General features: G+C 53.9%; 56 protein-coding genes (1 of these 56 running past the window's edge). 17 read left to right on the top strand and 39 right to left on the bottom strand.

Annotation, left to right across the window (positions count from 1 at the left end):
* Window positions 1-51 carry the 5' end (the start) of a tRNA uracil 4-sulfurtransferase ThiI gene (gene thiI, locus ACS603_RS12415; RefSeq protein ID WP_182059820.1) on the bottom strand. 1,398 nt of this gene lie to the left of the window's left edge, so only the first 51 of its 1,449 coding nucleotides appear in the window; the start codon lies at window positions 49-51; the stop codon falls past the left edge of the window.
* Between the two features lie 194 nt (window positions 52-245).
* On the opposite strand from thiI, the gene xseB reads away from it, so the two are divergent.
* From xseB to ACS603_RS12395, 4 genes are all read left to right on the top strand, one after another.
* Window positions 246-488: an exodeoxyribonuclease VII small subunit gene (xseB, locus tag ACS603_RS12410; RefSeq protein ID WP_474944367.1), complete on the top strand. Its 243-nt coding sequence runs from the start codon at window positions 246-248 to the stop codon at window positions 486-488.
* The gene (ispA, locus tag ACS603_RS12405; RefSeq protein ID WP_182059819.1) at window positions 489-1,388 is read left to right on the top strand and encodes a (2E,6E)-farnesyl diphosphate synthase; all 900 of its coding nucleotides are present in this window, start codon (window positions 489-491) and stop codon (window positions 1,386-1,388) included.
* A 24-nt stretch (window positions 1,389-1,412) separates the two neighbouring features.
* Window positions 1,413-3,275: a 1-deoxy-D-xylulose-5-phosphate synthase gene (gene dxs, locus ACS603_RS12400; RefSeq protein ID WP_182059818.1), complete on the top strand. Its 1,863-nt coding sequence runs from the start codon at window positions 1,413-1,415 to the stop codon at window positions 3,273-3,275.
* A gap of 66 nt (window positions 3,276-3,341) precedes the next feature.
* Window positions 3,342-4,316 carry an aldo/keto reductase gene (locus tag ACS603_RS12395; RefSeq protein ID WP_182059817.1) on the top strand — a complete coding sequence of 325 codons (975 nt, stop codon included), beginning with the start codon at window positions 3,342-3,344 and terminating at the stop codon, window positions 4,314-4,316.
* A gap of 42 nt (window positions 4,317-4,358) precedes the next feature.
* Here ACS603_RS12395 and thiL read toward each other — a convergent pair whose 3' ends face one another.
* From thiL to nrdR, 5 genes are all read right to left on the bottom strand, one after another.
* The gene (thiL, locus tag ACS603_RS12390; RefSeq protein WP_182059816.1) at window positions 4,359-5,330 is read right to left on the bottom strand and encodes a thiamine-phosphate kinase; all 972 of its coding nucleotides are present in this window, start codon (window positions 5,328-5,330) and stop codon (window positions 4,359-4,361) included.
* Between the two features lie 77 nt (window positions 5,331-5,407).
* Window positions 5,408-5,827 (bottom strand): transcription antitermination factor NusB, encoded by a 420-nt coding sequence (gene nusB, locus ACS603_RS12385; protein ID WP_014069107.1) that lies wholly within the window; start codon window positions 5,825-5,827, stop codon window positions 5,408-5,410.
* A 21-nt stretch (window positions 5,828-5,848) separates the two neighbouring features.
* Window positions 5,849-6,319 (bottom strand): 6,7-dimethyl-8-ribityllumazine synthase, encoded by a 471-nt coding sequence (ribH, locus tag ACS603_RS12380; RefSeq protein ID WP_006176874.1) that lies wholly within the window; start codon window positions 6,317-6,319, stop codon window positions 5,849-5,851.
* Window positions 6,320-6,406: 87 nt separating this feature from the next.
* Complete coding sequence (gene ribD / locus ACS603_RS12375; protein ID WP_182059815.1) at window positions 6,407-7,510, bottom strand: bifunctional diaminohydroxyphosphoribosylaminopyrimidine deaminase/5-amino-6-(5-phosphoribosylamino)uracil reductase RibD; 1,104 nt, start codon at window positions 7,508-7,510, stop codon at window positions 6,407-6,409.
* A gap of 4 nt (window positions 7,511-7,514) precedes the next feature.
* Complete coding sequence (gene nrdR, locus ACS603_RS12370; protein WP_014069105.1) at window positions 7,515-7,964, bottom strand: transcriptional regulator NrdR; 450 nt, start codon at window positions 7,962-7,964, stop codon at window positions 7,515-7,517.
* A 152-nt stretch (window positions 7,965-8,116) separates the two neighbouring features.
* Between nrdR and ACS603_RS12365 the strand changes: the two genes are divergently transcribed.
* Both ACS603_RS12365 and ACS603_RS12360 read left to right on the top strand, forming a co-directional pair.
* Window positions 8,117-8,656: a SadB/YajI family lipoprotein gene (locus ACS603_RS12365; RefSeq protein WP_014069104.1), complete on the top strand. Its 540-nt coding sequence runs from the start codon at window positions 8,117-8,119 to the stop codon at window positions 8,654-8,656.
* A gap of 268 nt (window positions 8,657-8,924) precedes the next feature.
* A complete protein-coding gene (locus tag ACS603_RS12360; RefSeq protein WP_182059814.1) occupies window positions 8,925-9,809 on the top strand; it encodes a nucleoside-specific channel-forming protein Tsx in 885 nt (294 codons plus the stop codon).
* Between the two features lie 119 nt (window positions 9,810-9,928).
* Here the strand turns inward: ACS603_RS12360 and ACS603_RS12355 are convergent, their stop codons facing one another.
* The 7 genes from ACS603_RS12355 to queA form a co-directional block, all read right to left on the bottom strand.
* Window positions 9,929-10,609, bottom strand: a complete 681-nt coding sequence (locus tag ACS603_RS12355) for a helix-turn-helix transcriptional regulator (RefSeq protein ID WP_182059813.1) — start codon at window positions 10,607-10,609, stop codon at window positions 9,929-9,931.
* Window positions 10,610-10,623: 14 nt separating this feature from the next.
* Complete coding sequence (locus ACS603_RS12350; protein ID WP_182059812.1) at window positions 10,624-10,989, bottom strand: VOC family protein; 366 nt, start codon at window positions 10,987-10,989, stop codon at window positions 10,624-10,626.
* A gap of 142 nt (window positions 10,990-11,131) precedes the next feature.
* The gene (gene secF / locus ACS603_RS12345) at window positions 11,132-12,103 is read right to left on the bottom strand and encodes a protein translocase subunit SecF (protein ID WP_182059811.1); all 972 of its coding nucleotides are present in this window, start codon (window positions 12,101-12,103) and stop codon (window positions 11,132-11,134) included.
* A gap of 10 nt (window positions 12,104-12,113) precedes the next feature.
* Entirely contained in the window at window positions 12,114-13,961 is a 1,848-nt protein-coding gene (gene secD, locus ACS603_RS12340; protein WP_446492279.1) for a protein translocase subunit SecD, read from the bottom strand.
* A gap of 27 nt (window positions 13,962-13,988) precedes the next feature.
* Complete coding sequence (gene yajC, locus ACS603_RS12335) at window positions 13,989-14,321, bottom strand: preprotein translocase subunit YajC (RefSeq protein ID WP_042320789.1); 333 nt, start codon at window positions 14,319-14,321, stop codon at window positions 13,989-13,991.
* A 22-nt stretch (window positions 14,322-14,343) separates the two neighbouring features.
* Entirely contained in the window at window positions 14,344-15,471 is a 1,128-nt protein-coding gene (gene tgt / locus ACS603_RS12330; protein ID WP_182059809.1) for a tRNA guanosine(34) transglycosylase Tgt, read from the bottom strand.
* A 55-nt stretch (window positions 15,472-15,526) separates the two neighbouring features.
* Window positions 15,527-16,597, bottom strand: coding sequence for a tRNA preQ1(34) S-adenosylmethionine ribosyltransferase-isomerase QueA (gene queA, locus ACS603_RS12325; RefSeq protein ID WP_182059808.1), 1,071 nt, complete (start codon window positions 16,595-16,597; stop codon window positions 15,527-15,529).
* Window positions 16,598-16,689: 92 nt separating this feature from the next.
* Here queA and acpH point away from each other — a divergent pair, with 92 nt between their 5' ends.
* Complete coding sequence (acpH, locus tag ACS603_RS12320) at window positions 16,690-17,271, top strand: ACP phosphodiesterase (RefSeq protein ID WP_315688007.1); 582 nt, start codon at window positions 16,690-16,692, stop codon at window positions 17,269-17,271.
* Window positions 17,272-17,398: 127 nt separating this feature from the next.
* Complete coding sequence (locus ACS603_RS12315; protein WP_182059806.1) at window positions 17,399-18,001, top strand: peroxiredoxin C; 603 nt, start codon at window positions 17,399-17,401, stop codon at window positions 17,999-18,001.
* Window positions 18,002-18,048: 47 nt separating this feature from the next.
* Here the strand turns inward: ACS603_RS12315 and ACS603_RS12310 are convergent, their stop codons facing one another.
* The 8 genes from ACS603_RS12310 to phoB all read right to left on the bottom strand — a co-directional run bounded on the left by ACS603_RS12310 (window position 18,049) and on the right by phoB (window position 28,974).
* The gene (locus ACS603_RS12310) at window positions 18,049-19,917 is read right to left on the bottom strand and encodes an amidohydrolase (protein ID WP_474944366.1); all 1,869 of its coding nucleotides are present in this window, start codon (window positions 19,915-19,917) and stop codon (window positions 18,049-18,051) included.
* Between the two features lie 21 nt (window positions 19,918-19,938).
* Window positions 19,939-20,484 (bottom strand): antibiotic biosynthesis monooxygenase, encoded by a 546-nt coding sequence (locus ACS603_RS12305; RefSeq protein ID WP_182059804.1) that lies wholly within the window; start codon window positions 20,482-20,484, stop codon window positions 19,939-19,941.
* Between the two features lie 48 nt (window positions 20,485-20,532).
* The gene (locus ACS603_RS12300) at window positions 20,533-21,174 is read right to left on the bottom strand and encodes a hydrolase (RefSeq protein ID WP_014069092.1); all 642 of its coding nucleotides are present in this window, start codon (window positions 21,172-21,174) and stop codon (window positions 20,533-20,535) included.
* A gap of 201 nt (window positions 21,175-21,375) precedes the next feature.
* A complete protein-coding gene (malZ, locus tag ACS603_RS12295) occupies window positions 21,376-23,193 on the bottom strand; it encodes a maltodextrin glucosidase (protein WP_474944365.1) in 1,818 nt (605 codons plus the stop codon).
* A 590-nt stretch (window positions 23,194-23,783) separates the two neighbouring features.
* Window positions 23,784-25,157, bottom strand: a complete 1,374-nt coding sequence (gene proY / locus ACS603_RS12290; protein WP_315688004.1) for a proline-specific permease ProY — start codon at window positions 25,155-25,157, stop codon at window positions 23,784-23,786.
* Between the two features lie 81 nt (window positions 25,158-25,238).
* On the bottom strand, window positions 25,239-26,558 hold the full coding sequence (gene brnQ, locus ACS603_RS12285; protein WP_182059799.1) for a branched-chain amino acid transporter carrier protein BrnQ: 1,320 nt from the start codon (window positions 26,556-26,558) through the stop codon (window positions 25,239-25,241).
* A 409-nt stretch (window positions 26,559-26,967) separates the two neighbouring features.
* The gene (gene phoR / locus ACS603_RS12280) at window positions 26,968-28,263 is read right to left on the bottom strand and encodes a phosphate regulon sensor histidine kinase PhoR (protein ID WP_315688003.1); all 1,296 of its coding nucleotides are present in this window, start codon (window positions 28,261-28,263) and stop codon (window positions 26,968-26,970) included.
* 21 nt (window positions 28,264-28,284) lie between these two features.
* Window positions 28,285-28,974 carry a phosphate response regulator transcription factor PhoB gene (gene phoB, locus ACS603_RS12275; protein WP_003859122.1) on the bottom strand — a complete coding sequence of 230 codons (690 nt, stop codon included), beginning with the start codon at window positions 28,972-28,974 and terminating at the stop codon, window positions 28,285-28,287.
* 187 nt (window positions 28,975-29,161) lie between these two features.
* Between phoB and sbcD the strand changes: the two genes are divergently transcribed.
* Together sbcD and sbcC are read left to right on the top strand one after the other, a co-directional pair.
* Entirely contained in the window at window positions 29,162-30,367 is a 1,206-nt protein-coding gene (gene sbcD / locus ACS603_RS12270; protein WP_474944364.1) for an exonuclease subunit SbcD, read from the top strand.
* Window positions 30,364-33,495 (top strand): exonuclease subunit SbcC, encoded by a 3,132-nt coding sequence (gene sbcC, locus ACS603_RS12265; protein ID WP_474944363.1) that lies wholly within the window; start codon window positions 30,364-30,366, stop codon window positions 33,493-33,495. The genes sbcD and sbcC overlap by 4 nt, the downstream gene beginning before the upstream one ends.
* 112 nt (window positions 33,496-33,607) lie before the next feature.
* On the opposite strand, the gene ACS603_RS12260 is transcribed toward sbcC, so the two are convergent.
* Together ACS603_RS12260 and mak are read right to left on the bottom strand one after the other, a co-directional pair.
* Window positions 33,608-33,769 (bottom strand): hypothetical protein, encoded by a 162-nt coding sequence (locus tag ACS603_RS12260; protein ID WP_182059795.1) that lies wholly within the window; start codon window positions 33,767-33,769, stop codon window positions 33,608-33,610.
* A 111-nt stretch (window positions 33,770-33,880) separates the two neighbouring features.
* The gene (gene mak / locus ACS603_RS12255; protein WP_474944362.1) at window positions 33,881-34,786 is read right to left on the bottom strand and encodes a fructokinase; all 906 of its coding nucleotides are present in this window, start codon (window positions 34,784-34,786) and stop codon (window positions 33,881-33,883) included.
* A gap of 123 nt (window positions 34,787-34,909) precedes the next feature.
* On the opposite strand from mak, the gene rdgC reads away from it, so the two are divergent.
* Window positions 34,910-35,824 carry a recombination-associated protein RdgC gene (rdgC, locus tag ACS603_RS12250; protein WP_182059793.1) on the top strand — a complete coding sequence of 305 codons (915 nt, stop codon included), beginning with the start codon at window positions 34,910-34,912 and terminating at the stop codon, window positions 35,822-35,824.
* 49 nt (window positions 35,825-35,873) lie between these two features.
* On the opposite strand, the gene ppnP is transcribed toward rdgC, so the two are convergent.
* From ppnP to ACS603_RS12225, 5 genes are all read right to left on the bottom strand, one after another.
* Window positions 35,874-36,161, bottom strand: coding sequence for a pyrimidine/purine nucleoside phosphorylase (gene ppnP, locus ACS603_RS12245; RefSeq protein WP_006176849.1), 288 nt, complete (start codon window positions 36,159-36,161; stop codon window positions 35,874-35,876).
* Window positions 36,162-36,232: 71 nt separating this feature from the next.
* Window positions 36,233-36,910 carry an AroM family protein gene (locus ACS603_RS12240; protein ID WP_182059792.1) on the bottom strand — a complete coding sequence of 226 codons (678 nt, stop codon included), beginning with the start codon at window positions 36,908-36,910 and terminating at the stop codon, window positions 36,233-36,235.
* Window positions 36,911-37,147: 237 nt separating this feature from the next.
* Entirely contained in the window at window positions 37,148-37,339 is a 192-nt protein-coding gene (locus tag ACS603_RS12235) for a YaiA family protein (protein WP_182059791.1), read from the bottom strand.
* A gap of 46 nt (window positions 37,340-37,385) precedes the next feature.
* Window positions 37,386-37,910: a shikimate kinase AroL gene (gene aroL, locus ACS603_RS12230; RefSeq protein ID WP_182059790.1), complete on the bottom strand. Its 525-nt coding sequence runs from the start codon at window positions 37,908-37,910 to the stop codon at window positions 37,386-37,388.
* Window positions 37,911-38,054: 144 nt separating this feature from the next.
* The gene (locus ACS603_RS12225; protein ID WP_182059789.1) at window positions 38,055-38,513 is read right to left on the bottom strand and encodes a YaiI/YqxD family protein; all 459 of its coding nucleotides are present in this window, start codon (window positions 38,511-38,513) and stop codon (window positions 38,055-38,057) included.
* Window positions 38,514-38,623: 110 nt separating this feature from the next.
* On the opposite strand from ACS603_RS12225, the gene proC reads away from it, so the two are divergent.
* Window positions 38,624-39,433, top strand: a complete 810-nt coding sequence (gene proC, locus ACS603_RS12220; RefSeq protein WP_182063529.1) for a pyrroline-5-carboxylate reductase — start codon at window positions 38,624-38,626, stop codon at window positions 39,431-39,433.
* Window positions 39,434-39,449: 16 nt separating this feature from the next.
* On the opposite strand, the gene adrA is transcribed toward proC, so the two are convergent.
* The 5 genes from adrA to ACS603_RS12195 all read right to left on the bottom strand — a co-directional run bounded on the left by adrA (window position 39,450) and on the right by ACS603_RS12195 (window position 44,306).
* On the bottom strand, window positions 39,450-40,553 hold the full coding sequence (gene adrA, locus ACS603_RS12215; protein ID WP_182059788.1) for a diguanylate cyclase AdrA: 1,104 nt from the start codon (window positions 40,551-40,553) through the stop codon (window positions 39,450-39,452).
* Window positions 40,554-40,656: 103 nt separating this feature from the next.
* Window positions 40,657-40,977 carry a phosphate starvation-inducible protein PsiF gene (gene psiF / locus ACS603_RS12210; RefSeq protein WP_182059787.1) on the bottom strand — a complete coding sequence of 107 codons (321 nt, stop codon included), beginning with the start codon at window positions 40,975-40,977 and terminating at the stop codon, window positions 40,657-40,659.
* A gap of 91 nt (window positions 40,978-41,068) precedes the next feature.
* Window positions 41,069-42,484 (bottom strand): alkaline phosphatase, encoded by a 1,416-nt coding sequence (gene phoA, locus ACS603_RS12205; protein WP_315687995.1) that lies wholly within the window; start codon window positions 42,482-42,484, stop codon window positions 41,069-41,071.
* 99 nt (window positions 42,485-42,583) lie between these two features.
* The gene (iraP, locus tag ACS603_RS12200; protein WP_182059785.1) at window positions 42,584-42,844 is read right to left on the bottom strand and encodes an anti-adapter protein IraP; all 261 of its coding nucleotides are present in this window, start codon (window positions 42,842-42,844) and stop codon (window positions 42,584-42,586) included.
* Between the two features lie 247 nt (window positions 42,845-43,091).
* Entirely contained in the window at window positions 43,092-44,306 is a 1,215-nt protein-coding gene (locus ACS603_RS12195; RefSeq protein WP_182059784.1) for a multidrug efflux MFS transporter, read from the bottom strand.
* A 266-nt stretch (window positions 44,307-44,572) separates the two neighbouring features.
* Here ACS603_RS12195 and ddlA point away from each other — a divergent pair, with 266 nt between their 5' ends.
* Window positions 44,573-45,673, top strand: a complete 1,101-nt coding sequence (ddlA, locus tag ACS603_RS12190; RefSeq protein WP_474944361.1) for a D-alanine--D-alanine ligase — start codon at window positions 44,573-44,575, stop codon at window positions 45,671-45,673.
* On the opposite strand, the gene ACS603_RS12185 is transcribed toward ddlA, so the two are convergent.
* Entirely contained in the window at window positions 45,670-45,906 is a 237-nt protein-coding gene (locus tag ACS603_RS12185; RefSeq protein ID WP_315687994.1) for a DUF2754 domain-containing protein, read from the bottom strand. The two genes, ddlA and ACS603_RS12185, sit on opposite strands and share 4 nt — an antisense overlap.
* Before the next feature lie 249 nt (window positions 45,907-46,155).
* Between ACS603_RS12185 and ACS603_RS12180 the strand changes: the two genes are divergently transcribed.
* Window positions 46,156-46,461: a YaiY family protein gene (locus tag ACS603_RS12180; protein WP_182059781.1), complete on the top strand. Its 306-nt coding sequence runs from the start codon at window positions 46,156-46,158 to the stop codon at window positions 46,459-46,461.
* On the opposite strand, the gene ACS603_RS12175 is transcribed toward ACS603_RS12180, so the two are convergent.
* The 3 genes from ACS603_RS12175 to ACS603_RS12165 form a co-directional block, all read right to left on the bottom strand.
* Window positions 46,458-47,555 carry a DUF1615 domain-containing protein gene (locus ACS603_RS12175; protein WP_182059780.1) on the bottom strand — a complete coding sequence of 366 codons (1,098 nt, stop codon included), beginning with the start codon at window positions 47,553-47,555 and terminating at the stop codon, window positions 46,458-46,460. The genes ACS603_RS12180 and ACS603_RS12175 overlap by 4 nt on opposite strands.
* 14 nt (window positions 47,556-47,569) lie before the next feature.
* Complete coding sequence (gene sbmA / locus ACS603_RS12170) at window positions 47,570-48,790, bottom strand: peptide antibiotic transporter SbmA (protein WP_182059779.1); 1,221 nt, start codon at window positions 48,788-48,790, stop codon at window positions 47,570-47,572.
* A 116-nt stretch (window positions 48,791-48,906) separates the two neighbouring features.
* A complete protein-coding gene (locus ACS603_RS12165; RefSeq protein WP_474944360.1) occupies window positions 48,907-49,440 on the bottom strand; it encodes an isochorismatase family protein in 534 nt (177 codons plus the stop codon).
* 204 nt (window positions 49,441-49,644) lie between these two features.
* On the opposite strand from ACS603_RS12165, the gene ampH reads away from it, so the two are divergent.
* A complete protein-coding gene (ampH, locus tag ACS603_RS12160; protein ID WP_446492262.1) occupies window positions 49,645-50,802 on the top strand; it encodes a D-alanyl-D-alanine-carboxypeptidase/endopeptidase AmpH in 1,158 nt (385 codons plus the stop codon).
* A gap of 5 nt (window positions 50,803-50,807) precedes the next feature.
* Here ampH and ACS603_RS12155 read toward each other — a convergent pair whose 3' ends face one another.
* Both ACS603_RS12155 and ACS603_RS12150 read right to left on the bottom strand, forming a co-directional pair.
* Window positions 50,808-51,434 carry a helix-turn-helix domain-containing protein gene (locus tag ACS603_RS12155; RefSeq protein ID WP_182059776.1) on the bottom strand — a complete coding sequence of 209 codons (627 nt, stop codon included), beginning with the start codon at window positions 51,432-51,434 and terminating at the stop codon, window positions 50,808-50,810.
* A 93-nt stretch (window positions 51,435-51,527) separates the two neighbouring features.
* A complete protein-coding gene (locus tag ACS603_RS12150) occupies window positions 51,528-54,302 on the bottom strand; it encodes an autotransporter outer membrane beta-barrel domain-containing protein (RefSeq protein ID WP_474944359.1) in 2,775 nt (924 codons plus the stop codon).
* A 552-nt stretch (window positions 54,303-54,854) separates the two neighbouring features.
* On the opposite strand from ACS603_RS12150, the gene hemB reads away from it, so the two are divergent.
* Window positions 54,855-55,829: a porphobilinogen synthase gene (hemB, locus tag ACS603_RS12145; protein ID WP_182059774.1), complete on the top strand. Its 975-nt coding sequence runs from the start codon at window positions 54,855-54,857 to the stop codon at window positions 55,827-55,829.
* Between the two features lie 118 nt (window positions 55,830-55,947).
* Window positions 55,948-57,671: bifunctional ornithine lipid synthase OlsF (gene olsF / locus ACS603_RS12140; RefSeq protein ID WP_446492260.1), on the top strand; the 1,724-nt coding region annotated here is incomplete at its 3' end.

The raw sequence follows: 57,671 nt of genomic DNA, 5'->3' as shown, positions 1-57,671 counted from the left end.
AGATTGGCTTTTGATAGTGATTTCAGGGAACAATTTAATGATAAACTTCATGGCGGCAATGTTTCTTAGGCAAGCTTATTAAGGCTTGTAATGGAAAAGTACAACAGCCCCTATACCGAAGGCTGTATCCAGGCGCGCAAGTATACCACTATCACGCGGCTCCTGTGCACATTGCGCGTTATTTGCTTATCCGCCCGAGTCCGTTACCATGACAGGGCAGAAAATATGAGAGTCAGACATTCACTATGCCGAAGAAAAATGACGCACCGGCCAGTTTCGAAACTGCGCTGAGTGAACTGGAGCAAATTGTAACCCGTCTTGAGAGTGGCGATCTGTCGCTGGAAGACGCACTCAACGAATTTGAACGTGGGGTGCAGCTTGCACGCCAGGGGCAGATTAAATTACAGCAGGCTGAACAACGCGTGCAGATCCTGCTCTCCGAAGCCGAAGACGCCGCGACAACACCTTTCACACCGGACGCCGAGTAAATGGATTTTTCCACACAGCTTCAGGCGTGCGTTGTGCGTGCCAACGATGCGTTGCGCCGTTTTATTGAGCCGCAGCCTTTTCAGAACACTCCACTGGTTGAGGCCATGCACTATGGCGCACTCTTGGGTGGAAAGCGCCTGCGCCCGTTCCTGGTCTACGCCACCGGAAAGATGTTTGGCATCAGTGAAAACACCCTGGATGCACCGGCTGCTGCCGTTGAATGCATCCATGCTTACTCGCTGATCCATGACGATTTGCCGGCCATGGACGACGACGATTTGCGTCGTGGTCAACCAACCTGCCACATCAAGTTTGGCGAAGCGAATGCCATTCTGGCGGGTGATGCCCTGCAAACGCTGGCGTTTTCGATTTTAAGCGATGCACCAATGGCCGAAGTGGCCGACCGCGATCGCCTGGCAATGGTTTCCGAGCTGGCAATGGCCAGTGGCGTTGCAGGGATGTGCGGCGGGCAAGCGCTGGATCTTGAGGCCGAAGGACGTCAGGTTAATCTGGAACAGCTTGAGCGTATTCACCGTCACAAAACGGGTGCCTTAATTCGCGCAGCCGTTCGTCTGGGTGCGCTGAGTGCGGGTGAACAGGGACGCAAAGCCCTGCCGATTCTGGACAGATACGCAGAAAGTATCGGTCTGGCGTTCCAGGTTCAGGATGACATTCTGGATGTGGTGGGCGATACTGCAACATTGGGTAAACGTCAGGGTGCCGATCAGCAGCTTGGCAAAAGCACCTATCCCGCCCTTCTGGGCCTTGAGCAAGCCCAACGTAAAGCCCGGGACCTGATTGATGATGCCCGCCAGTCACTGAATCAACTGGCCGCGCAATCACTGGATACCTCGGCACTGGAAGCGCTAGCGGACTATATAATCCAGCGTGATAAATAAACTGTATATCTCGATGAGCCTTTGATGAGTTTTGATATTGCCAAATACCCGACACTGGCGTTAGTTGACTCCACCCAGGAGTTGCGCCTGTTGCCGAAAGAGAGCCTGCCGAAATTGTGTGACGAACTGCGTCGCTACCTGCTCGACAGCGTTAGCCGCTCCAGCGGCCATTTCGCCTCCGGGCTTGGCACGGTTGAACTGACCGTGGCGCTGCATTACGTCTATAACACGCCGTTTGATCAGTTAATCTGGGACGTGGGTCACCAGGCATATCCGCACAAAATTCTGACTGGCCGTCGCGATAAGATTGGCACTATTCGCCAGAAAGGCGGCTTGCATCCGTTCCCGTGGCGCGGTGAGAGTGAATTCGACGTATTAAGCGTCGGCCACTCTTCTACCTCCATTTCTGCGGGTATCGGTATCGCTGTCGCTGCCGAAAAAGAGAACAAGCAGCGCCGCACTGTCTGCGTGATTGGTGACGGGGCGATCACCGCCGGTATGGCGTTTGAAGCCATGAACCATGCGGGTGATATCAAGCCGGACATGCTGGTTATTCTCAACGACAACGAGATGTCTATCTCTGAGAACGTTGGCGCGCTGAATAACCACCTGGCACAATTGCTCTCTGGCAAGCTCTACTCCACGCTTCGCGAAGGCGGTAAAAAAGTCTTCTCTGGCGTTCCGCCAATCAAAGAGCTGCTCAAGCGTACCGAAGAACATATCAAAGGCATGGTTGTGCCTGGCACGCTGTTTGAAGAACTGGGCTTTAACTATATCGGCCCGGTCGACGGCCACGACGTTCTGGGGCTGGTGTCCACGCTCAAGAACATGCGCGACCTGAAAGGCCCGCAGTTCCTGCACATCATGACCAAAAAAGGGCGTGGTTACGAACCTGCGGAAAAAGACCCGATTACCTTCCACGCGGTACCGAAATTTGACCCAACCAGCGGCTGCCTGCCAAAAAGCAGCGGCGGGATGCCGAGCTATTCAAAAATCTTCGGTGACTGGCTGTGCGAAACGGCGGCCAAAGATAACAAGCTAATGGCCATCACCCCGGCCATGCGCGAAGGCTCTGGCATGGTGGAATTTTCGAAAAAATACCCTGACCAGTATTTCGACGTCGCTATTGCAGAACAACACGCGGTGACGTTCGCGGCGGGGCTGGCGATCGGCGGCTACAAACCGGTTGTCGCGATTTACTCCACCTTCCTGCAACGCGCCTATGACCAGGTGATCCATGACGTCGCCATCCAGAAACTGCCGGTGCTGTTCGCTATCGACCGGGCAGGGATCGTAGGTGCCGACGGTCAAACGCACCAGGGGGCATTTGACCTCTCCTTCCTGCGCTGCATCCCGGACATGGTCATCATGACCCCAAGCGACGAAAACGAATGTCGCCAGATGTTGTTTACCGGCTACCACTATCAGGATGGCCCAAGTGCCGTTCGCTACCCGCGCGGTAACGCAGTGGGCGTGGAACTGCAACCGCTGGAAAAACTGACGATTGGCAAAGGTCTGGTGAAACGTCGCGGCGAAAAAGTGGCGATTCTGAACTTCGGTACACTGATGCCAGAAGCCGCTAAGGTTGCCGAAACGCTGAATGCCACCCTGGTAGATATGCGTTTTGTGAAGCCGCTTGATGAATCCCTGATCCTGAGCATGGCTGAAGCCCATGACGTGCTGGTGACGCTCGAAGAGAACGCCATTATGGGCGGTGCAGGTAGCGGCGTGAACGAGGTGCTGATGGCACACCGTAAAGCCGTGCCGGTTCTGAACCTCGGTTTGCCAGACCACTTTATCCCGCAAGGGACGCAAGACGAAGCCCGTGCAACCATCGGCCTTGATGCCGAAGGTATTGAAGCTAAAATCCGCACCTGGCTGGCCTAAGCCCTCCCCTTTCCGCTCCTGCTATGCTTAAAGGTAACGCTTTACGCAATCAGCAGGAGTGGAACCATGCGATACAATACATTAGGAAAAACAGACCTTAAGGTTTCCCGACTTTGTCTCGGCTGCATGACATTTGGCGAGCCTGACCGGGGAAATCACGCCTGGACACTGCCGGAAGAGAGCAGTCGTCTTATCATCAAACACGCCATCGACGGCGGCATTAACTTCTTTGACACCGCCAACAGTTACTCAGACGGCAGCAGCGAAGAGATAGTCGGGCGCGCCCTGCGTGACTTTGCCCGCCGCGATGACGTGGTGGTGGCGACCAAGGTCTTCCATAAGACCGGCGATTTACCAGAAGGGCTTTCACGCGGGCAGATCCTGCGTTCCATTGACGACAGCCTCAGACGCCTGAATATGGATTATGTCGATCTGCTGCAAATCCACCGCTGGGATTACAACACGCCTGTCGAAGAGACGCTGGAAGCGCTTAATGATGTGGTCAAAGCCGGTAAAGCACGTTACATCGGCGCCTCTTCCATGCACGCAGCCCAGTTTGCAACCGCGTTAAACCTTCAGGCACAGCACGGCTGGGCGCGCTTTGTCACCATGCAGGATCACTACAATCTGATTTATCGCGAAGAAGAGCGCGAAATGCTGCCGCTCTGTTATCAGGAGGGGGTGGCAGTTATTCCGTGGAGCCCGCTGGCTCGCGGACGTTTAACCCGCCCGTGGGGCGAAACCACAGCCCGTTCGGTGTCGGATGCATTTGGTAAAACCTTGTATGACGCCACTGAGGCCAGTGATGCCCTGATTGCCGAACGCCTGGCGGGAATAGCCGACGATACCGGAGCGACGCGAGCGCAGGTCGCGCTGGCGTGGTTACTGAGCAAACGTGGAGTTGCAGCACCGATAATTGGCACATCGCGTGAAGAGCAACTGGACGAGTTGCTCAATGCCGTGGATATAACCCTGACGCCGGAGCAGATTGCCGAGCTGGAAACGCCGTATGAACCGCATCCTGTGGTGGGATTTAAATAAATAAACGCCGGGTGGCGGCTTCGCCTTACCCGGCAAAAAAACTTACGCGAAGTGATCGTATCCTTTCCAGTCGAGCGCGACCGGTGCACCTTCGCGGACAAACTGCATCCCTTCACTTTCAGGAAGGATCTGCCCGATACAGGTATACGGCACACCCAGGTGACCCAGCACCACATCCAGCGTACCGCGATTCAGTTCCGGGACGGTAAAGCACAGCTCATAATCTTCACCACCGGACAGCGCCCAGCGCAGGGCCTGCTCGGGTTCAACATGGCGACGGATTTGCGCGGAAAGCGGGAACAGATCCAGATCAACACGCGCCCCTGTACCGCTGGCCTTCAGGATATGACCCAGATCGGAGATCAGCCCGTCAGAGAGATCGATAGCCGAGCTGGCGCGCTCGCGCAGGGCCTGGCCGTGAAGAATTCGCGGCGTTGGCCGCAGATGGCGTTTCATCAGATAGGCAGCGTCATCGGCATCGTCAACCGTTAAACGTTCCTGAAGAATAGCCAGCCCTGCGGCGCTATCGCCCGGCGTACCGGTTACGTAGATCCAGTCACCCGGTTTTGCTCCCGAGCGCTTAAGTGCTCGCCCAACAGGCACATAGCCGTGGATAGCCAGCGTCATCGACAGCGGTCCGCCGGTGGTATCACCGCCAATCAGCTGCATATCGTAGTAATTGAGTTGTTCAAACAGCGCATCGCTGAACGTTTCGAGCCAGGCTTCATCAACATTCGGCAGGGTTAATGCCAACGTTAGCCACGCAGGATCGGCGCCCATTGCCGCCAGATCGCTCACGTTCACCGCCAGCGCTTTATACGCCAGGTCAGCAGGATCGATATCAGGTAAGAAATGACGTCCGCACACTAAGGTGTCGGTGCTGATCGCCAGCGTCTGTTTTTCGGGAATATTGAGAAGTGCGCAGTCGTCGCCGATTCCAGTTTCAACATCAAGACGAGAGGTTCTGACTCGGTCGAAATAACGGGCAATAAGGGAAAATTCGCCACATGCCATGCGTTATGCCTCAGCAGATAAAAGAAAAAACCGGAGCCGCACTGCCGGCAAGGCAATGCGAAACTCCGGTTTGCGGATCACTTTTTGTGGGGACGGATCGCAGGTGCGGCTTTATCCAGCACGCCGTTTACAAATTTGTGGCTGTCTTCAGCACCGAAGGTTTTCGCCAGTTCGATAGCTTCGTTGATGGCCACTTTGTACGGCACATCATCACGTTTTGACAGCTCAAACAGCGCAATACGCAACACTGCTTTTTCAACCTGACCCAGCTCGTCGAGCAGACGAGACAGGTATGGCTTCATCAGACCATCGAGATACGCGCTATTAGTCGCCACTCCCGACAGCAGTTCACGGAAGTACAGAACATCAACGTCTTTCACGTCTTGCTCTGACAGGAACTGGTATTCAACATCAGCGATGTCGTTCTGGGACAACTGCCAGGAGTAAAGTGCCTGGACGGCACATTCACGGGCGCGGCGACGAGCAGCAGGTTTCACGGAATTCCCCTTACAAAAAAATCAGGCCTTGATGGCTTTCAATACATTGATCATCTCAAGCGCGGTCAGTGCAGCTTCTGCACCTTTATTACCGGCTTTGGTGCCAGCGCGTTCGATAGCTTGTTCAATACTTTCAGTGGTCAGCACGCCGAACGCGACAGGAATTTCAGCATCCTGCGCAACGTGTGCCAGACCATTGCTTGCACCACCCGCAACGTATTCGAAGTGCGCAGTGCCGCCACGAATAACAGTACCCAGTGCAATCACCGCGTCGTACTTACCGGTTTTTGCCAGCGCGCCTGCTGCCAGTGGCAGTTCGTAAGCACCTGGAACCCAAACAACGGTAATGTTGTCATCTTTAACCTGGCCGATACGTTTCAGGGCGTCAATCGCACCTTCCAGCAGGCTGTCGTTGATGAAGTTGTTGAAACGCGCAATGGTGATGGCGACGCGAGCGTCCGGGGTAGCTACAGCAGCTTCAATAATGTTCATACTCTTCCTTTACGGGTTCATTTGGCCCCGCAGGGGGGCGGATTTTATCATAATACTTTGCGCACTGCTTCCCTATTTCAGGAGCAATTACGCTGTCGTTAAATGGAGGCAGACATCCGGGCCAACCGGACGAATCTCGCTGAATTTGAGTTGTGGGGCATCGGCCAGTTTTTCAAGGCCTGGCAACACAAACAACCCGCGTGCAGCGTTTCCTAGCAGTTTAGGGGCAACGTAGACTATCAGTTCATCCACAAGCCCTGCCTGGAACAGCGCACCGGCAAGCGTTGGCCCCGCTTCCACCCAGATGCTGTTCACCTGTTGTTTGCCAAGCAGCATCATCAGCACCACTAAATCGAGATGCCCGTTGTGCTCCGGCACCATAATGCTACGAACACCTTCCGGCCAGCTGCGATCGTCTGCTTTGGTCCGGGCAAACCAGGTTTCGCCTGGCTGCTGGACGATGCGGTGCTCCGGCGTCACGCGATTCTGGCTATCAATCACAATACGCAGCGGCTGACGCAAATTTTCCTGCGGATAAAGCGCCTGAGTATCGGCATTCAGTTCATCCCAGCGAACAGTCATCGCCGGGTTGTCAGCCAAAACGGTTTCACTGCTGGTGAGGATAGCATGGCTTTGCGCACGCAGACGTTGCACATCGCGCCTTGCTTGCGGTGACGTTATCCACTGGCTTTCACCGTTAGCCATCGCCGTACGACCATCAAGCGAAGCGCCCAGCTTCAGCTGAATATATGGGAACCCCGTGCGCATACGCTTAAGGAAACCCTTATTAATGGCCTCGGCATCGTTCATCATCAGACCATGGCTGACGTCGATACCTTCTTGTTGGAGCCGGTAAAGGCCGCGCCCGGCAACCTGCGGATTGGGATCCTGCATCGCTGCGACCACCCGCGAAACGCCTGCTGCAATCAGGGCTTCGCAGCACGGTGGGGTACGCCCGTGGTGGCTGCAAGGCTCAAGGGTCACGTACGCTGTCGCGCCACGTGCCTTTTCACCCGCCATACGCAGGGCATGAACTTCAGCATGAGGCTCACCGGCGCGAAAATGGAAACCCTCACCGACAATCTCGCCATCTTTCACAATGACACAGCCGACATTCGGGTTGGGATGGGTGGTAAAACGCCCGCGCTGCGCCAGTTTCAGCGCTCGCGCCATGTAAATCTCATCCTGCATGAGCTTAATCCTGTAGGCGGGCGATCTCTTCGCCGAACTCTTTGATATCTTCGAAACTGCGGTACACAGAGGCGAAGCGGATGTACGCGACTTTATCGAGCTTTTTAAGCTGCTCCATCACCAGGTTGCCGATCATTTTACTCGGCACCTCGCGCTCCCCTAAACCACGAAGATAGGATTTAATATGATTTAACGCTGTTTCAACGTCATCTGCGCTGACTGGCCGTTTTTCCAGTGCTTTTAGCATCCCGCTGCGCAGTTTTTCTTCGTTGAATGGCTCACGCACGTCGTTGCTTTTCACCACGCGCGGCATCACAAGTTCAGCCACTTCGAAAGTGGTGAAACGTTCATTACACACCAGACATTGCCGACGACGGCGTACAGACGAGCCTTCGCCCACAAGACGAGAGTCGATTACTTTGGTATCCACAGCGGAGCAGAATGGGCAATGCATACGGTGTCCTGACTATCCGGTTAACTTTCCTCTATTTTACCCTGATCTGGGCTGACAACAAAGGAAGAGCTTTTTGAGACAAAGGATCTATACCTGGCGGTAAGATGCTGGCTACCATTACGGTAATCCGTTACTTCAAGGAAATTAACGCAATGACAAGACGTTACATAAGAATTTTCCTGGTGGGAAGTCTCTTCACACTGAGCGCCTGTGCACAGCAAACTGAAGTTCACGAAATGAAACAAAGCGTGAGCACGCTCAATTCAGCCATGGATAAGCTGAATAAGGAGACGGTGAAGATCACTCAGCAAAACGCGCTGAATGTGAAATCCACCAGCGGCGTTTATCTGCTGCCAGGGGCAAATACCCCTGCCCGACTCAATAGTCAGATTGGCACGCTGAAAATGTCGATGGTCAATGTGGCGGCCAATGCAGATGGTACTCGAGTAACATTGCGCATTCACGGTGAGTCCAACGATCCGCTGCCTGCATTTAGCGGCACCGTTGAGTGGGGTCAGATTCAGGGCACCACCGAGAGCTACCAGGAAGTGAACGTGAAGAACCAACTCTTCACGGCTCCCGCCAGTACACTGGCTCCGAGCGATGTTGATATTCCGCTCCAGCTGAGTGGTCTTACCCCGGATCAGTTAGGTTTTATCCGCATTCACGATATCCAGCCCGCCGCGCAATAACCCCCCTTTTCAGCGGAGTGCAATGTCACTCCGCTAACATTTACATTTCGTATAGATTGGCAACATAAATGTTTGCCGTTACAATCCCCGCCGTTTAAAGTACGCAAACGTGAACGCAATCGATTACGTACGTGAGAGATATGTGAAACAACACATATTTTTGTGAGCAAGGATTCCTATAATAGGCTCCGCAGAAACACGAAATATTTTGAAACGCAAATCGCGCATTTTTCACTCCCGGAAGGGAATTTCAATCAGTGGCATGATTATGAAAAAAACATTACTTGCAGCCGGCGCAGTGCTGGCACTTTCCTCTTCTTTCACTGCTAACGCAGCAGAAAACGATAAACCAGAATACGTTTCCGACTGGTGGCATCAGAGCGTAAACGTGGTAGGCAGCTACCACACCCGTTTCGGACCACAGCTCCGTAACGATACCTACCTGGAGTACGAAGCATTTGCCAAGAAAGACTGGTTTGATTTCTACGGCTATATGGATGCGCCGGTCTTCTTTGGTGGTAATACCGATGCAAAAGGTATCTGGAACCACGGCTCGCCGCTGTTCATGGAAATTGAACCACGCTTCTCCATCGATAAGCTGACCGGCACCAGCCTGGCGTTCGGTCCATTCAAAGAGTGGTACTTCGCAAACAACTACATCTACGACATGGGCCGCAACAAGTCCGGTCGTCAGAGCACCTGGTACATGGGTCTGGGTACGGACATCGACACTGGCCTGCCGATGAGCCTGTCCATGAACGTCTACGCGAAATACCAGTGGCAGAACTACGGTGCAGCGAACGAGAACGAGTGGGATGGCTACCGTTTCAAAGTGAAATACTTTGTGCCAATTACCCAGCTGTGGGGCGGCAACCTGAGCTACATCGGCTTCACCAACTTTGACTGGGGTTCAGACCTGGGCGACAACGACTTCCGTGATCTGAACGGTAAGAAAGCGCGTACCAACAACTCCATCGCTTCCAGCCACATCCTGGCGCTGAACTACGATCACTGGCACTACTCTGTTGTTGCGCGTTACTGGCACAACGGTGGTCAGTGGAACGACGACGCCAGCCTGAACTTCGGCGACGGCGACTTCAGCGTTCGTTCTACCGGTTGGGGTGGTTACCTGGTAGTAGGTTACAACTTCTAATCACTGCGGGATTGTACGGGCTGATGCCCTCACCCCTTCCCTCTCACACGGGAGAGGGTGCAAACGCAAAAAACGGCAACGTATGTTGCCGTTTTGCTTTAACCTCGCCACCCGGCTTTTTACTGCTTCACCTTCCTGAGAAAATCCGCCAGAGACCTGTCTGCACTCTCGCTAAAGCGTCTCTCCGTCGATGCAATATTCAAACACCTGTCGAGTCGGAAGCAGCGGTAGTCATCGCGCCTTTCACACCAGGCTGCCAGCAGCCAGCGTTCTCCCCAGAAGAACAGCCCCAGCGGCTGAACCTCTCGCTTTGAGAGCTGCCCGGCTTCATCCCGATAATGCAGTGCCAGAACCCGCTGGGCAGATATCGCCTGATGAATCACATCGAAGTGATTGCGGGAGTGGTTTTGCAGGGCAATATCCGGCGCATAAATGCGTGTCTGCTCTGCCTTGCGACGACTCTCTTCCGGCAGGATCGCCAGCACCTTTTCCTGGGCCGATTCCAGCTCACGCGACAGTGATTCCCCGCCCCAGGTTTTCAGCAGACGGATCGCCACCATCAATGCTTCAGACTCTTTGTTTGTCAGCATCAGCGGGGGTAAGTCGAAACCGGACATCAGACGATAACCACTCCCCGCCTCACCTTCCACCGGCACTCCAGAAAGGGAAAGGTCGCGGATATCGCGATAAACGGTTCTCTCAGAAACCCCGAGTCGCTCTGCCAGATGCGCTGCCGTCGTCAGACGCCTGCCCCGCAGGATCTGCACAATCTGAAATAAACGGTCAGCGCGTCGGGTCATAGTCTCTTTAGCTCTCAGGCGGGTTGATGAAGGCCAACCCGGTTACCTTCGCTGTCGGTAAACAGGGCAATTGTGCCGATACCACGTGGCAGCTCCAGCGGGCCAAACACACATTCTCCGCCCGCAGACGCGATTCTGTCGAGCGTGGCGGCCAGATTGTCAGTATGCAGATAAATAATAGCGCCCTGCTGTGAGGGTGTAATGCCATCAAATTTAGCCAGCGCGCCACCGGTCGCCGGATCGTCATGCGGGAACACCGCCAGCTCTGCACAATCCATTTTTTCGCGACGCAGCGCGACCTGCATTACCGGCTCGTAGAATTTGATGGCGCGATCCATATCCGCGACGGGAATTTCAAACCAGTTAATGACACTTTTCATACTTCCTCCTGCCTGTTGTTTGGGTTCAGAAGGAGTGTATGACAGCCCTCCTGACAGCATACTGTCAGGAGTGTTTGTCAGCAGCAGATAAAAAAAAATCCCGGCCAACAGACCGGGATTTTTTTATGCATAAGACAATGTCTTACGGCAGAATTGACGGTTGGTCCGCCCCTTCTTTTTCGACTTTCTGCTGGAGCAGGTGCTCACGTCTCATGCCAAGTTTCAGTGCCAGAGCGGATGCAACGTAAATAGACGAAGCAGTACCGATAGTCACACCAATCAGCATGGTCAATGAGAAGCCTTCCAGCACCGGGCCACCGAAGAGATACAGCATCAGGATAACCATCAAGGTTGTACCGGATGTGATCAACGTACGGTGCAGCGTCTGGGTCAACGACACGTTAAAGATTTCGTACGGCGTACCGCGACGGATCTTACGGAAGTTTTCACGAATACGGTCAGATACCACGATACTGTCGTTCAGTGAGTAACCGATAACGGACATCAGGGATGCCACGATAGTCAGGTCAATCTCAATGTGGAACAGCGACAGTACGCCCATGGTGATCACCACGTCGTGCGCCAGCGCGATAACCACGCCTGCCGCCAGGCGCCACTCGAAGCGGAAGCCAACGTAGATCAGGATGGAGATCAGCGCCACCATCAGCGCCATCGCACCGGTCTGCGCCAGGTCTGCACCTACGCTCGGGCCAACGAACTCAATACGCTTCACCGCCGCATTCTGGCTGGTCGATTCGTTAATTACATTAACGACCTTGCTACCCAGCTCCTGGCTGCCGTTGGCGTCGTGTACCGGAGGCATACGTACCATGATGTCGCGGCTGCTACCGAAATTCTGCAGCAACGGCTCTTCAAAGCCCGCCTTCTGCAGTGACAGGCGCATCTGGTCCATATCGACCGGTTTTTCCAGAGAGATTTCAATTACCGTACCGCCGGTAAAATCGAGCCCCCAGTTGAAGCCTTTCACGCCCATAATGGCGATGGAGACAATCAGCAAAAAACCTGAAATGCCGAAGGCCCAGTAGTCCCAGCGCATAAAGTCCCAGACTTTACGGCCGTGGTTCAATTGTTCAACAGTATATTCCTGTGCCACAACGCACTCCTCAGATAGACAGCTTTTTGACGCGCTTGCCGCCGTACAGCAGGTTCACGATGGCACGGGTGCCGACAATAGCGGTAAACATCGACGTTGCAACACCGATACCGGTTGTAATTGCAAAGCCTTTGATTGCGCCAGTACCCACTGCGTACAGGATAAGAACCTTAATCAGTGTTGTTACGTTCGCATCGAAGATGGAGCTGAAAGCACCTTTATAGCCTTCTTCAATCGCCTGCTGCACAGAGCGACCATTGCTCAACTCTTCTTTGATACGTTCGTTGATCAGTACGTTGGCGTCGACCGCCACCGCAAGGGTCAGAACGATACCCGCAATCCCCGGCATGGTCAGCGTCGCCCCCGGCAGCAGGGACATAATGCCGATGATCATCACCAGGTTCGCCAGCAGCGCGCTTGTCGCAATCAGACCAAACTTCTTATAGAAGAAGATCATGAACAGGATTGAAACAACAAGACCCGCCAGACACGCTTCCAGGCCCTGTTTGATGTTCTGCATACCCAGGGTTGGACCAATGGTACGTTCTTCAACAATCTGAATTGGCGCAATCAGCGCACCGGCACGCAGCAGCAGTGACAGCTGGCGGGCTTCATTCGGGTTGTTAATACCGGTGATACGGAAGCTGTTACCCAGACGAGACTGGATATTGGCGATGTTAATCACCTCTTCCTCTTTCACCAGCACTGCACGGCCATTCGCATCTTTCTTACCGCTGTCTTTGTACTCCACGAACAAGGTCGCCATCGGTTTACCGATATTGTCCTTGGTGAAGTTAGACATGATGTTACCACCTGCGCTATCCAGCGAGATGTTAACCTGCGGCTGGTTGTATTCATCCTGGCTTGAAGTGGAGTCGGTGATATGGTCACCGGTCAGGATCACGCGTTTGTACAGCACAACTGGCTGGCCTTCACGTGTCTGTTTCACTTCAGAGTCGCCCGGAATACGGCCCGCAGCAGCAGCGGACTGATCGACGTTAGAGTTAACCAGACGGAACTCAAGCGTTGCAGTCGCACCCAGAATCTCTTTCGCTCGCGCAGTATCCTGGATACCCGGCAGTTCAACCACAATACGGTCAGCACCCTGACGCTGTACCAGTGGTTCAGCCACACCCAGTTGGTTTACACGGTTACGCAGAATGTTGATGTTCTGCTGAACCGCGTATTCACGCGCTTCGCTCAGACGCGCATCCGTCATCACGGCACGCAGCTGGTTGCTGCCCTGAGAGGTAATAACCAGGTCACGGTGACGTTGAGACAGGTAAGTTACAGCCTGGTCGCGTGCCGCGCTGTCGCGGAACGTGATGCTCATGCCGTAGTTATCTTCTTTACGCACAGTGGTATACGCGATGCCTTTATCACGCAGATCGCTGCGCAGGCTATCGATATTCTGTTCCTGCAATTTGCCCAGTGCGGTGTCCATATCCACTTCCATCAGGAAGTGAACACCACCACGCAGGTCAAGACCTAGCTTCATTGGCTCTGCATTAAGTGCAGCCAGCCAACGCGGGGTTGCAGGAGCAAGGTTAAGCGCCACGACATATTTATCACCCAGCACGCCCATCAGCGCTTCACGAGCGCGGAGCTGCGTGTCGGTGGTGTCGAAGCGAGCAAGAATAGCGCCCTCTTCCAGTGCCACAGACTTAGCGGTAATTTTTTCTTCTTGTAACGTTTTCTGGACCTGGATCAGCGTTTGCTCACTGGCGGCGACACCGCGCGCGCCAGTGATTTGAACGGCCGGATCCTCACCATACAGGTTGGGAAGCGCGTACAGCAGGCCGACGAGAATCACGACGACCAGCATGATGTACTTCCACAAAGGATAACGGTTTAACACGGCAGTTCCCTTTGGGAAAAGTTGGGATTACAGCGCCTTCATGGTGCCTTTCGGCAGAACGGCAGCTACGAAGTCACGTTTGATAACCACTTCAGTGGTGTCGTTCAGGGCGATAGCAATGTAGCCGCTTTCAGCTACTTTGGTCACGCGACCCACCAGGCCACCGTTGGTCAGCACTTCATCGCCTTTCGCGATAGAGTTCATCAGGTTTTTGTGCTCTTTGGTGCGCTTCTGCTGTGGACGCAGGATCATGAAATAGAAGATCAGACCGAACACAACCAGCATCAGAATCAGAGACATTGGGCTGCCCTGAGAAGGCGCGCCAGTTGCTGCTACCGCATCAGAAATAAAAAAGCTCATTCAAATTCCCTCATTATTAAAATTAATCAACGTTCAAAGGTGGAACATCCCGACCCTGACGTTGGTAGAAATCGGTCACGAAGCTCTCTAATTTACCCTCTTCAATAGCCTTACGTAAACCAGCCATTAAGCGCTGATAATAACGAAGATTATGAATGGTATTGAGACGCGCGCCCAAAATCTCGTTGCAACGATCGAGATGATGCAAATACGCGCGGGAATAATTGCGACAGGTATAGCAATCGCACTCAGAATCGAGCGGGCTGGTGTCACTCTTATGCTTCGCGTTACGGATTTTCACCACGCCATCGGTAACAAACAGATGACCGTTACGCGCGTTACGGGTTGGCATTACGCAGTCGAACATATCAATGCCGCGGCGCACACCTTCAACCAGATCTTCTGGTTTACCCACACCCATCAGGTAACGTGGTTTATCTGCTGGTATTTGCGGGCAGACATGTTCAAGAATGCGATGCATGTCTTCCTTCGGCTCACCTACAGCCAAACCGCCGACAGCGTAGCCATCAAAACCTATCTCTACCAGACCTTTAACAGAGATATCGCGTAAATCTTCGTAAACACTGCCCTGGATAATGCCGAACAGCGCGTTTTTGTTCTCGAGAGAGTCAAAACGGTCGCGGCTACGCTGCGCCCAACGCAGAGACATCTCCATGGAACGTTTCGCGTAATCCCAGTCCGCCGGGTATGGCGTACATTCGTCGAAGATCATCACGATGTCGGAACCGAGATCGTACTGAATCTCCATCGATTTTTCAGGATCGAGGAAAATCGGATCGCCGTTGATCGGGTTACGGAAGTGAACGCCCTGCTCAGTTATTTTGCGGATATCACCCAGGCTGAAGACCTGGAAACCGCCGGAATCGGTGAGGATTGGTCCTTTCCACTGCATGAAGTCATGCAGGTCGCCGTGCAGCTTCATGATCTCCTGACCAGGACGCAGCCACAGGTGGAAGGTATTGCCGAGAATAATCTGTGCGCCAGTGGCTTCAACTTCTTCCGGCGTCATCCCTTTTACGGTGCCGTAGGTGCCCACAGGCATAAATGCGGGGGTTTCCACCACGCCGCGATCAAACACCAGGCGACCGCGACGCGCGCGGCCATCGGTGGTATCGAGTTCAAATTTCATTTTTATTCCTCTGTGCCAGAAAAACAGTCCGACACATTATTCTGGTGCCGCGGACTTATTCCCCGACACGCTCATTCAAAGCCTGCGGATTGTACGTGATAAACATCGCGTCCCCGTAGCTAAAAAAGCGATATTTTTGTTCTACCGCAGACTTGTATGCGTTCATCGTATTCTGATACCCCGCAAAGGCGGAAACCAGCATAATCAACGTTGATTCAGGGAGATGGAAGTTGGTCACCAGAGCATCAATCACGTTGTACTGGTAGCCCGGGTAAATAAAGATTTGCGTATCGCCAAAGAACGGCTCAATCAGGTCATTTTTGGCAGCCTGCGCGGCGCTCTCCAGCGAGCGTACGGAGGTTGTACCGACAGCAATCACGCGGCTGCCGCGGGCTTTCGCCGCCAGCACTGCCTCAACAACATCCTGCGGCACTTCAGCATATTCGGAGTGCATGATGTGGTCTTCGATGCTGTCGACACGTACCGGCTGGAAAGTCCCCGCGCCCACGTGCAGCGTCACGAACGCCATCTCAACGCCTTTTGCGCGCAGTTTTTCAAGCAATGGGTCGTCAAAGTGCAGGCCAGCCGTCGGTGCGGCTACCGCGCCAGGTTTCTGGCTGTAGACGGTCTGGTAAAGCTCGCGGTCTGCCTCTTCGTCCGGGCGCTCAATGTACGGCGGCAGCGGCATGTGGCCGATGGTGTTCAGGATGTCGAGCACCGTGCGTTCGTCATTAAACTCCACTTCAAACAGCGCATCGTGACGCGCGGTCATGGTCGCTTTAATGCTCTCATCGTCACCCAGCAGCAGTTCCGCACCCGGCTTCGGCGCTTTAGAGGCGCGAATATGTGCCAGAATACGTTTATCATCGAGCATACGTTCGACCAGCACTTCAATCTTGCCGCCACTGGCTTTACGGCCAAACAGACGCGCCGGGATCACGCGGGTATTGTTAAAGACCAGCAGGTCGCCAGGGTTGAGCTTGTCGAGCAAATCGGTGAAAGTACCGTGCGTCAGCGCGCCCGTTGGCCCGTCCAGTGACAGCAAGCGACAGCTGCTGCGCTCAGGCATTGGATAGTGAGCAATCAGGGATTCAGGTAGTTCAAAGGAAAAATCGGCGACGCGCATGACGTATACTCGTGACTTAAAAACAGGCGGCATAGTCTAGTGCTCACACTCTTTTGCTGCAACAACTAGCCGCTACCGGACAAATAAAACGCATGAATTTTCTCGCTCACCTGCATCTCGCTCATCTCGCTGACAGCTCTCTTTCCGGCAATTTGCTGGCCGATTTTGTCCGCGGTAACCCTGCCGAGAACTATTCCCCTGAGATAGTCGACGGGATTTTTATGCACCGCCGTATCGACGTGCTGACGGATAATCTGCCCGAAGTGACGGAAGCCAAAACGTGGTTCCGCCCCGAAACGCGCCGCGTTGCGCCAATTACGCTGGATGTGATGTGGGACCATTTTCTGTCGCGCCACTGGGCGCAACTCTCGCCAGAGATGCCATTACCGGAGTTTGTGCGCTATGCCCATCAGCAGGTGTCGATCATTTTGCCCGACTCACCGCCGCGCTTTGTGAACCTGAATAACTACCTGTGGTCTGAACGCTGGCTTGAGCGCTATCGCGAGATGGACTTTATCCAGAATGTATTGAACGGTATGGCGAGCCGTCGCCCGCGCCTGGATGCGCTGCGTGATTCCTGGCATGACCTGGACGAGCATTACGATGCGCTGGAAACGCGTTTCTGGCAGTTTTACCCGCGCATGATGGCTCAAGCCAAAAGTAAGCAACTTTAATTAAAGAATGATTGATAGGCGAAAGCTTGTGGAACGATTGTCACCACCTCTTTGTCTTATTAGCGGACACTCTCTATACTGGCCCGCGTTGCGTTCCAAATAACCTTAGTATCTACAGGAGAATCATATGGTTCTGGTAACTCGTCCGGCTCCGGATTTTACAGCTGCAGCAGTTCTGGGCAACGGTGAAATCGTTGAAAACTTCAACTTCAAACAGCACACCAACGGTAAAGCGACCGTTCTGTTCTTCTGGCCAATGGACTTCACTTTCGTTTGCCCGTCTGAGCTGATCGCGTTCGACAAACGTTACGAAGAATTCCAGAAGCGTGGCGTAGAAGTTGTTGGCGTCTCCTTCGACTCTGAATTTGTACACAACGCATGGCGTAACACCCCTGTCGACAACGGCGGCATCGGTGCGGTGAAATACGCAATGGTTGCGGACATCAAACGCGAAATCCAGCAGGCTTACGGTATCGAACATCCGGACGCTGGCGTTGCACTGCGTGGCTCCTTCCTGATCGATGCGAACGGCATCGTTCGTCACCAGGTGGTGAACGATCTGCCACTGGGTCGTAACATCGACGAAATGCTGCGTATGGTTGACGCGCTGCAATTCCACGAAGAGCACGGCGAAGTGTGCCCGGCTCAGTGGGAAAAAGGGAAAGAAGGTATGGCTGCATCTCCAGAAGGTGTTGCTAAGTACCTGGCAGAGAACGTATCCAGCCTGTAATTGGCACGGTTTACGAGAAAGGCCCGCTTATGCGGGCCTTTTTTTATTCAGAACGCGAAGCAGGAACAGCCCAGCACGCCCCAGAACGCCTGATCGTCCGACACCGGAATATCTGACTGACGGGCTATGTCGTGCGCGTGCCCATGCACACCACAGCTCCCGATACACTGGTGCATCTGCACCACCGCGCCCACCTTGCTGGCGGCAGGCGGAGCTGAGCGATAATGTCCAGGCACCTTAACCACCGGTGACCATTCCGGCACGACCGGGATTGATGGCGGTGACAGCGGGCTAAAGTGCCCGGCTGCGTACACCACCTTGCCATCCACCACGGTCAGCACCGACTCGATGCCTTTAATCTCTTCTTCCTGCACGCTGAAATAGTCTTTCGAAAGCACCACCAGATCGGCAAGCTGACCTTCAACCAGACGGCCCTTCTTACCTTGATCGCTGGAGAACCACGCGCTGCCTGCGGTCCACAGTTCCAGCGCAACATCGCGCGGCAGGCGGTTGTTGTCGTCATACATCGCCAGCCCGCCCACGGTACGCCCGGACACTAGCCAGTAAAGCGCCGTCCACGGGTTATAGCTCGCCACACGGGTCGCGTCCGTCCCTAACCCTACCGGTACGCCCAGCTCCAGCATCTTCGCCACCGGCGGCGTATGTTTCACCGCCTCTTTACCATAGCGATCAACAAAGTATTCCCCCTGGAAGGCCATACGGTGCTGCACCGCAATCCCGCCGCCCAGTGCTTTAACACGTTCGATATTACGCTCAGTAATGGTTTCAGCGTGGTCAAAGAACCAGTGCAGCCCGTTGAACGGGATCTCGCGGTTTACCTTCTCAAACACATCCAGCATCCGGCTGATGGATTCGTCATAGGTCGCGTGCAGACGGAACGGCCAGCGGTTTTCCACCAGATGACGCACCACGCGCTCCAGTTCGTCTTCCATACCCTGCGGCAGATCCGGGCGCGGCTGGAGAAAGTCTTCAAAATCCGCCGCCGAGAAGACCAGCATCTCGCCTGCACCGTTGGCACGGTAGAAATCCGTCCCCTGCCCTGGCTTGAGCATATCGGTCCAGCGTTCAAAGTCTTCCAGTTCTTGCTTTGGACGCTGAGTAAAGAGGTTATAGGCAATACGCACCGTCATCTGCTCTTTGGCGTGCAGTTGCTCAATTATCTCGTAATCCTCCGGGTAATTCTGGAAACCGCCGCCTGCGTCGATAGCACTGGTCAGCCCCAGGCGGTTCAGCTCGCGCATAAACTGACGCGTAGAGTTCACCTGCAGTTCAAGCGGCAGCTTTGGTCCTTTTGCCAGCGTCGCATAGAGGATCATCGCATTCGGTTTAGCGATCAGCAGCCCGGTCGGATTGCCGTTGTTATCACGCACAATTTCCCCACCCGGCGGGTTTGGTGTCTCTTTGGTATAGCCAACGGCTTTGAGCGCAGCGCGGTTGAGCAGCGCGCGATCGTAGAGATGCAGTACAAACACCGGGGTATCCGGAGCGGCCTCGTTAAGCTCTTCGATGGTGGGCATCCGGCGTTCGGCAAACTGGAATTCACTCCAGCCGCCCACAACGCGGACCCACTGGGGAGATGGCGTACGGTCGGCCTGATCTTTTAGCATCCGTAACGCGTCTGCCAGGGAAGGGACACCTTCCCAGCGTAATTCGAGGTTGTAGTTCAACCCGCCGCGAATCAGGTGCAGGTGGGAGTCATTAAGACCGGGGATCACTGTGCTTCCCTGCAAATCAACAATTTGCGTGCCCTGGGTTGCATAACTCATGATGCGATCGTGATTCCCGGTCGCGAGGATCTTGCCGTTAGCGATAGCCACCGCTTCCGTCAGCGGATTTTCGCGATCAAGGGTGTGGATCTTACCTTTCGTTAAGATCAGTGTGGCAGTTTGAGACATAACGTACTCCTTTGAACCGGATCAGGCTTTTTTCAGCCATCCGGCAAACAGACGGGTCACGATGGGCATCCACAGCCAGACCACCAGCGCGACCACACAGGCATCGTTAATCAAATGCAGCAGTAAAGTGCCTTTCAGGCCAGGAAGCAGCGCGCCAGTCACCAGCGGCACCACATTGGTACTGGGGAAGATAACCAGCAGGGTGATGAGAAACTGTTTCCACTGCTTTGGTTTACGCACATTTGTCTCTGGCGGAGTGAACCAGAATGCCGCCTCGGTGCGCACTTCCGTTTTATCGCCTTCCGCCAGCAGTGGCTCAATCTCTTTCACCAGCACATTACGGGTATCGGACTGCGTCCAGGCATAAAGGTGCTCAATGGTGTCGAAGCGGATAATCACCGTCCACAGGCTCTGTCCTTCGGACGGGCGGATGACGTTAGCCCCCAGATGTCCGGGAAATTCAGCCGCGATGGGCATGATTTTGCCAAGCCACTGTTCGTATCGCCCGGCTTGTCCAGGCAGTAACGTATGGGTGATCACCAGCGTCACATGTGATGTTTGCGCCATAAAAGTTCCCTGGTCATTGATGGGCGGGAGAACCCCGCCCTGAAAGGATTACGCTTTGCGCTCTGGCGCACCGTGAACGAGGGTATAGGCATAATCAACGCCCATGCCGTAAGCCCCGCTATGCTCACGCACCAGATCCATCACCGCGTCATAAGTGCCTTTACGTGACCAGTCGCGCTGGTACTCAAGCAACACCTGCTGCCAGGTCACAGGCACTGCGCCTGCCTGCACCATACGGTCGATAGCACGTTCGTGTGCATCAACAGAGGTCCCGCCGGAGGTATCTGTTACTACATACACTTCGAAGCCTTCATCCAGCGCCATCAGCGCCGGGAAGGTCAGGCACACTTCTGTCCACAGGGCAGAAATGATGAGTTTTTTGCGGCCTGTGGCTTTAACTGCCGCAACAAACGCGTCATCTTCCCAGGAGTTCATCGAGGTACGTTCAATGGGTTTTACATCAGGATGGACGGCCAGCAATTCAGGCCAGATATAACCGCTGAAGCTCTTTGTTTCTACAGACGTATAGATAACCGGTACATCAAAAATTTTGCCTGCTTTCGCCAGAGCAACCGTATTATTTTTCAATAACTGACGGTCAATATTTGCCACGCCAAAGGACATCTGCGGCTGGTGATCGATAAAAATCAGTGCGGAATTGGACGGGTCAATCAGTTCACGAATAGACATAAAAGTACCTTTTAATCAATGTGTTAAAAGCCAACGATTTTGTGTGCTAAATGAGAAAGGGCCCTGTCTGATAAAGCAATTTGAGTATAGCGAGAATTGATTTAGACGATATTAAAGAAATTTGTCCGCTCTGTTTAATTTAACAGAACGACTTTGGGGAATATTCTGCAACCGGCGTAATACACCGGTTGCAAAAGGGGATTAATTACCAAACCAAACGCAGGCTGAAATCGCAGGCAGAGACAAAACCCCTTCTTGCAGGTCGCCTTTACCCTCTTTCAGTTGCCATGCCTTCACCCTGAGCAGTGGGGAATCATCCAGCACCACTTCACAGGCTTCACCCCGGTTAATGGCCACCAGCACGCGCTGCTGGTTATAGACCCGGGCAAACACCACGACGTTATCATGCGCGTAGACCACCTGGCATCCGCCGTAGCGTAAAGCCTGGTTCTGTTTACGCAGTTTCGCCATACTCTGATACAGGCTGAACAGCGACGCGTCCTGTTTTGCCGGATCCCACGGGAAGGTTTTGCGACAGAACGGATCGTTGTTGCCGTCCAGTCCCACTTCATCACCGTAGTAAATACACGGGATCCCAGGCCAGGTGAAGAGCCAGGTCACCGCCAGCGGCAGACGCGCCACGTCTTTGCCCAGCAGCGACTTGAAACGTGCTGTGTCGTGGCTATCCAGCTGGTTGAACATCCGCAGCTGCTGCTGGTGAGACAGACTGGCGCGGTAGTTGTCCATCCACGCCATGCAGGTTTCGGCGTCGATAAGTTGCGGATCGTAAGAAATATCGGTATTGGCAAGGAATCCCCACAGCGGGAAAGTAAAGCCGCGATAGTTCATCGCCGCGTCTTCGGCATCGGCATGAAGCCACTGACGCGCATCACCAAAATGCTCACCAAAGACAAACGCCTCCGGCTGGGCGACTTTTGCTGAACGGGTGATCCCGGCAACGTGCTCAATATTGTTACGTGCCCCACCCGCTTCACCCAGCATATGCACCACGTCCAGACGCCAGCCGTCCATGTTCCACGGAGCCTTTAACCAGTGGCGCACAATGCTGTCATCACCACCGTAGATCTCGTTCACAAGCACTGGCGACTGAAAATCGAGCTTAGGCAGGCTGGCATAGCCCAACCAGTCCAAAGCCCGTCCTTCATCACTAAAGCTGTACCAGTCACGCTGGGGTGAATCCGGGTTATGACACGCACCGCCCATGGACTGATTGTGACGATCAAACCAGGCGTGGGAATCCCCACTGTGGTTGAACACGCCGTCCAGAATCAGGCGCATTCCTTCTTTTTTCGTGTTTTCCCGCAGACGCAGCAGCGCGGCATCACCGCCAAACTGCTCATCAACGTGGCGATAATCTTCGGTATCGTATTTGTGAACGCTTGGCGCTTTAAAGACCGGGTTAAGGTACAGCGCCGTGACGCCCAGTTTTTTCAGATACGGGAGCTTTTCGCTGATCCCGTCCAGGTCGCCACCGTAAAATGTCGATCCCCCTGCCTGCGCTGTAAGCGGCTCATCCCACTCTTTAAAGATAATGTCGTGACCTGTGGCGTGGTGGTAATAGACCTTATCCTGCTGCGGCGTGCGCTTCTGGCTGCGGGCAAAGCGGTCAGGGAAGATTTGATAAAAGACCTGATCGTTGACCCACTGCGGGCCATGGTCCGGGTAATCGACGGCGAATTGCTCCAGCCGCGCAGGTGGAAAACGGCTAAAGCCTTGCGGGGTAAACCACAGCTGACGGTTATTCCACAGCAGCTTAAAGCTGTAGCGACGTCGCGGCTGCCCGCTGTTGAGATCGATGTTCGCGCGCCATGCCGTCACGCCGGGCTGCGGCTGGCTGCGTTGCTTATGCATGGTCAATGCGGTTTCTTCGTTATCCACTTCAGCGCGTAGCATCACGCGGTCGGGCTGATTTTCCCCCGCCAGCCAGAGCGTAATCACAAGGTTGTCTTTGTTTTGCTTAACAAATGGGGCAACCGGAAGGTGCCAGGCGTTCAACATCACGAATCCCCTTTGATGAAATTGACGTCACCTTGCCACAGGGTAGTTAAGGTTAGCTCATCATGATGCAGTTTATTGGGGGAGGAGGACGGGGGAGGAGGCATCAGTGCAGCCTGATGCCTTCACCCTCTCCTTTTGGGCTGAGGGTTCCCCAGTCATTTTATCTTTACTCAGCGATGACATTACGCCATTGAAATAAAAGGCTTACAGCAATTCCATGGTCCGGCTGAAAATCGCTGAGGCATTTCCTGTAGGCCGGGGCGAGGCGCATGGATGCGCCGAGAGGGCGCGACTTGCATGGACGCTGCATCGCGCCCGACCCGAAAGCCGAAAGGAATAAGCCGAAGGCACCGCGAAGCGGCGATTTTCTTGCCGGGAGCCCGGGTCGCCAGGGTAGCGGCGGTGAGCTACCCTGGCACGTTCACCGCTATTGTGGTGACAGAGTAGCAAGGAACGTAAAGTGAACGGAATGACCACCTGAGCCGTATGTTCCCCCTCACCCCACCCCTCTCCCCAAAAAGGAGAGGGAGCCGTCCGTGCTCGTATTTTTGTGGGGATTCCTCAACCCACAGGGTGAGGGGAAAAGGGGATTACTGCGCTTGCGCCAACTGGCGGTCGCGGCGGCATTTAAACATCCAGCCTGCCAGCAGCAGAACAATCCACGCAAAGCCCACATACAAGGAAATACGGGTATCCGGGTGATAGCCAATCAGTCCGATAATAAAGACCAGGAAAACCAGCCCAACTACGGTAGTAACCACACCACCCGGCACTTTGAATTTTAGTGCTTCCACCTCTTCCGGCGGCAGACGGCGACGGAACGCAATCTGTGACAGCAGGATCATAATCCACACCCACACGGTCGCAAAGGTCGCCAGCGATGCAATCACCAGGAAAATGTTCTCAGGCATGATGTAGTTGAGGTATACCGCAAACAGCAGCGCAATGGTCATAACCATCACCGTCACCCACGGAATACCGCGACGAGAGGTTTTCGCAAAGACTTTTGGTGCACTGCCCTGCTCTGCCATTCCGTGCAGCATACGCCCCACGCCAAACACATCGCTGTTAATTGCAGAAAGCGAGGCCGTCAGCACCACGAAGTTCAGAATACTGGCCGCAAACGTGATCCCCAGGTGCTGGAAAGTCAGGACAAACGGACTACCATCGGTGCCCACCTGGTTCCACGGGTAAATAGACATAATGACAAACAGCGTACCCACGTAGAACACCAGAATACGCATCGGCACTGAATTGATGGCACGCGGGATGGATTTCTCCGGGTCTTTCGCTTCACCTGCGGTGATGCCGATAATCTCAATACCGCCGTACGCAAACATCACCATTTGCAAAGACATCACCATGCCGAGCCAGCCGTTGCTAAAGAAGCCGCCGTTGCTCCACAGGTTATGAATACCGGTTGGCTGACCGCCGTTACCAATACCCCAGATGATGATGCCAAAACCGGCCGCAATCATGATGATAATGGTGGCAACTTTAAAGAAGGAGAACCAGAACTCCAGCTCACCAAACACCTTCACGCTCATCAGGTTAATGGCGCAGATGATCAACACCACGCTTAGTACCCAAATCCAGTGCGGTACAGTCGGGAACCAGACCCCCATGTAAATGCCGAAGGCAGTGACATCGGCAATCGCCACTATCAGGATCTCAAAACAGTATGTCCAGCCGGTGATGTAGCCTGCCAGCGGGCCTAAGTTATCTTGCGCGTAACGAGAAAAGGAACTTGCAGAAGGGTTATGCACGGACATTTCGCCCAGCGCTCGCATGATGATATACGCCGCCACGCCACCAATGATGTAGGCCAACAGAACGCTTGGACCGGCCATTTTGATGGCATCTGCCGAGCCATAAAAAAGACCCGTACCGATAGCTGAACCAAGTGCCATAAAGCGGATGTGGCGGGTGCTCAGTCCACGTTTGAGTTTGTTAGTACTTTCCATTTAAATCTTGCCATTCAACACGAAAAAAACAAAAAACCACGGGGCCTTAAGCCCCGTGGTTAAACAGTTTGTTGCCGTTGATTAATGCGCGTTAGATGTAACCTGACGCCCTGCTGCACGGTCCCAGATAACGGCCAGAACCAGCGCTACAACGGTAGGCATCAGCCATGCCAGACCCTGTTCGGACAGCGGCAGACGCTGTGTCCAGGCTGGCAGCATTTCACTGAATGCTGATGCTTTGATTCCGTCAAGGATACCAAAAAGAAGGCTGATAAACATGGCCGGCGCAATAATTCGGGATGAATTATTCCACCACGGACGAGTAAAGCTCAACACCACCAGCACAATGCACGGCGGATAAATGGCCGTCAGCACCGGAATGGAAACCTGAATCAGGTGGCTCAGCCCCAGATTCGATACCGCCATTGAGAAAATGCCCAGAATAAACACCAGCGAGCGGTAAGAGAGCGGCAGATACTGAGCAAAGAACTCAGCGCACGCGCAGGTCAGGCCAACGGCCGTCACCAGACACGCCAGGAAAATCAGCACCGCAAGCAACATGCTGCCCGCACCACCGAAGGTGTGCTGCACGTAAGCATGAAGGATAGCCGCACCGTTCGCGTTCTGTTCAACCAGCATAGCGCTATCTGAACCCAGGCGGAACAGCGCCAGATACAGCAGCGTCAGGCCCACACCGGCCATCAGGCCAGCCCAGATGGTATAGCGGGTCAGCAGACGCGCTTCGGTCACGCCACGGGAACGCGCCGCGTTCACAATAACGATACCAAACACCATCGCGCCCAGCGTATCCATGGTCAGATAACCGTTCACAAAACCGTTGGAGAACGCCGCATTTTTATAGGCATCCATCGCATCGCTGATAGGGCCAGCCGGCCAGATGATAGCCGCAACGGCCAGCACGATCAGCGCCACAATTTTCATTGGCGCCAGGAAGTTCCCCACGGTATCCAGCAGCTTGCCCGGATAAAGAGAAACCAGAATGACAATCGCGAAGTACACCAGGCTGTAGATAAACAGCGGCATCGCACCGTCGCCGGTCAGCGGAGCAATCCCCACTTCAAAAGAGACCGTTGCCGTACGCGGGGTCGCAAACAGTGGGCCAACAGCCAGATAGCAGACCGTCGCCAGCAGAACGCCAGCCACTTTACCGATCGGTGTGCTGAGGCTATCAACGCCGCCGCCGACTTTCGCCAGCGCAACGATGGTCAGTACCGGTAGACCCACGGCAGTAATCAGGAAACCAAACGCAGCAGTCCAGACGTGTTCACCCGCCTGTAAGCCGACCATTGGAGGGAAAATGATGTTGCCTGCGCCAACGAACAGCGCAAATGTCATAAAGCCCAGCGCGATGATGTCACGCGATTTTAAGTGATGGGTCATAAAACCTTACTGCCTGTGGATGTGGTGTTGAAAACGTTGAGATTTTCGCCATCCCTGACGGGACAATACAGCGGAAAACTTGCTCAATTTCAGCGGGAAATTCTCCCGTCCTGGCGTGGAGAAGAATAGTTTTTCGATTTACCACGCAAATACAGTCGGTCTGACAGTATCTGGGGGGCAATTTAAACGCTTATAACGTTTAAAGGCAAGATGGGATCGTGAAACCAGAACAATATGCCAGTATGAAAAATCAGGCCAGCACAATACGCTATTTATAAGAAAAACCCATGGCTAATCATGCGAACAAAAAAGCATCGGGCGTATAAAATTCACTCAGGTTTTACTTGGCCGCAAAGCAAACGGGCCAGCAATGGCTGGCCCGTGGAAAGGAAAAATGACACGCCTGTTGTCAGGCGATTTTTTTGGCAATTAATCGTTCCGGGATAACGAAACTGAAACGAGTTCCTTTCCCCAGCGTGCTCTGAATATCGAGACGACTTTCATGATGATTGACCGCATGTTTCACAATCGCCAACCCCAGACCGCTTCCTCCGGTCTGGCGCGAGCGCGCTTTATCAACACGATAGAAGCGTTCGGTCAGGCGAGGCAGGTGTTCCGGCGAAATACCTGGCCCGTTGTCCTCAACGCTAAACTCCGCACCTGTCGGGGTATGTTGCCAGCGCACCACAATATGCGTCCCTTCTGGCGTGTGATTTACCGCGTTATAGACCAGGTTAGAAATGGCGCTACGCAACTCATCCTCGCTGCCCAGTACTTTCAGGCCATTATCAACCTCAAAGGTCAGTTGATGTTTTTTATGGCTCAAGGTCTGCGCTTCGCGCTCTACAACGCGCAGCATCATCGGCACGTCGATAGTGTCATTCAACGCAAGCGTCGGGGCGGCCTCTATTTTCGATAACGTCAGAAGCTGTTTCACCAGCCCTTCCATCCGGTGCGTTTGCTCACGCATGGTATGCAGCGCTTTTTCGCGTGGCGCCCCTTCCAGCGTTTGCTCCTGCATCATCTCCAGATAGCCCTGCAGCACCGTTAACGGCGTGCGCAATTCGTGGCTGACGTTGGCAAAGAAATTACGTCGCGCCCCTTCCAGCTGGTGCATCTGCGTTACGTCGCGCGCCACCATTAACCACTGCTGGTCGCTGTAGGGCATCACGCGGATCTCAAGGTGACGACCATTGTTCAGTTTCAGATTATGCGGGCGGGTGAAGTCACGTTTTTTCAGATACTGCGTAAATTCAGGGTAACGCAGAAGGTTAAGGATATTCTGGCCATTATCATCCGGCCAGCGCAGCCCAAGCAGCTGTTGCGCCAGGCCATTACACCAGAAGATAGTCCCTTCTTCGGTGGTCAGAATGACCGCATCCGGCAGCGACTCCGCGCCACTGCGAAAACGTTTGATCAGGCTACCCAGCTCACGACGGCGCTTTTTATTACGCATCTGCATCTGATGCAGGCCGTAGAGCAGCGGCTCCCAGCTTCCGCTTCCCGGCGGAGGCGTCATACTGCGGTCAACCCACAGCCACCAGGAAAGGCGCAGTAAGTTCCAGAAATGCCAAATTAGCAGCCCGGTGACCGCAGCCAGTAAAAACCACGGCAAATGTCCAACGAATGCCCCCAGAATGAGGGCCGGGATACAACAAAGAATGAGTTCAAAAACGAGCCTTTTCCATGACAGACGTTCCAGCACGCGTCACACTCCTGTCATTGTTCAGAAACGGGTCGAGAAACGATAACCCGTGCCGCGGACCGTCTGCACCATACGATCGTGGCCGCTCAGCTCCAGCGCTTTACGCAAGCGGCGAATATGGACATCAACCGTCCGGTCTTCGACATAGACGTTAGTCCCCCAGACGTTATTCAGCAACTGCTCACGGCTATAGACACGCTCAGGGTGAGTCATAAAGAAATGCAATAACTTGAATTCGGTCGGCCCCATATCGAGTGGGTTTTCGCCGGTCATCACCCGGTGTGACGTTGGATCAAGACTTAAGCCCTGCATCTCAATCACCTCTTCCACCGCCATCGGCGAAATACGGCGCATCACCGCTTTAATACGGGCGACCAGTTCTTTAGGAGAGAATGGTTTAGTGATGTAATCGTCAGCGCCTGTTTCCAGACCGCGCACACGATCTTCTTCTTCACCGCGCGCCGTGAGCATGACAACCGGAATATCGCGGGTCATCGCTTCACGTTTAATGTGTTTGATGAACTGCAATCCCGAGCCGCCAGGCAGCATCCAGTCAAGCAAAATCAAATCAGGCCAGGGTTCGTTAAGTTGATTCACCGCGCTGTCATAATCTTCAGCTTCTACCGGCTGAAAGCCATTTTGTTCGAGCACGAAGCACACCATTTCACGGATCGGAGCTTCATCTTCTACGACCAGAATACGTCTCGCCATACTTTGCCCTGTCTTATCTTATTTAAGTTACAAGTTTGTAATGCGGCGTCATTATGCGTCAGATTTATGACAGATTTATGAAAAACATTACCACTATAAATGGCAAACTGTTGTTTTATTACAGCGGTTATTTTCCGTTCTCTGAAAGTTTATAATCCTATCCTCATTTTTTTGCCACGGAACCGTTATGCGCATACTTCACACCTCGGACTGGCATCTGGGTCAAAATTTTTACAGCAAAAGCCGCGCCGCAGAACATGAAGCCTTCCTGAACTGGCTGCTGGAAACTGCTCAGTTGCACCAGGTTGATGCCATCATCGTTGCCGGTGATATTTTTGATACCGGGCAACCGCCAAGCTATGCGCGCGAACTGTATAACCGTTTTGTCGTTAACTTACAGCAAACCGGCTGTCATCTGGTGATTGTTGCGGGTAACCACGACTCCGTGGCAACGCTGAATGAATCCCGCGATATTCTCGCGTTCCTCAACACGACGGTCGTCGCCAGCGCCGGGCACGCCCCGCAGATCCTGAAAAAACGCGACGGGACGCCGGGTGCGGTACTGTGTCCGGTGCCTTTTTTACGTCCGAGAGATATCGTTCAGAGTCAGGCCGGGCTTTCCGGCGGTGAAAAGCAGCAGCACCTGTTGCAGAGCATAACCGACTACTACCACCAGCAGTATGAAGCAGCCTGCGCCCTTCGCGGTGAACAGGCGATCCCCGTGATTGCCACCGGACATTTGACTACCGTTGGGGCGAGCAAAAGTGACGCAGTACGTGACATTTATATCGGCACGCTTGATGCTTTCCCGGCGCAAAACTTCCCGCCTGCGGATTACATCGCGCTGGGGCATATTCACCGCGCGCAGATGATTGGCGGTAGCGAACATATTCGCTATTGCGGCTCCCCGATTTCCCTGAGTTTTGACGAGACGGGCAAAGCCAAATCCGTGCATCTGGTGACGTTTACCGCTGGCAAGCTCAGCGCCGTCGATACGCTGGACGTCCCGGTCACCCAACCGCTCGCGGTGCTCAAAGGCGACCAGGCAGCCATCACCACTCAGCTTGAGCAGTGGCGTGGCGCGGCGCAAGAACCGCCGGTCTGGCTGGATATCGAAATCACCACCGATGAATATCTGCATGATATGCAGCGTAAAATTCAGGCCTTAACGGAAGATTTGCCCGTCGAGGTGTTGCTGGTGCGCCGTAGCCGCGAACAGCGCGAGAAAATCCTGTTGAGCGCTCAGCGCGAAACGCTGAGCGAGCTGAAGGTCGAAGAGGTTTTTGAACGCCGGTTGGCCCAGGAAGAAATGGACGATGCAAAACGCGCCAGGCTGAACGAGCTGTTCGCCCATACACTGCACTCACTGAATGACGAGGAAGAGAACGCATGAAAATCCTGAGTCTGCGTCTGAAAAACCTCAACTCACTCAAGGGTGAGTGGAAAATCGACTTTACCGCTGAACCTTTCGCCAGCAACGGTTTATTTGCAATTACCGGTGCCACCGGGGCAGGTAAAACCACGCTGCTGGATGCCATTTGCCTTGCGCTGTACCACGAAACGCCGCGCCTGCAAAAAGTCTCTCAGGCGCAAAATGACCTGATGACGCGCGATACCGCCGAGTGTCTGGCGGAAGTAGAGTTCGAAGTAAAAGGCACGGCTTACCGCGCTTTCTGGAGCCAGAACCGGGCGCGTAACCAGCCAGACGGCAACTTACAGGCCCCGCGCGTGGAGCTGGCGCGCTGTGAAGACGGTAAAATCCTTGCCGATAAAGTGACGGACAAGCTTGAACAAACCGCTGCCCTGACGGGCCTGGATTACGATCGTTTTACCCGCTCGATGCTGCTCTCTCAGGGGCAATTTGCTGCCTTTCTTAATGCGAAACCCGGCGATCGCGCCGAACTGCTGGAAGAGCTGACCGGCACTGAGATCTACGGCCAGATTTCAGCACGGGTTTTTGAACAACACAAGGCAGCCCGTAGCGCCCTGGAGATGTGTGAGGCCCAGGCCGCTGGCGTGGTGCTCCTAAGTGAAGAGCAGCAACAACAGCTGCAGCAAAGTTTGCAGGTACTTACTGACGAAGAGAAAGCCCTGCTGGCGCAACAGCAGAGTCAACAGCAAGTCTTTCAGTGGCTTACGCGTCATGATGAGCTGCTGCGTGAACAGCAGCGTGCCACGGCCTTGCAGCAGCAAGCACAACAGGCACTGGCTGATGCCGGGCCGGAGCTGGCAAAACTTCAGCTTGCGCAGCCTGCTGCTGCGCTGCGTCCGCTCTGGGAGAGCCAGCGCGAGCAGACCACTCGCCTCGCGCAGACACAGCAGCAAATTGTTGAAGTAAATACTCGCTTACAGGCAAGAAACGCACAGCGGGCGCGAGTGCGCAACGGCGCGTTACGCACTCGCGAACAACTGCAAACTGACCTGACAACGCTCGCCCAGTGGCTTGCCGGGAACGAGCGTTTTCGCCAGTGGGGCCAGGAAATTGCCGGATGGCGTGCCCATTTCACCCAGTTGAGTCGTGATAAACATCAGCTTGTTGCACTCACCGCCCGCCTCGCGGAACTGCGTCAAAAGCTGGCCGGTTTGCCGGTAAGCAGCCTGACGATGACGACCGAAGAGGTTGCGGTGGCGATGGAGCAGCAAGCCCAGTCGCGCACCGCACGCCAGCGCCTGACAACACTCCACGCGCGCTATCAGCCACTACAAAAACACCTGGCACAATATGGCGAAAGCGTGCAAAAAGCCCAGGCTGAGCAGGTGACACTCAATGACACCCTCGCGCTACGCAGGCAGCAATACAAGGAAAAAAACCAGCACTATCTGGATGTCGAACAGCTTTGCAGGCAAGAAGAGAAAATCAAAAGTCTGGAAGCCGAACGCGCCCAGTTACAGGCCGGGCACCCTTGCCCGCTGTGCGGTTCAACAACGCATCCGGCGGTAACGGAATATCAGGCGCTGGAACTCAGTGCCAGCCAGCGTCGCCGCGACGAGCTGGCAAAAGAAGTCGCGGCGCTGAAAGAGGAAGGTTTGCTGGTTCTGGGGCAGGTTAACGCCCTGACCCAGCAGATCCAGCGCGAAACAGCTGAGGCGCAAACCTTATCTCAGGAAGAGCAATCACTTACTAACGAGTGGCAAGAGGTGTGCGGCACGCTGAATATTCATCTGAATATTCAGGATGATATCACCCCGTGGATGAACGAGCAGGAACACTACGAGCGCCAGCTTTATCAGTTGAGCCAGCGCCTGACGCTGCAAAAGCAGCTCAACGAGCAGGAAGAGCAGCAGCGGCAGTACCAGCAACAGTGGGCCGCAACCCGCCAGACGCTGGAACATATGCTGAGCACGCTGTCACTGAACGTGCCTGAAGAGGGTGCTGAAGCAGTCTGGCTGACCGAGCGCGAAAACGAATTATCGCGCTGGCAGGAAAATCAAACCCGACACAGCGCCATACAAGAGCGTATTAACGCCCTGACGCCACTGCTTGATACGCTGCCTGAGGCTGATAGCGCAGAGGCCGACACTATTATCCCGGATAACTGGCGCGACATTCACAATGAGTGCGTCTCCCTGCAAAGCCAGCTTGCAACTCTCCAGCAGCAGGAAGGGCTGGAAAGTGAGCGTATGCAGCAGTCGCAGACTCAGTTTGCAACCGCACTGGCAGCAAGTACTTTTGCCGATCAGGAGGCATTCCTGTCCGCGCTTCTGGATAACGACACGTATCTTCGCCTTGAACAACTGAAACAAACGCTGGAAAACCAGAATCAGCAGGCAACAGCACTCTTTGGGCAAGCGAATCATCAGCTGCAAGGACACCTGCAACTGCGCCCGGAAGGGGCTGACTGCGATGTCCCTGGCTTGCAGGCACAACTGCAACAGCTGGCGCAGAGGTTACGCGACAATACCACTCACCAGGGTGAAATCCGCCAGCAGCTTAAGCAGGACAGCGATAACCGTCTGCATCAGCAGGCATTGATGCAGCAAATCGATGAGGCCGCGCGTCTTGCCGAAGACTGGGGTTATCTCAACGCGCTGATAGGCTCCAGCACCGGCGACAGGTTCCGTAAATTTGCCCAAGGGCTGACGCTGGATAATCTGGTCTGGCTTGCCAACCAGCAGCTTAACCGCCTGCACGGCCGCTATTTGCTCCAGCGTAAAGCGAGCGACGCGCTGGAGCTGGAAGTGGTTGACACCTGGCAGGCTGACGCGGTGCGCGATACCCGCACCCTGTCCGGCGGTGAAAGCTTCCTCGTCAGCCTGGCGCTGGCGCTGGCGCTTTCTGACCTGGTCAGTCATAAAACACGCATTGACTCTCTGTTCCTGGATGAAGGGTTTGGCACGCTGGATAGTGAAACGCTGGATACCGCGCTGGATGCGCTGGATGCGCTGAACGCGACCGGAAAAACCATCGGTGTGATTAGCCACGTTGAGGCGATGAAAGAGCGAATTCCGGTGCAGATTAAGGTGAAAAAGATTAACGGGCTTGGGTACAGCAAGCTGGATAAGGTGTTTGCGGTGGAGTGATGGTGGGGTAATTCTGTGTGGTCTGGTGCCCTCACCCCGCAGGGCTGAGGGGAACATACGGCTCAGGTGGTCATTCCGTTCACTTTATGTTCCTTGCTACTCTGTTACCACATTACCGGTGAACGTGCCAGGGTGGCTCACCGCCACCACCCTGGCCACCCGGGCTCCCGGCAAGAAAATCGTCGCTTCGCGATGCCCTCAGCTTATTCCTTTCGGCTTTCGGGTCGGGCGCGATGCAGCGTCCCTGCAAGTCGCGCCCTCTCGGCGCATCCATGCGCCTCGCCCCGGCCTACAGGAAACGCATCGGCGATTTTCAGCCGGACCATGGCGCCGCTGTAACGTGTTTATTCTAATGACGCTATTTGATCGCTTAATAACAAAAAATTTATTCTGGCCACAGCCACGCCGCACCGCGCACGCCGCTGGAATCCCCGTGCACCGCTTTGCGGATCGGGGTTTCACACTCGCCGCCGAACACCCACTGTTTCACCAGACCAGGTACCGTGGCGTACAGACGATCAACATTGCTCATCCCTCCCCCCAGGACAATCACATCGGGGTCGAGAATATTCACAACATGCGCCAGTGACTTCGCCAGCCGCATTTCGTAGCGGCTCAGAGCCAGTTCCGCCACAGGATCGTGCTCTTCAACCAGGCACATGATCTCGTTGCCCTTCAGCGGTTGCCCACTGAGGCGATGATAGTCCTTCGCAAAACCGGTGCCGGAGATAAACGTCTCGATACACCCTTGTTTGCCGCAGTAGCACGGCACTTCAGCGCGATATTTCAGCTCGTCTTCGTCCATCCATGGCAGAGGGTTATGCCCCCATTCGCCTGCCGTGCCGTTACCGCCAATGTGGGAACGGCCATTAAAGGCTACCCCTGCGCCACACCCTGTTCCGATGATCACCGCAAATACCGTCTGGGCACCTGCGGCAGCCCCATCGATGGCCTCCGAAACTGCCAGACAGTTGGCATCATTCGCCAGACGCACTTCGCGGCTCAGGCGCGCGCTCAAGTCTTTATCAAAAGGCTGGCCGTTGAGCCAGGTGGAGTTAGCGTTTTTCACCACGCCGGTGTACGGCGAAATCGAGCCAGGAATGCCCATTCCCACGGTACCGGTTTGCCCTGTCGCCTGCTCTGCCATCTCGACCAGACGCGCGATCGTCTCAATGGTCTGGTGATAATCATCACGTGGCGTAGGCAGACGGTGGCGAAACAGTTGCTCCCCCTGTTCGCTCAGCGCGATGACTTCGGTTTTGGTGCCGCCCAAATCAATCCCAATACGCACAAGACACTCCTCATTATTTTGATTATCAACAGAGTAGAAGCCGGTTACCCGATTAGCAATGCAAGCACTGCGACAATTCGTTATCATGCCCGCTGATTTAACGACAAGGCCGTGGAAATTATCATGCTGTGGTTCAAAAATTTGATGGTTTACCGTCTTAGCCGCGACGTTTCGCTGCGTGCTGAAGAGATGGAAAAACAGTTAGCCGCTTACACCTTTACCCCTTGCGGTAGCCAGGATATGGCAAAAACCGGTTGGGTTCCTCCGATGGGTTCACAAAGTGACGCGCTGACCCACGCCAGCAGCACGGGTCAAATCATTGTCTGCGCCCGTAAAGAAGAGAAGATCCTGCCCTCACCAGTGGTGAAGCAGGCACTCGAAGCGAAGATCTTCAAGCTGGAAGCCGAACAGGGCCGCAAGCTGAAAAAAACCGAAAAAGATTCACTGAAAGACGAAGTGCTGCACTCTCTGCTACCGCGCGCTTTTAGCCGTTTTAGCCAGACGATGATGTGGATCGACACCGTAAACGGGCTGATCATGGTTGACTGCGCCAGCGCCAAAAAAGCGGAAGATACGCTGGCCCTGCTGCGTAAGAGCCTGGGCTCCCTGCCGGTGGTTCCTATGACCATGGAAAACCCTATCGAGCTGACGCTGACCGAATGGGTGCGCAGCGGCGCGGCGCCTCAGGGGTTCCAGCTGCTTGATGAAGCAGAATTAAAAGCGATCCTCGAAGATGGCGGCGTGATCCGCGCGAAAAAACAGGATCTGGTATGCGATGAAATCGCGGTCCACATCGAAGCGGGTAAACTGGTGACCAAGCTGGCGCTTGACTGGCAGCAGCGCATTCAGTTTGTCATGTGCGATGACGGCTCTGTGAAACGTCTGAAATTCTGCGATGAACTGCGTGACCAGAACGAAGATATCGACCGGGAAGATTACGCCCAGCGTTTTGATGCTGACTTTATCCTGATGACCGGTGAACTGGCAGCGTTAATTCAGAGTCTGGTGGAAGGCCTCGGCGGAGAAGCGCAGAGGTAACAGGCCAAAAACACAGGCCGGGTAAGCGGTAGCGCCACCCGGCTTTTTTTTATTTCAGGTAGCGACACAGATAAGACGTAGGCTCAGCAACCTGCAAATGGAACTCGCTGTGGCCAGGGACGTTGAATACTTGTCCTGCGGCAAACACTTTCCACTCGGTTTCACCAGGCAGTAATACATTCAGCGCGCCGCTGACCACTGTCATCTCTTCGGCTTCAGCCGTGCCAAAGGTGTATTCCCCTTCAGCCATTACGCCCACACTGGCGCGGCCAGTGCTGCTGCTGGTAAAACCAATGGATTTCACTTTACCGGAAAAGTATTCGTTACTTTGAAGCATGAACTGGCCCTTATATTTATCGATAAAAATCCACTATAGGGGCCATGCTCATAGCCTGTCACGCAAAATCATTACGCCAGGAGCTCTGATGCCAGACGCGCCATCAGAACGTTGGATAACAGAACCGGTACATCAAGCGCTTTTTGCAGAAGATCCCGGTGATGCTGATGAAAACCGAGACAGTCCAGGATCAGCACATCCGCCCCTTCGTCGAGCAACGCCTGCCCGGATGCAATCAGTTTTTCGTCGCTATCCGTAATGGGGTTTGCCAGAGCATACAAAGGCGTTTGCGCAAGCGCGCTCCATTTCGCCTCCTGGTTTTCCAGCAGCTCCTCAATAGGGACAATCACCCCCACCTGATGACCGTCAACAATCGAGGCCACCAGCGGCGGAATAATCCGCATCGGTTCCAGCAATATGGCGTTACGCGCGACAAGCCCCTTAATCGGGGCCGTACTCATCAGTAAAATAACGTCATAACCCTGATTATCGAGCACCTCAATGACCCCCTGAAGTGAGCGCTCAATTTTCTGACGTGACACATTCGCCAGTTTACCGTCACTTAATAACGTCGGCAGGAGATCCTCTCCTTCTTCAACAGCGTAGTCTTCCATGACCTCTTCCCGACTCATCTTACCCAACAGGCTAAGATGGGTGATTTGTTGTTCAGAGACATGCTCAGTTAAGAGCGGTAATACTTCGCTTACAGGGACCACACCAATGGTGAGGATCGCCAACGTCGCCTTCATTTTGTTCGCCTTCCATTACTGCCGCAACTGCCACACAGGTACAGACTCAATTCGCTGCACAGCTCATTTTTTCAACAAAACAGCACCAAGCGTAGCAGCAGATCCTTACGCTGAAATGTAAAGATCTACTGGCCTATCTGAATCCGTCTGTAATAACTTAACTTTAACCTCTGCTTAACATTTCCATTGAGTGAAAAGTGTGATTCGGGCACGGTAATGCGCGGTTTGAGAATTTATTCAGGATTTTTCGGGATCTTCGTAGCGCTGCTTTGCATCCAGCGCTTCTTGCTCCGTCTCGTGTTCACTGATTAACGAATCTGCATAGGGATAATCGGCACGCAGTTGAAACCAGGTCACGGTATGCCCAGGATGACCTTTTTCGACGATAACAATGCGTGCGAGACGAGGATAAGGAGGTCGGTTTGGCATAGTTCATCCGTAAGTCAGGGGAGTGAACTATAAGTATAGTCGCCCGCTAACTGGCGCACGCCAGACGCAGCGCTGTCACGATAGAATGGACAACTTGCTCAGGAGATAAAGAGGCATCGACAACATGATGTGCCGCCTCGCGGTATAACGCGTCGCGTTCCGCCAGCACTTCACTCACCTCTTCGCTTATCGGTTTACCGGTCAGGGTAGGACGCTGCCCCTCTTCCGGGAACGCCTCCAGACGCCCGACCAGGGTAGAAACCGGTGCGCAAAGATAAATCACGATCCCTTTTTCGCGCATAAACTGACGATTACATTCCGCCAGGATAATGCCGCCTCCGGTTGCAATGACCGTCGAAGGTGCCGTCACGGCTTCAAGGGTCGCGGTTTCGCGCGCGCGGAAGCTGGCCCAGCCTTCCTGCTCAACGATCTCTGCGATACTTCGTCCAGCATGAGTCTGTAACCAATGGTCGGTATCGACAAACTGACTGTGGCATACGCGCGACAGCTCAAGACCAACGGTGGATTTCCCACAGCCACGGGGGCCAACTAAAAAGATGGGTTGGGTCATAAAAAGGTGTTCCCCTTGATGCCGGATGGCTGAAGGCTGTAAAGAAATGATTGCAGCGGATGTTGCGTTAACTTTACTGCAAAGCGGTACGTGATGACAACCCTGTGGATGCCACACTGTACCACAAATTGACAATGGTTATCATTACGCAGAGCGGCGCTTCACTTCCAGTAACCATTTATCCAGCTCAGCAGCAAACTGCTGACGGTCGCGCTGGGACAAACTGTCCGGCCCGCCAGTCTGTACGCCACTGGCTCGCAGGGTATCCATAAAATCGCGCATAGTTAGCTTTTCCCGAATGGTTGCCGGCGAGTAGCGCTCACCACGCGGATTGAGCGCAGCCGCGCCTTTTTCCAGCACTTCAGCAGCCAGCGGGATATCGGCGGTGATCACCAGGTCGCCAGCGCTGCACAGACGCACGATCTCATTATCAGCCACATCAAACCCGGCAGGCACGCGCATGGCGCGAATGAACCGGGATGGCGGCACGCGAATATTCTGGTTTGCCACCAGCGTTAACGACATCTGCACGCGATCGGCGGCACGGAATAAGATCTCTTTGATCACATTCGGACAGGCGTCCGCATCAACCCAAATCGCCATATTGTCTCCTCATAATGACATTGCCGACTATTGTCCCTTGCTTTTCGTTGTTAAGCTATAACGCAACGCTATCGATCATAAACGACAACGCATAAGAACGGAGAGGCATGATGGAGAAGAAAATCGGTTTTATCGGCTGCGGCAACATGGGCAAAGCGATTCTTGGCGGTCTGATCGCCAGCGGTCAGGTGTTGCCAGGGCAGATCTGGGTCTATACCCCATCACCGGATAAAGTCGCCGCCCTGCGTGATGAGTACGGCATCAATGCCGCTGAAAGCGCACAGGAAGTCGCCCAGGTGGCTGATATCGTCTTTGGCGCCGTGAAGCCGAACATCATGATCAAAGTCCTGAGCGAGATTACCTCCAGCCTGAATAAAGAAACCCTGGTGGTGTCGATTGCCGCGGGCGTCACTCTGGACCAACTGGCTCGTGCCCTGGGTCACGACCGTAAGATTGTACGTGCCATGCCAAATACCCCATCGCTGGTTAACGCTGGTATGACATCTGTCACCCCGAACGCCCTGGTCACAACGGAAGATACCGCTGATGTGCTGAATATTTTCCGCTGCTTTGGCGAAGCAGAAGTGATTGCCGAGACGATGATCCACCCGGTTGTGGGGGTAAGTGGTTCTGCGCCTGCGTATGTCTTTATGTTTATCGAAGCAATGGCAGATGCAGCCGTGCTGGGTGGGATGCCGCGCGCGCAGGCTTACAAATTTGCCGCTCAGGCAGTCATGGGCTCAGCCAAAATGGTACTCGAAACAGGGAAACATCCGGGTGAACTGAAAGATATGGTGTGCTCGCCTGGCGGCACAACGATTGAAGCTGTGCGTGTGCTCGAAGAGCGCGGGTTCCGTGCTGCCGTCATCGAAGCGATGGCAAAATGCATGGAAAAATCAGAAAAACTCAGTAAGTCCTGATATAACTTGTCGGGCGTCAGGCCGCCACTTCGGTGCGACCGCGTCCGGCATTTTTCGCTTTATACAAAGCGACATCTGCCGCTTTCAGCCATTCACGATAGTGCCCAAACTGCGGTCCCCAGGGTGCGACCCCGACGCTAATTCGCAGCCGCTCGGCAGGTGCGCCCCGTAATGATAATTTGGTCAGACGCTCATGCACCCGGGACATGGCCGCAATGGCGCTTTCAGACGTCGTACCCGACATAATCACCGCAAACTCATCACCGCCAAAACGCCCAATGTAATCACCTGCACGCAGCGTCAGTTGCAGCTGACGCGTGATAGCGATAATCGCCTCATCACCCACATCATGCCCCCAGGTGTCATTAATGTTTTTAAAGTGATCGATATCGATGAGCAGTATTGTCGCGGTGCGCTGGCTTCGACGGCAATTTTCGTATTCGTTACGCAGCAGCGTTTCCCAGTAGCGACGGTTAAACACGCCGGTCATGCCATCACGGGTGCTCATCAGCTCCAGTCGTCTCTTATGTTCGGCAAGTCGGATTGCCGTGCGATGGCTTACCCAGGCAAAAAGCATGGGGTAAAGCACCAAAATGGGGAGCGTCAGCCACCACTCCAGCGGCTGAGGGGAAAAGGTGATAACAAGGCCGGTGAGCTGCAGTGTGGCAAGCGCCGTCAACACGGTCATTGCCACGCCAGTAAGGAACAAACGGCAGCCACCAGAGCCCATCATATTCATGCCTATCATCATGACCAGCGCCGCCGTGGGCAGTGCGTTCACCCCCATCAGCCCAATCCATATCCCTGCGATGATGGCATCGACCTTCAGGTTATACATTTCACGGTTGAACGGGTCAGGGGAACGGCAGGCCAGCTGCCAGGCAAGATGCGGCCAGAGAAACGCCCAGCCAACCAGCAGTAGCCACCAGCCGCCGGGAAGAGAATGCGTTACCAGAACGCCCGATATGGGGAAAAACATCGCCCCCAGACCAACCATACGCGCCAGTCTTACCCGCCGGGCAAACTGGGTGCCGGAGCGGTGGGGGTCATCCTGAGAAAGGTTATGATGCCACTCTTCCCGAATGCTTTCGCTATTGTAAAAATTTTCGTCATTCATCATTTTTTGGGAATATTCTGAAACATTTTCCCAAATTATAGAGAGGGGTACTTCGGGGAAAGTATGAATTTTCGGGTGAGCCGTCACGACAACTCACCCGTTAGAACTAGGCTTTTTTCTTCAGACAACCGCTCATGAATTTATTACGATCGTCGCCCTTAAGCGATTGCTCGGTCGCCTGGACGTTGCACTCGCGCATTTTCTGCTGCTGTGGCGTCAGACTTTTTTCCTCTGGCTTTGATGCACCATTTTTGAGGCAATCGCTCATATACGTCTTACGCGCATCTCCTTTGAGGGTCTGCGCCGTGGCCTGTTGGTTACAGGTCGTCATGCGCTGCTGTTGAGGGGTTAAGGTTTTTTCTGCCGCGTTCGCTGAAGCCATCAGAAACACGCCAGAGAGCAGGGTAACCAAAAATGTTATTTTCATTGCACCATCCTTTTGTGAACATTCACTCTAAGTCTGGTTCGTGGTGGGGAAAAAACCACCCGGCAGAGGCGATTTCTGCCGGGTGCGTCTGTTATTTCAGACCGAGTGCCGCTTTCATGGTGTAGAACAGATCGGTTTGATCCGTCAGCCCTACCACGTTCGCCGCATGTGGACCATAGGCGGCAATACGCAGTTGCGTGCCAGTATGTTCCATCGACTCTTCTTCAGAGGTGCCATAGCTCATCACCATCACCGCGCCGTCTTTGGTAGTCAGCGCCTGGGTCAGGCCTGGTGCTTTGGTTTCTGGTGGGATGATCTGGCTGGAGTGCGCATGGTCAGCGGTCACCACCACCAGGGTATTCCCGTCTTTCTTCGCAAATTCCAGCGCCTTCTGTACCGCTTCGTCCAGGTCAACCGTTTCGCCAATCTGACCACACGGATTCGCCGCATGATCTTGCTTATCGATTGACGCGCCTTCGACCTGCAAGAAGAAGCCTTTTTCACTTTTACTCAGCAGGGAAATGGCTTTATCCGTCATGGCCGCAAGCGTCGGGATGCTGTCGTCACGTTTAGGATTCGGCGTACAGGTTACCGCAGGTTTGTCGATGTTGCCGTGGTAAGAGGCTTTTGGGCCTTCCCAACGCACCGGCATGTTGCCATCAGAGAACAGACCCAGCAGCGGTTTATCCTGATTCGCCTGGGTGATCGCCGCCAGAGAGGCAGTATCGCTTACCAGCTGGTAGCCACGCGCTTGCGCTTGTTCGCGCAGCGTTTTTCCCTGCCAGTCGCCAGCAGTTGCCGTTTCAGCAAAGGTTTTTGCGCCACCACCCAGCGTCACATCCGCACGGGCGTTCAGAAGCTGTTCGGTAATCGAACCTTTCCCCCCTTTTTCCAGCGCGTTGGTCGGGCATTTTTCGCTGGTCACAGACGGGCCGTAGCATTTACGCGAGGTAACATGCGACACCAGAGCCGCCGGGGTGGCATCCTGGAGTTCAGCGGTAGAGACGTTACCGGTTGCCAGCCCCGCCGTTTTTGCCATTTCCAGAATGGTTTGATGATCTTTTTCGTGGATATCCACACCCAGTGCGCCATTGTAGGTTTTCACGCCGGTTGACCATGCCGTCGCCGAGGCGGCTGAATCCGTGACGTAATCCGGTTTACCGGTTTTTTTATTCAGTGCGTAATGGGTGTATTGCCCGGTCAAGGGTAATGCATCAATACCCTTAAAGGAGCCACCCGCGCCTTCGGCATAATTTCGCGCAGCGGTAATTTCAGAATCACCCATACCGTCGCCAATCAGCAGAATGATATTTTTGGCAGGCTTCTCATTTAGCGAAGCGCGAATGGCCGCAGTTTGGTCTTCTGACAGGCGACGAGCGCCACCAGGCTGGGTGATATCGCCCTGAGCAGCGCGATTATCCAGTACGCTGGTACTCGTGGATTCAGCATGAATTACAGGGGTAAACAACAGGGGTATTAATGCAATGAAAAGTGCGCTCTGTTTCAATTTATTTTCTCCATGTACAAATACATAAAAAATAAAACAGAGCGACTATAGGCATCCTGCATGACATTTCTATGACACGCCGTCAGGTTTGATGACGGTTTAACTGCGAGGATGCCTTAATAGCTTCTTTACGTATTGCTGAAGCAATTGCGCATCCTCTACCGGAACCAGTGAGTCAGGCCGGGCGTTTTCCAGCGCCACTTCAACGCTGTTAATCAGAGTCTGCTGATCGCTTATCGCCATCTGCCTTAGCAGCGCAGTGACCACAATTTCCAGCGCTTCAACCTGGGCGACCAGTTCTTTTGACTCTTCTTCCTTTTGTGCAAGCTTGACCAGCAACTCAGCAATGAGATTTTTCACTGTGCTATTTCCTTATGTCATTTTTTCAGAACTTAACATTCTGAACCAATAATGCAAAGCGGTGTTGAGCATTATCTTATGCAAAATTGACTTTATAGCCAAAATAAATGACATAACTTATCAGCGAAACGTTTTTCTATTTTTAAAACCCACGAAGGCTAAGCGGGAATATCTCACAAAGGCAGGTCGCATTTTGTTATATAAAAATGCGACCGCCATAAGAATATATAATGTATATCGCAGCGTATTAGCGCGACGATTTTTCCAGCGCTATTTGCTGGCGACGACGAAGCGCAAAAGCCAGCTGGATGATATTCACCAGGATAACCACGGCCGTAGCGGCAAATACCCAACGGAATCCCGCCATTGCCGAAACAGACGCTCCCATCAGCGGGCCTGCGACATTCCCCAAATACATAAACGACTGGTTATATCCAAAGATACGTCCCGTAACCTGATCGCTGGAATATTTCACCAGCAGCGTTTGCACCGCAGGCAACATGGCACCATCGGCAAAGCCCAGCAGGAAGCGTAACACCCCGAGCTGTAGCGGCGACGTGACAAATGACATGGCAAAAAACAGCACAACGGCAAAAATCAGCGTGCCCATTAATATGCGCGCCGTACCGATCCGGTCACCCAGTCTCCCCAGACGCGGTGCAGACATCAGTGCCGAAACGCCCGGCACAGCGGCAATTATCCCGCTGAGAAACGCAATGTTGTTGCTGTCTGGCTCCATCGATTTAATAAACAGCGCGAGGATCGGGCCGACCGAGCCATTACAAAGCTGAATCACCATCGTAGTGACGAAGAGGCTAATCATCAGGCCCGGATAGGGTAACGTGGCAAACACGGCTTTCCCGCTCAGGCGTTCTGACTTGCTTACAACCGGTCGCCCACCCTCTTTGATCAAAAACAGGGTGACCAGGAAGCTTATCACCAGAAGCGCTGCCGTAATAAAGAACACCGCCCGCAATCCCACGTTGTCGGCCAGGAAGCCGCCCATCAGCGGGCCGCCAATCACGCCGCTTATCTGGGCTGTTGAAAGGGTGCTAAGCGCCCAGCCGCTACGCTCACGTGGCACTTGCGATGCCACCAGCGCCATGGCATTAGGAATATACCCGGATGTCAGCCCCATCAGGGCGCGCAGCACAAACAGCTGCCAGACGTTTGTGGCAAAAGCCTGGAGCAGTATTGCCACCGCCATTCCAAGCGATGCGCGCAGCAGCATCAGCTTGCGCCCTTTTCTGTCTGCCAGGCTGCCCCACATAGGCGAGACAATGGCAGAAACCAGAAACGTGACGCTGAACACCAGACCCGACCACATCGAAAGCGCTTCATGGGATGAAACACCCAGTTGCGAAACGTACAGTGGTAAGAACGGTAAAATCTGGCTAATGGCAAGTCCGGTAAAAAAACAGCCAAACCAGACCGATATAAGGTTAACTTTCCAGGATTCCATAACAGACGCAATCTTCATTTTTAGGCGAATTCGCCTACAGATTAGCAAGTTACGTGCATTCACGTAGCGCCAGAGATGCGGGCATGGATGACTTTGGTGTTTTATCTTCCCAGTCATCATATTTGTGAAACATGTCACAAATTATCCGTTAGCAGGTGGTGATTTATGCTTTAAAAACCACACCCAAACATTATGGCAGAAGGCCGGGAAACCCGCAGGGCATCGTGGTATGTTATAGGCTTTTCGTCAGACTGGAAGAGAGTGAAATGGCTAAGCAGCGGGTGGGTATTGTCTTTGGGGGAAAATCAGCGGAACACGAGGTGTCGTTGCAATCGGCAAAGAATATTGTCGATGCGATTGATAAAAACCGCTTCGAGGTTGTACTGCTGGGCATTGATAAACAGGGTCAGTGGCATGTCAATGATGCCGGCCAATATCTGTTAAATGCTGACGATCCGGCACATATCGCGCTTAATCCATCTGAAATCAGCGTTGCCACTGTCCCGGGCAAAGTTCAGGGGCAGTTTATCGACGCAGGTAATGCGCAGGCACTGGCGCAAATCGAGGTTATTTTCCCGATTGTTCACGGCACCCTGGGTGAAGATGGTTCCTTGCAGGGGATGCTGCGTATGGCAAACCTGCCGTTTGTCGGCTCTGATGTGCTGGGCTCCGCCGCCTGCATGGACAAAGACGTCACGAAACGCCTGTTGCGCGATGCGGGGCTGAACATTGCGCCATTTATCACCCTCACCCGCGCCAACCGCGACAAACACAGCTTCGCCAGCATCAGCGCCCAACTGGGCCTGCCGTTGTTCGTTAAGCCTGCCAATCAGGGTTCCTCTGTTGGGGTCAGCAAAGTGAACAGCGAAGCGCAGTTCAATGAAGCCGTTCGCCTGGCTTTCGGGTTCGATCATAAAGTGGTGGTTGAGCAGGGCATCAAAGGCCGCGAAATTGAATGTGCGGTACTGGGCAACGATTTCCCGCAGGCGAGCACCTGTGGCGAAGTGGTGTTAAACAGCGATTTCTACTCTTACGACACCAAGTACATAGATGACAAAGGCGCGCAGGTAGTGGTGCCAGCAGCAATCGATCCGGCCATTAACGACAAGATCCGCGCGATCGCCGTTGAAGCGTATCAGGCACTGGGCTGCGCCGGCATGGCACGTGTCGACGTGTTCCTGACGCCAGAAAACGAAGTGGTGATTAACGAGATCAACACGCTGCCTGGCTTTACCAATATCAGCATGTATCCAAAACTGTGGCAGGCGAGCGGTATCAGCTACCCAGAGTTGATCACCCGCCTGATCGAACTGGCGCTGGAGCGTCACGCTGCCGACTGCGCCCTCAAAAGCTCCGTAAACGGTTAATCGGCTTTCTTTGCCGTATCCGTTGTATCCGCTGTCGCCTCTTCAGGCCGACGGCGGATAATCAATCCCGCCAGCCAGAAACTGATCACCCACGTCACCATGCCGACGGCATAGGTTTGCCAGCCTTTTGCGTCAAATCCCAGCAGCCCCACAACCCCGTTGAGAATGAAAATAAGGCCGATAGCAAAGGCGTAATAATGCCAGTCACGGCGTAGTTTGGAAGTGAGCTTCATGGGGACTCCGGCAGAAAAAAAGACATCCTCTCACAGTTTCGCGACCAGGTCTGTGGCGGGATGCGGGAATTCTTAAACGCGTCGCAATTTCACTTAAGTCATAAAACTGTGATCCGATGCAGAAATCGACAATCCAGGAGAATTCCTTAGGGCAAATTACCACGATTCTGATATTGACAAATGCTATGACCTGTCAGACTCCACCTGTACGACGCATTTATGAGCAGAGTGATATTACGGGAGGTCTTTATGGCTGATTTTACATTGTCGAAACCGATTTTTGGCGGCAAACAACCAAAAACCTCTACGGCAGGCAATATCGCCTATGCCCTGTTTGTGCTGTTCTGCTTCTGGGCAGGCTCACAGCTTCTTAATATGCTGGTCCATGCACCAGGCGTCTATGAACACCTGATGCAGGTTCAGGATACGGGCCGCCCTCAGGTAGAAATAGGCTTCGGTGTCGGCACGGTCTTCGGGTTAATTCCCTTCCTCGCAGGCTGCATGATCCTGGGCGTCGTGGCCCTTGTGCTGCGCTGGCGTCGCCACCATCGTTAAAGCGCCATACAGCGAGCCCGACGTTCATCCACGCGTTTTGCAAACCAGGCGGTAGTGAGATTACGCGTAATCTTCGGGCTCTCAAGCTGGATACCTGGCAGGATGGCTTTCGGTAGCGCCTTGCCGCTCTTCTGCTCTGCGAGCTTAAATACCTGCTGATACAGATCCGTTTTCTCAAACGCCAGACTGTCTCCTTTCTCCAGCTGACGGCGGATCTCGCTGTTGCTCATCCCCAGTTTCGCAGACAATTTACGCACAGCCAGCTCAGTGGTGCCCGCTTCGCTGCTGCCATAAGCAATGAGATCGCCATCCAGCGCCAGTTTCACTCCGCTGGCGCGGCTCACAGCGCTCTGGAATGCGGCATTGCGGCTGGCATACCAGCCTGCGTTAAAGTCAGCAAAGCGGTACAGCGGCTCGCTGTAGTTGGCCGGATAGTTCAGCAGATGATAAGTGCCAAACCAGAGTCCCCCCCGCAGGGAGAACACTTCCTGGCGCACCGTGCCGTCGATTTTCCACGGATAGCCATCGGTGTGCTTTTCTGCAAACGCGATACTGACCTGCATCGGCCCGCCGGTATGGACCGGGTTAAGCGAGCCAAACAGCTTCTGCCCCATCGGCACCATACTGATGAAATCATCAAAAATGGCGCTCAGCTGTTTCTCGGTTTTCACCGTGTCCAGCCGTTCGCTGTAGGTTTTGCCATTTGGCGAGGTGATTTTGAGTGCGGTATGCACCAGGAATACCGGGATATGCATTGACTCAGCGCGGCGGTCTATCTCTTTCCAGGCAATTTTGTTCAGCCCTGGCACCGCCGGGTCGGACTGGTACATCGACTCCTGCTGAGCGACGGCCAGCACCGAGCAGATATTCTCCTCGGTGGGGGCAATCTTCTGGCTGTCAAACGTCCTGGCTAATGCATCTGCCCACGCATTGCGGTCCTTCACGCTGGCGGGCATTTTTTGCCGTACAACGCTTGCCACATCCAGTGGTTTTTCACCCTTTTTAAGCGGGGCTGCCCCTTTTTCGGCACAGCCCGCCAGAACCAGGGCGGCCAGCAAGGACAACGGTAACGCGCGTGGTACGGCAAATGGCATAACAACTCCCTGTATTAGCTAAATGTATTGGTCACTTCCTGAAGATCACGATCGTCAAGCTCGCGCTCGAAGCTGCGTAAACGCTTGTAGATAGACATCAGTTCAACCAGCGTGGTCCAGGAGCTGATCAGATACTGGAATGAACCACGAACCTGACCAAAGACGTTGGTGATTTGCGTCATCAGACCGAGCGTAATCGTACCCGCAACAATAGACGGGAACAGCAGGAACAAACCGAAAACGTTATCGACCTGCAAATACAGAATACGGGCAATGTTGAAATACATGTAATGGAAATAGAGGCGGAAATAGTTACGGCGCACCGCGCCAAACAGCTCGCGTACGGTCGGCGGCGAGGCGCGGTTCACGTCATCTTCGCCATAGACCAGCTCTTTACGGTAGGCCGCTTCCACGCGCTGGTTTTTAAACTCAAGCCCGGGCAGTTTGATCCCAACCACCGCCAGCAAGCCCGTCCCCATCAGCGACCAGACAATCGCAGCGATCACCAGACCATATGGCAGATGCCCGACAATCGGCAGATCGGGAACATGCGCCGAAAGGGTGACAAGTACCGGCAGGAAGGCAATCAGCGTCATAATGGCATTGATAAAACTCACGCCCATATCTTCAAGCGTGGAGGCAAATCGCATGGTGTCTTCCTGCACACGCTGTGCAGCACCTTCGATATGACGCAGATGTTGCCAGTGCGCCATATAGTGTTCGTTCATCGCGGTACGCCAGCGGAAAACGTAGTGGCTGACAAAGAAGTTGTTCATCACCCCAATCACAACCGCAATCAGCGCAATGCCGAGGAAGATCCCGACCTCATGGTAGAACTGGTCAATCGTCACCTTATGCGGCGCGCTCAGCGCGGTCTGGATCAGATCGTAGAATGGTGCGTACCAGGCGTTAACCGCCACGCCCACTTCCACCAGGAACCAGGTGACAAAGATGATGAGCGAGGTCCCCAGAATCGACCAGTTTTGCCAGCGATGCGGAGAGTAGACAAACCAGAACAGCGCAAACAGGCCAACACACACGGCATAGTAAGCGTAAAACAGCAGATAGCTCAGCGACCAGAAGCGAGCCGCGCTAATGGGCACCTCGCCCGTTGCACCCACGATGCGCGTTAACCACGTGCCGCCGCCCGCCTGCCAGAAAATGACAGCGATCAGTGCCCAAATAAATGCCGACAGGAAAAAAGGCCCCGGCTTTGGGAAAAAAGACTTAAACATAATGCTTCCTTCTTGTTGTTATGGCTGTTGCTGTGTTCAACATATCACCAAACGAAAACGCTGCTACGGGCCAGCGCGCTGGCCCGGGCAAAAAGGTCAGACCCGATGGATTATTATTAGTTCGCTTTCCAGTTTTCGAGAATTGTTTCGGTGAATTTCACCTTCGGTGGGTTCAGGGGGGCAATAAAATTACGCCAGACATCGTTATAGTGGTTAATCAGGATTTGCGCCTGCGCCGCCGGGCGGTCTGCGGTGGTATGGGCATCTTCCGCTACCGTAATGTGATAGCCACGGCTCACGCCATTTTTGATGGTGGCATCGACACAGTAATCGGTGGCACAGCCGCAAATGACAAACGCTTGAATATCCTGCTCACGCAGCAGTGCTTCCAGCCCGGTGTTATAGAATGAATCACAGGCGGTCTTGGTGACATAAAATGCCCCCGCAGGCTGTTCTACTTCAGGCAGCAGCGCAAACCCTTCACTCCCCTCTTCAAGCCCGCCGGCCTCGGTATGTTGAATAAAAATGACCGTGTCGGCAGCCTTCGTGAGCTGATTGATGCGGGAAACACACTGTTCGCGCTGATGACGCGGCGTTTCAAACACGCCTTGCTGCATATCGACAACCATAACCACACGCTTCTCAGACATAGCCCTCTCCGAAAGATTGAGTGAGATAAACGACTATCATAAGCCCGATGTCACAAAATGGGAGACTGCGATCCAGGAAATTGTTCTTATTTACCCGCGGTTACGTTTTTCTCGCTATCGTTATGCAATTCGACCCATTGCACCGCGCCGATTAGTAGTATAAATACGCATTAATTTCTTCATTCACTTCATGGATGCATTTCGTTGAAACGTTGTCTGTTATCTTTCGCCGCGCTGTGTGCGGTGAGCCTGTCTACCGCCCAGGCAGCCCAGCCGCTGACAGCCCCTGCTTTTGCCTCAGATATTGCCGACCGCTACGCTAACCTTATCTATTACGGCAGCGGTGCAACCGGTATGGCGCTGGTGGTTATCGACGGTAACCAGCGTGTGTTCCGTAGCTTTGGGGAAACGCGTCCAGGAAATAATATCCACCCGCAGCTGGATTCGGTTATCCGTATCGCCTCATTAACCAAGTTAATGACCAGCGAAATGCTGGTGAAAATGCTCGATCAGGGCGTGGTTAAACTCAACGATCCGCTCAGTAAATATGCCCCGCCAGGCGCACATGTTCCCACCTATCAGGGTGCTCCGATCACGCTGGTGAATCTGGCGACTCACACCAGTGCCCTGCCGCGTGAACAACCCGGCGGCGCGGCACACCGTGCGGTCTTCGTCTGGCCAACGCGGGAACAACGCTGGAGCTACCTGAACACGGCGACGCTGAAATCCGAGCCGGGTTCGCAGGCTTCCTATTCCAACCTGGCGTTTGATCTGCTTGCCGATGCGTTATCAACGGCATCCGGCAAGCCGTATCCGCAGCTGTTTGAAGAACAAATCACGCGTCCGCTGGGCATGAAAGACACCACCTTTACCCCTTCCCCCGACCAGTGTGGGCGCCTGATGGTGGCGGAAAAAGGGGCGAGTCCGTGTAATAACACCCTGGCAGCTATCGGCAGTGGCGGCGTTTACTCCACGCCGGGCGACATGATGCGCTGGATGCAACAATTCCTCTCTTCTGATTTCTACGCTCGCAGCAACCAGGCCGATCGAATGCAAACGCTGATTTACCAGCGTAATCAGCTGCACCGTGTGATTGGCATGGACGTGCCGGGCAAAGCGGATGCACTCGGTATGGGCTGGGTCTATCTGGCACCGAAAAATGGTCGCCCGGGGATCATTCAGAAAACCGGTGGTGGCGGTGGCTTTATCACCTATATGGCGATGATCCCGCAGGCAAACGTGGGCGCATTTGTGGTTGTGACCCGCTCGCCGAATACCCGTTTCGTCAATATGAGTGACGGTATTAATAATTTAGTTGCCGAGCTGAGCGCCAATAAAGAGAAGGTCGTTCCGGCTTCGTAAAGTGACTAATATTCCGCGGGCAAACGGTTGATACTGACCAGTTTGCCCCGGCTCATATTGATGTAATTCCCCTGCCGTAACGCGGCCAGTACCTCCGCGACGACCGAACGCGAGATGCGTGTGCGTCGCTGAATGTAGTTCATGACGCCGACCCGCGAGCGCAGCGTTTCGTCCCAACCCGCCATTACCAGCAGCGTCGAGCGGATCTGGCTGTAGGAGTTATTCCCCACCAGTTGCCCGTCACGGGATTCCATCATTTTGTGGTTCCACGAAAGCCAGCAGAAGGCATCGCGCCACAGATGCGCTTGCTGTATATAGCTGCGAGTGGCATCAGCCGGAAGATAGAAGCCGGAGCACGGTGTTTGTGCAATCAGCGTATATTGCGACCCGCAGCCTGCCATGCCGGCATTCAGGCCCAGGATAAACGGTGCGGTAATAATCTCGACCAGCAGATCGTCCTGCTGGCGGTTAATGGTTAACGTGCCGCTTTGCAGAAACAGGGTGTAGTGGTCATCGTCGTAACAGTCGCCAAAAAGGGTTTGTTCACCGGAAAGATGAAAAGGCGTGCTGTAAGGGGCCAGGCATTTTTCAAGCCGGGTAAATTCGGGAAGTGGTTTTGCGTAATGGTCCATGCCAACCTCAAGTCGTCCTTGCCTGATGGCGCTCTATCGCTGTCTTTTCGTGATTAACAATACGGGGAGGCGAACCTCCCCGGACAAAACATATTACCAGGTGTACTTCACGCCCACATTGGCACCCCAGTTCTGCTCGACGTCGCCGCCGCCCAGGTAGGTTGCATCTGAATAAGCACTGAAGTTTTTGGTGAAGCTGAACTGTGTCCCCAGACCTACACGCACCGCAGAGCCTTTCACACCGTTATCAATGCTGTCACCGTTAACATCGGCGCTGTTGTCAGCGTCGTCATACACGTATGCCAGTTTGAAGTACGGGGTCAGCGCCTGATCGGAGCCGTAGCTGAAGGTATAACCGGTATCAACACCCACTTCGTAACGCAGGCTGTCGTAGGATTGATCGCCCACCTTCATATCGTTGCTCAGTTGGTAGTTGTCGCCAGACTGGAACAGCCCGGACATCGCCGCGTATGGCGTCACATAGCCAGACTCGTTAACCTTCCAGTCGTAACCCAGTTTCATGCCGAAGCCCCAGGCATCAGTAGTGGTGTTACCATCCACATACTGACCGTTGCTCATGGTGGCGGAGAGATCGTTATTGAAACGTGAGTAGCTCAGAGAAGCATCAATAAAGACATCGCTGGCAAACTTCGCAGAGGAGTAAACCATTGCTGTCTGGCTGTCCTGATCAACCTGACCGCTACGATCGCTCAGATCGCCTTTTGCGAAGCCCGCAGCACCACCGATCAGCCATTTCGCGTCATTGCCGTCGATGTGTGTATCCACACCGACCATAATGCCGCTGGCGTCCTGGTCGTAGCTGATGATCCCGTTGTCACCATCAAGATTCCCACCGAAGAAGCTCACCCAGGCACCACCGTTATCCGTCAGACCATGGCGGCTGTTGGTGATACGTGTGCTCAGCGTATCCTGCTGGAGGTTCCAGATGTTGGCATTTGCAGAAGGGATGCTCAGCGCCATATTCGCGTAGTCGGTCAGCTCTTGCTGGTGCAGAACGACGGTATCGCCTTGTTGCAGCGCGCTATAGGTATACGCACCTAAATCCGCTTTGTTTGCCGCAGTAAAGGTGGCTTTGGTATTGGCGTTATTATCATAAACGCGAATAACTTCATTATTTTTATAATCAGCAACAGAGCCTGCGCCGGTGGCATTATCAATGCGCACCTTGTAGTTGCCGGCAACTTCACCATTCACGGCCAGGTGGCCATCGGCATTAAGCGCAACCACACCGTAGTCGTAACCCGTCGCATGACGATCGTTGGTGATATAGCGGGCGTTATTCAGATCGCTGTTCAGCACGTAGTCGCGGCTGGCGACATTCAGCACACCGCCGTCGGTCAATACCATGTTGTGGGTGTCAACCTGGCCCAGGCCAAGCGCCAGCTCAGCACCGTTATCCACGGTGATGGTATTGGCGTACAGTCCGGCGGTTTCTTGCGTCAGCGTTGCAAGGCTACCGCTGTCCAGATAGAGGCTGTCGGTTGCAACACCACCGCTGTCCCCGATATTCAGGGAAGACGCTCCGGTCAGGGTAATGGTATCTGCCAGCAGACCAGAATCTTCGACATTCACCTGCGAGCCGCTGTTCACGGTCAGGGTATCGATGTTAGATGTCTTGCGGGTATCCCATTCCGATCCGCCGTTCAGTGTCACATCAAACAGACCGCTCTGATACACCGCCTCGCCCGCCACGTGGCCAGTGCTGTCGAAGGTTGAGGTCGGCCAGATACTGTTTGCCGTCAGGGCTGTCCAGTCCACACCGCTGTAACCCAGACCGTACATCTGGGATTCACTAATGGCCTCAACGCTGGACTGAGCAGCGCCCACCCATTTGCTGCCATTATTCAGCGTCACATCCAGCTTGTCAGTGTCATCCCAACCGTTGGTAGTAGGGTTGTATACCCCATCATCCGTGGTATCGGTGGCAGGATCGCCGTTCACATAGAAGTTGTTATCGAAGGTGCTGGAGAAAAGAATGTCGCCCGTGATGGTGGAGTTGTCGAACGTAGCGGTGGTTTGCATCGCATTATCCGCTGCGCTGGCTGCGACAATCAGGGCGGCATCATCAGCGGAGGTCGCGTTAGTTTCAGCGTAATCACTCGGCTTCGCCGTCTGGCCGTAGAAACCAGAGGTACCCAGATCGCTGTATGCGCCAGAGGTCAGCACGGAGTCTTTCACGACCAGAGTATTGGTAAAGACGTTACTGCTGTTCGCAACACCCTCAACGCTGTCATACGGCGTATTATCCAGCTCCTGCTCCCCTTGCGTCAGGGTAATGCCCGCGATGCGTGAGTTATTCTGAATAACAATATCGGATTCCACATCCAGCGTAATCGCGTTACCCAGACCATAGGTGTCCAGATACTGCGTGGTGCTGGTATCGCCATCCGTCACGTTATAAGCGTAATGCTCATAAATGTCGTTAATGGTCGAGTTATCGACCGTCAGGCTAAAACGATCGTACTGCGCGTGGGTTGTCCCGTCAGTATCTACCCCGTCTGCACATTCAGTTGTCATACACCCGGAGGTGATCATGCCATTGATTGTGCTGTTGGTGATGGACAGGGAATTCGCGCGGCCATTCGCACCGTCATCAAGATAATAGGTCGAGATAACGCCATTCACCGTGGACTTGTTGATGACCGGGTAGATATCGTCGTCGCTCGACGTGTCTGAATAGTCCCAGTCGGCATAGCCATAATACCAGGGTGACGTAACCGTACTGTCGTAACCAAAAGTATTATAGGTTGTCCCCGAGATATCTTTAGCATTTGCCTGAGAAGCGATAGCCAATGTACAGGCTAATGCAATTTGAGATACAACCAGTTTCTTTTTCCATGTTTGCATTGAGTCATCCCTCCTCAGGGACGTAAGCAAGTTTGTCCGTCAAATAACCATTGCAATGATATATTGCGAAAAGGATTATGCCGTCTCAAAGGAAAAAGGTTCAATGAGTCTTTCCATTAAGTCCGAATACAGACAATGAGCATGGATAATTAAATATTGAAATTAAAAACACAATAAAAACAACATATTAAAACACGACAACAAAATCAAAAAGGAAAGTTAGATTATTAAATGATCATCTGTGGTTATATTTATATGACAATCTAAAAGTCAGGTAAATACCATTAAGAACACATCCAAAATAAAGAACAAAAAAAGAAGGTAAAACTTATTCATACAAAACCCGTTCAGCCTGCGATGAATAATCAACATCAATTAAAAGTAAGAATATCCACTATTTATAATATGTATTATTTCGCATTGATTTACGTGCCTGTTCAAATATTAAATAACAGCGTCTGCCTGTCATTGCCTAAACGACCACTTTAGTAAAACAGACAGGCTTCATTTCGGGTACACTGTGCCTCATTGTTCCTCAACGTCAGGCATATCATGACCGATTTAATTGCTCGTCCCCGTCGCCTGCGCAAGTCACCGGCACTGCGCGCTATGTTTGAAGAGACAACACTGACCTTAAACGATCTGGTGTTGCCGATTTTTGTTGAAGAAGAGATCGATGATTACAAAGCCATCGATGCTATGCCGGGCGTCATGCGCATCCCGGAAAAGCATCTGGCACGTGAGATCGAACGCATTGCGAATGCGGGTATCCGCTCGGTTATGACCTTTGGCATTTCCCATCATACCGATGCCACCGGCAGCGATGCGTGGAAAGAAGACGGCCTGGTCGCGCGCATGTCGCGCATCTGCAAAGAGACCGTGCCTGAAATGATCGTCATGTCTGACACCTGCTTCTGCGAATACACCTCTCACGGCCATTGCGGTGTGCTGTGCGATCACGGTGTGGATAACGACGCTACCCTGATGAACCTGGGCAAGCAGGCCGTTGTTGCCGCTGCTGCCGGTGCCGATTTCATCGCCCCTTCTGCGGCGATGGATGGCCAGGTCCAGGCGATCCGTCAGGCGCTGGATGCCGCCGGTTTCACCGACACGGCTATCATGTCCTATTCCACTAAATTCGCCTCCTCTTTCTACGGCCCGTTCCGTGAAGCCGCTGGCACGGCGCTGAAAGGCGATCGTAAAACCTACCAGATGAACCCACTAAACCGCCGCGAAGCGATCCGCGAATCCCTGCTCGATGAAGCCCAGGGTGCAGATTGCCTGATGGTGAAACCGGCTGGCGCGTATCTGGATATCCTGCGCGACATCCGCGAACGTACCGAACTGCCGCTGGGTGCATACCAGGTGAGCGGTGAATACGCGATGATCAAATTCGCCGCGCAGGCGGGTGCGATTGATGAAGAGAAAGTGATCCTCGAAAGCCTGGGCGCTATCAAACGCGCGGGCGCGGATCTGATCTTCAGCTATTTCGCACTGGATCTGGCCGAGAAGAAAATTCTGCGTTAATCCGCATGGCCTCTCTCCCCCAGGGAGAGAGGCGTCTGGTGCAATAACTTCACCAAACTGCAATACAAACGACATCTCCCCCTTCTACTGTCTGGGCAAGACGGCAGGAGGAGTTACCATGTTTAGTCTCGACAGCGTTCTCGATGACCTTTGGCCACAGGCGAGGCCCGCACCCTGGCAAAAAAGTCTGTTAAAAAGACTGTTCTACGAAGAAGAATTCCAGCAGTTTGCAGCAAACCACCGCCACCTGAAAGGGCTGGATATGGTGGAGCAAGTCCTGGAGCATCTCGATATTCTCTGCACCGTTTCCGCCCGCGATCTCGAACAAATCCCCGAACATGGCCCCCTGGTCATTATCGCTAACCACCCCACCGGCACCCTTGACGGCCTGGCACTGATGTATGCCGTTTCGCGCGTGCGCCGTGATGTGAAAGTGGTGACTAACCGGATGCTGACGCACCTGGAGCCACTCAGCTCGCTGTTTATTCCGGTGGACAATATGGGTGGCAAGACGGCGAAAACATCGCTGGTGCAGATGGAACAACATCTGCAAAACGCCGGGGTACTGATTTTCTTCCCGGCGGGTGAAGTATCCCGCCCGACGCGCAAAGGTATTCGCGATAAAAAATGGCACTCTGGCTTTATCAAGCTGGCCAGCAAACTGCGCGCGCCGCTGCTGCCGGTGCATATTCAGGCGCATAACAGCCTGCTCTTTTACGCCAGCACGCTGGTCTCGCCGACGCTCTCCATGCTGCTGTTAATGCAGCAGATGTTCCGTCGCCGCCACAGCCAGCTGCCGATTAAAGTAGGCCAACAAATCAGCTGGGATAACTGGTTTAGCACCACACTTTCACCACGTGAGATGGCCGAACAGTGCCGTCAGCACGTGATGCGTCTTGGCAAGGGACTGCCTGGCGTATTCAAAACCCAGTGCGCCATTGCGCGCCCGGAAGACCGGGCTACGTTAAAACGCGAGCTGGCGCAGGCCGAGTGTCTGGGGAAAACCAGCGACGGTAAAACTATCTATCTGTGGCAACGCAACGCGCAGGAAGATGCCCCACTTCTGCGTGAACTGGGGCGTCTGCGCGAAATTGCGTTTCGCGCCGTGGGGGAAGGCAGCGGCAAACGCCGTGACACCGACAGCTACGACGACGACTATTTGCACCTGATCCTGTGGGATGACGAGGATCTGGAAATTGTCGGCGCATATCGCTTTATGCCAACGGCAATGCAGGTCGACAGGCGTGGTCTGGACGGGCTGTACAGCTATAGCCTGTTCCACTACGACGACAAAATGCAGGATGTGCTGGAACACGGTATTGAACTGGGGCGCAGCTTTATTCAGCCGCGCTACTGGGGACGCCGTGGGCTGGATTATCTGTGGTCAGGGATTGGCGCCTATCTGGCGCGTTATCCGCACTATCGCTATCTGTTTGGCCCAGTTTCCATTTCCGGTGGATTACCGCCTGCGGCACGGGATCTGCTGGTAGCGTTTTACCGCCTGTGGTTCCCGGCAAGCCATCCGTTAGCAGCCTCACGTCGGCCTTATCCGGCATCGCTGCCGGACGTGCTGGCCCAGTTTGGCGGCGTCGATTATGTGGACGATCTGACGAAGCTGAAATCTCTTCTCGGAAATCTGGGTTGTGGTATTCCACCGCTCTACAAACAGTATTCTGAGCTGTGCCAGCCTGGTGGGGTGCAGTTTATCGATTTTGGCAGCGATCCGGCATTCAACAACTGCATCGATGGGCTGGTGCTGGTGGACTTAACCTGTCTCAAGGCGAATCGCTATCAGCGGTATATTGAGGCGCATTTAATACCCTCACCCCTGCCCTCTCCCTG

The sequence above is a fragment of the Enterobacter sp. Li2LvB3 genome, assembly GCF_056156645.1.
The sequence above is the reverse complement of the archived record's forward strand: the minus strand, read 5'-3'. Positions and strand labels throughout refer to the sequence as shown.

Bases quoted from the DNA above. Each gene is read 5' to 3' on its own strand.
- xseB (WP_474944367.1), top strand. From the start codon at position 246: ATGCCGAAGAAAAATGACGCACCGGCCAGTTTCGAAACTGCGCTGAGT.
- ispA (WP_182059819.1), top strand. From the start codon at position 489: ATGGATTTTTCCACACAGCTTCAGGCGTGCGTTGTGCGTGCCAACGAT.
- dxs (WP_182059818.1), top strand. From the start codon at position 1,413: ATGAGTTTTGATATTGCCAAATACCCGACACTGGCGTTAGTTGACTCC.
- ACS603_RS12395 (WP_182059817.1), top strand. From the start codon at position 3,342: ATGCGATACAATACATTAGGAAAAACAGACCTTAAGGTTTCCCGACTT.
- thiL (WP_182059816.1), bottom strand. From the start codon at position 5,330: ATGGCATGTGGCGAATTTTCCCTTATTGCCCGTTATTTCGACCGAGTC.
- ribH (WP_006176874.1), bottom strand. From the start codon at position 6,319: ATGAACATTATTGAAGCTGCTGTAGCTACCCCGGACGCTCGCGTCGCC.
- ribD (WP_182059815.1), bottom strand. From the start codon at position 7,510: ATGCAGGATGAGATTTACATGGCGCGAGCGCTGAAACTGGCGCAGCGC.
- nrdR (WP_014069105.1), bottom strand. From the start codon at position 7,964: ATGCATTGCCCATTCTGCTCCGCTGTGGATACCAAAGTAATCGACTCT.
- ACS603_RS12365 (WP_014069104.1), top strand. From the start codon at position 8,117: ATGACAAGACGTTACATAAGAATTTTCCTGGTGGGAAGTCTCTTCACA.
- ACS603_RS12360 (WP_182059814.1), top strand. From the start codon at position 8,925: ATGAAAAAAACATTACTTGCAGCCGGCGCAGTGCTGGCACTTTCCTCT.
- ACS603_RS12355 (WP_182059813.1), bottom strand. From the start codon at position 10,609: ATGACCCGACGCGCTGACCGTTTATTTCAGATTGTGCAGATCCTGCGG.
- ACS603_RS12350 (WP_182059812.1), bottom strand. From the start codon at position 10,989: ATGAAAAGTGTCATTAACTGGTTTGAAATTCCCGTCGCGGATATGGAT.
- yajC (WP_042320789.1), bottom strand. From the start codon at position 14,321: ATGAGCTTTTTTATTTCTGATGCGGTAGCAGCAACTGGCGCGCCTTCT.
- tgt (WP_182059809.1), bottom strand. From the start codon at position 15,471: ATGAAATTTGAACTCGATACCACCGATGGCCGCGCGCGTCGCGGTCGC.
- queA (WP_182059808.1), bottom strand. From the start codon at position 16,597: ATGCGCGTCGCCGATTTTTCCTTTGAACTACCTGAATCCCTGATTGCT.
- acpH (WP_315688007.1), top strand. From the start codon at position 16,690: ATGAATTTTCTCGCTCACCTGCATCTCGCTCATCTCGCTGACAGCTCT.
- ACS603_RS12315 (WP_182059806.1), top strand. From the start codon at position 17,399: ATGGTTCTGGTAACTCGTCCGGCTCCGGATTTTACAGCTGCAGCAGTT.
- ACS603_RS12310 (WP_474944366.1), bottom strand. From the start codon at position 19,917: ATGTCTCAAACTGCCACACTGATCTTAACGAAAGGTAAGATCCACACC.
- ACS603_RS12305 (WP_182059804.1), bottom strand. From the start codon at position 20,484: ATGGCGCAAACATCACATGTGACGCTGGTGATCACCCATACGTTACTG.
- ACS603_RS12300 (WP_014069092.1), bottom strand. From the start codon at position 21,174: ATGTCTATTCGTGAACTGATTGACCCGTCCAATTCCGCACTGATTTTT.
- malZ (WP_474944365.1), bottom strand. From the start codon at position 23,193: ATGTTGAACGCCTGGCACCTTCCGGTTGCCCCATTTGTTAAGCAAAAC.
- proY (WP_315688004.1), bottom strand. From the start codon at position 25,157: ATGGAAAGTACTAACAAACTCAAACGTGGACTGAGCACCCGCCACATC.
- brnQ (WP_182059799.1), bottom strand. From the start codon at position 26,558: ATGACCCATCACTTAAAATCGCGTGACATCATCGCGCTGGGCTTTATG.
- phoB (WP_003859122.1), bottom strand. From the start codon at position 28,974: ATGGCGAGACGTATTCTGGTCGTAGAAGATGAAGCTCCGATCCGTGAA.
- sbcD (WP_474944364.1), top strand. From the start codon at position 29,162: ATGCGCATACTTCACACCTCGGACTGGCATCTGGGTCAAAATTTTTAC.
- sbcC (WP_474944363.1), top strand. From the start codon at position 30,364: ATGAAAATCCTGAGTCTGCGTCTGAAAAACCTCAACTCACTCAAGGGT.
- ACS603_RS12260 (WP_182059795.1), bottom strand. From the start codon at position 33,769: ATGGATGCGCCGAGAGGGCGCGACTTGCAGGGACGCTGCATCGCGCCC.
- rdgC (WP_182059793.1), top strand. From the start codon at position 34,910: ATGCTGTGGTTCAAAAATTTGATGGTTTACCGTCTTAGCCGCGACGTT.
- ppnP (WP_006176849.1), bottom strand. From the start codon at position 36,161: ATGCTTCAAAGTAACGAATACTTTTCCGGTAAAGTGAAATCCATTGGT.
- ACS603_RS12240 (WP_182059792.1), bottom strand. From the start codon at position 36,910: ATGAAGGCGACGTTGGCGATCCTCACCATTGGTGTGGTCCCTGTAAGC.
- ACS603_RS12235 (WP_182059791.1), bottom strand. From the start codon at position 37,339: ATGCCAAACCGACCTCCTTATCCTCGTCTCGCACGCATTGTTATCGTC.
- aroL (WP_182059790.1), bottom strand. From the start codon at position 37,910: ATGACCCAACCCATCTTTTTAGTTGGCCCCCGTGGCTGTGGGAAATCC.
- ACS603_RS12225 (WP_182059789.1), bottom strand. From the start codon at position 38,513: ATGGCGATTTGGGTTGATGCGGACGCCTGTCCGAATGTGATCAAAGAG.
- proC (WP_182063529.1), top strand. From the start codon at position 38,624: ATGGAGAAGAAAATCGGTTTTATCGGCTGCGGCAACATGGGCAAAGCG.
- adrA (WP_182059788.1), bottom strand. From the start codon at position 40,553: ATGATGAATGACGAAAATTTTTACAATAGCGAAAGCATTCGGGAAGAG.
- psiF (WP_182059787.1), bottom strand. From the start codon at position 40,977: ATGAAAATAACATTTTTGGTTACCCTGCTCTCTGGCGTGTTTCTGATG.
- ACS603_RS12195 (WP_182059784.1), bottom strand. From the start codon at position 44,306: ATGGAATCCTGGAAAGTTAACCTTATATCGGTCTGGTTTGGCTGTTTT.
- ddlA (WP_474944361.1), top strand. From the start codon at position 44,573: ATGGCTAAGCAGCGGGTGGGTATTGTCTTTGGGGGAAAATCAGCGGAA.
- ACS603_RS12185 (WP_315687994.1), bottom strand. From the start codon at position 45,906: ATGAAGCTCACTTCCAAACTACGCCGTGACTGGCATTATTACGCCTTT.
- ACS603_RS12180 (WP_182059781.1), top strand. From the start codon at position 46,156: ATGGCTGATTTTACATTGTCGAAACCGATTTTTGGCGGCAAACAACCA.
- ACS603_RS12175 (WP_182059780.1), bottom strand. From the start codon at position 47,555: ATGCCATTTGCCGTACCACGCGCGTTACCGTTGTCCTTGCTGGCCGCC.
- sbmA (WP_182059779.1), bottom strand. From the start codon at position 48,790: ATGTTTAAGTCTTTTTTCCCAAAGCCGGGGCCTTTTTTCCTGTCGGCA.
- ACS603_RS12165 (WP_474944360.1), bottom strand. From the start codon at position 49,440: ATGTCTGAGAAGCGTGTGGTTATGGTTGTCGATATGCAGCAAGGCGTG.
- ACS603_RS12155 (WP_182059776.1), bottom strand. From the start codon at position 51,434: ATGGACCATTACGCAAAACCACTTCCCGAATTTACCCGGCTTGAAAAA.
- ACS603_RS12150 (WP_474944359.1), bottom strand. From the start codon at position 54,302: ATGCAAACATGGAAAAAGAAACTGGTTGTATCTCAAATTGCATTAGCC.
- hemB (WP_182059774.1), top strand. From the start codon at position 54,855: ATGACCGATTTAATTGCTCGTCCCCGTCGCCTGCGCAAGTCACCGGCA.